Origin of the sequence: Achromobacter sp. NFACC18-2, from assembly GCF_900108985.1 — a bacterium.
Taxonomy (GTDB): domain Bacteria; phylum Pseudomonadota; class Gammaproteobacteria; order Burkholderiales; family Burkholderiaceae_B; genus Achromobacter.
The window spans coordinates 1-53,067 of record NZ_FNYM01000026.1 but is presented as its reverse complement, the minus strand read 5'-3'; the positions used below and the strand labels follow the sequence as shown (position 1 = coordinate 53,067).

64 protein-coding genes, 2 tRNA genes, 1 pseudogene and 1 other annotated feature (1 of these 68 only partly in view) are annotated in these 53,067 nt (G+C 63.1%); of the genes and pseudogenes, 40 read left to right on the top strand and 27 right to left on the bottom strand.

The annotated features are described in order from the left end of the window. From BMW75_RS27940 to BMW75_RS29350, 6 genes are all read left to right on the top strand, one after another. Positions 1 to 129: the final stretch of a helix-turn-helix domain-containing protein gene (locus tag BMW75_RS27940; protein WP_076515234.1), read on the top strand. The gene continues 456 nt to the left of window position 1, outside the view; only the last 129 of its 585 coding nucleotides appear in the window; its start codon lies beyond the left edge, outside the window; it ends in the stop codon at positions 127 to 129. Positions 130 to 199: 70 nt separating this feature from the next. Then, positions 200 to 276, top strand: a tRNA-Arg gene (locus tag BMW75_RS27935). A gap of 170 nt (positions 277 to 446) precedes the next feature. After that, on the top strand, positions 447 to 1,013 hold the full coding sequence (locus BMW75_RS27930; protein ID WP_092582767.1) for a hypothetical protein: 567 nt from the start codon (positions 447 to 449) through the stop codon (positions 1,011 to 1,013). 161 nt (positions 1,014 to 1,174) lie between these two features. After that, positions 1,175 to 1,903: an Abi-alpha family protein gene (locus BMW75_RS27925; protein ID WP_092582766.1), complete on the top strand. Its 729-nt coding sequence runs from the start codon at positions 1,175 to 1,177 to the stop codon at positions 1,901 to 1,903. 214 nt (positions 1,904 to 2,117) lie between these two features. After that, positions 2,118 to 2,912 carry a recombinase family protein gene (locus BMW75_RS27920; RefSeq protein WP_175493294.1) on the top strand — a complete coding sequence of 265 codons (795 nt, stop codon included), beginning with the start codon at positions 2,118 to 2,120 and terminating at the stop codon, positions 2,910 to 2,912. Positions 2,913 to 3,568: 656 nt separating this feature from the next. Then, a complete protein-coding gene (locus BMW75_RS29350) occupies positions 3,569 to 4,231 on the top strand; it encodes a DUF6338 family protein (protein ID WP_139208611.1) in 663 nt (220 codons plus the stop codon). A 93-nt stretch (positions 4,232 to 4,324) separates the two neighbouring features. On the opposite strand, the gene BMW75_RS27915 is transcribed toward BMW75_RS29350, so the two are convergent. Beyond that, positions 4,325 to 4,537: a tyrosine-type recombinase/integrase gene (locus BMW75_RS27915; RefSeq protein ID WP_092582765.1), complete on the bottom strand. Its 213-nt coding sequence runs from the start codon at positions 4,535 to 4,537 to the stop codon at positions 4,325 to 4,327. A gap of 77 nt (positions 4,538 to 4,614) precedes the next feature. Here BMW75_RS27915 and BMW75_RS27910 point away from each other — a divergent pair. Next, positions 4,615 to 5,864: pseudogene (locus BMW75_RS27910) on the top strand (IS3 family transposase). Then, positions 4,908 to 5,024, top strand: a sequence feature (AL1L pseudoknot). Its footprint overlaps the pseudogene before it by 117 nt. Before the next feature lie 30 nt (positions 5,865 to 5,894). Here the strand turns inward: BMW75_RS27910 and BMW75_RS27905 are convergent. Further along, positions 5,895 to 6,089: a transposase gene (locus BMW75_RS27905; protein ID WP_175493293.1), complete on the bottom strand. Its 195-nt coding sequence runs from the start codon at positions 6,087 to 6,089 to the stop codon at positions 5,895 to 5,897. 15 nt (positions 6,090 to 6,104) lie between these two features. On the opposite strand from BMW75_RS27905, the gene BMW75_RS30035 reads away from it, so the two are divergent. Next, positions 6,105 to 6,392 (top strand): glycoside hydrolase family protein, encoded by a 288-nt coding sequence (locus BMW75_RS30035; RefSeq protein WP_371467853.1) that lies wholly within the window; start codon positions 6,105 to 6,107, stop codon positions 6,390 to 6,392. Positions 6,393 to 6,418: 26 nt separating this feature from the next. Here BMW75_RS30035 and BMW75_RS27895 read toward each other — a convergent pair whose 3' ends face one another. Next, complete coding sequence (locus tag BMW75_RS27895; protein ID WP_092582763.1) at positions 6,419 to 6,835, bottom strand: type II toxin-antitoxin system HicB family antitoxin; 417 nt, start codon at positions 6,833 to 6,835, stop codon at positions 6,419 to 6,421. A gap of 68 nt (positions 6,836 to 6,903) precedes the next feature. Then, positions 6,904 to 7,077, bottom strand: a complete 174-nt coding sequence (locus tag BMW75_RS27890) for a type II toxin-antitoxin system HicA family toxin (RefSeq protein ID WP_076515231.1) — start codon at positions 7,075 to 7,077, stop codon at positions 6,904 to 6,906. A gap of 111 nt (positions 7,078 to 7,188) precedes the next feature. On the opposite strand from BMW75_RS27890, the gene BMW75_RS29820 reads away from it, so the two are divergent. After that, a complete protein-coding gene (locus BMW75_RS29820; protein ID WP_092582762.1) occupies positions 7,189 to 7,431 on the top strand; it encodes a hypothetical protein in 243 nt (80 codons plus the stop codon). Positions 7,432 to 7,506: 75 nt separating this feature from the next. Here BMW75_RS29820 and BMW75_RS27880 read toward each other — a convergent pair whose 3' ends face one another. The 5 genes from BMW75_RS27880 to BMW75_RS27860 all read right to left on the bottom strand — a co-directional run bounded on the left by BMW75_RS27880 (position 7,507) and on the right by BMW75_RS27860 (position 13,310). Continuing rightward, complete coding sequence (locus tag BMW75_RS27880) at positions 7,507 to 8,412, bottom strand: LysR family transcriptional regulator (protein WP_092582761.1); 906 nt, start codon at positions 8,410 to 8,412, stop codon at positions 7,507 to 7,509. Positions 8,413 to 8,580: 168 nt separating this feature from the next. Then, a complete protein-coding gene (locus tag BMW75_RS27875) occupies positions 8,581 to 9,546 on the bottom strand; it encodes an XdhC family protein (protein ID WP_092582760.1) in 966 nt (321 codons plus the stop codon). A gap of 65 nt (positions 9,547 to 9,611) precedes the next feature. Further along, positions 9,612 to 11,903, bottom strand: coding sequence for a xanthine dehydrogenase family protein molybdopterin-binding subunit (locus BMW75_RS27870; protein ID WP_092582759.1), 2,292 nt, complete (start codon positions 11,901 to 11,903; stop codon positions 9,612 to 9,614). Continuing rightward, a complete protein-coding gene (locus tag BMW75_RS27865) occupies positions 11,900 to 12,373 on the bottom strand; it encodes a (2Fe-2S)-binding protein (RefSeq protein WP_092582758.1) in 474 nt (157 codons plus the stop codon). Before BMW75_RS27865 ends, BMW75_RS27870 begins: the two co-directional genes overlap by 4 nt. A 220-nt stretch (positions 12,374 to 12,593) precedes the next feature. Continuing rightward, the gene (locus tag BMW75_RS27860; RefSeq protein WP_092582757.1) at positions 12,594 to 13,310 is read right to left on the bottom strand and encodes an IclR family transcriptional regulator; all 717 of its coding nucleotides are present in this window, start codon (positions 13,308 to 13,310) and stop codon (positions 12,594 to 12,596) included. A 100-nt stretch (positions 13,311 to 13,410) separates the two neighbouring features. Here BMW75_RS27860 and BMW75_RS27855 point away from each other — a divergent pair, with 100 nt between their 5' ends. The 6 genes from BMW75_RS27855 to BMW75_RS27830 all read left to right on the top strand — a co-directional run bounded on the left by BMW75_RS27855 (position 13,411) and on the right by BMW75_RS27830 (position 18,445). Next, positions 13,411 to 14,124: a PIG-L deacetylase family protein gene (locus BMW75_RS27855; protein WP_092582756.1), complete on the top strand. Its 714-nt coding sequence runs from the start codon at positions 13,411 to 13,413 to the stop codon at positions 14,122 to 14,124. Positions 14,125 to 14,129: 5 nt separating this feature from the next. After that, positions 14,130 to 14,771 (top strand): RraA family protein, encoded by a 642-nt coding sequence (locus BMW75_RS27850; RefSeq protein WP_092582755.1) that lies wholly within the window; start codon positions 14,130 to 14,132, stop codon positions 14,769 to 14,771. A gap of 29 nt (positions 14,772 to 14,800) precedes the next feature. Beyond that, on the top strand, positions 14,801 to 15,763 hold the full coding sequence (locus tag BMW75_RS27845) for a Bug family tripartite tricarboxylate transporter substrate binding protein (protein ID WP_092582754.1): 963 nt from the start codon (positions 14,801 to 14,803) through the stop codon (positions 15,761 to 15,763). Positions 15,764 to 15,887: 124 nt separating this feature from the next. Continuing rightward, complete coding sequence (locus tag BMW75_RS27840) at positions 15,888 to 16,157, top strand: hypothetical protein (RefSeq protein WP_076515217.1); 270 nt, start codon at positions 15,888 to 15,890, stop codon at positions 16,155 to 16,157. Positions 16,158 to 16,476: 319 nt separating this feature from the next. Further along, positions 16,477 to 17,583, top strand: a complete 1,107-nt coding sequence (locus BMW75_RS27835; protein ID WP_076515215.1) for a porin — start codon at positions 16,477 to 16,479, stop codon at positions 17,581 to 17,583. 286 nt (positions 17,584 to 17,869) lie between these two features. Next, complete coding sequence (locus BMW75_RS27830; protein WP_092582753.1) at positions 17,870 to 18,445, top strand: DcrB/PsbP domain-containing protein; 576 nt, start codon at positions 17,870 to 17,872, stop codon at positions 18,443 to 18,445. 67 nt (positions 18,446 to 18,512) lie between these two features. Here BMW75_RS27830 and BMW75_RS27825 read toward each other — a convergent pair whose 3' ends face one another. From BMW75_RS27825 to BMW75_RS27810, 4 genes are all read right to left on the bottom strand, one after another. Next, the gene (locus tag BMW75_RS27825) at positions 18,513 to 19,061 is read right to left on the bottom strand and encodes a DUF3455 domain-containing protein (RefSeq protein WP_092582752.1); all 549 of its coding nucleotides are present in this window, start codon (positions 19,059 to 19,061) and stop codon (positions 18,513 to 18,515) included. 121 nt (positions 19,062 to 19,182) lie between these two features. Continuing rightward, positions 19,183 to 20,454, bottom strand: coding sequence for a trypsin-like peptidase domain-containing protein (locus BMW75_RS27820; RefSeq protein WP_092582751.1), 1,272 nt, complete (start codon positions 20,452 to 20,454; stop codon positions 19,183 to 19,185). Between the two features lie 276 nt (positions 20,455 to 20,730). Further along, complete coding sequence (ggt, locus tag BMW75_RS27815) at positions 20,731 to 22,326, bottom strand: gamma-glutamyltransferase (protein ID WP_092582750.1); 1,596 nt, start codon at positions 22,324 to 22,326, stop codon at positions 20,731 to 20,733. 23 nt (positions 22,327 to 22,349) lie between these two features. Beyond that, a complete protein-coding gene (locus tag BMW75_RS27810; protein WP_092582749.1) occupies positions 22,350 to 23,324 on the bottom strand; it encodes a Bug family tripartite tricarboxylate transporter substrate binding protein in 975 nt (324 codons plus the stop codon). A 213-nt stretch (positions 23,325 to 23,537) separates the two neighbouring features. Here BMW75_RS27810 and BMW75_RS27805 point away from each other — a divergent pair, with 213 nt between their 5' ends. Next, complete coding sequence (locus tag BMW75_RS27805) at positions 23,538 to 24,194, top strand: GntR family transcriptional regulator (protein ID WP_076515205.1); 657 nt, start codon at positions 23,538 to 23,540, stop codon at positions 24,192 to 24,194. Between the two features lie 247 nt (positions 24,195 to 24,441). Further along, positions 24,442 to 25,713 (top strand): MFS transporter, encoded by a 1,272-nt coding sequence (locus BMW75_RS27800; RefSeq protein ID WP_092582748.1) that lies wholly within the window; start codon positions 24,442 to 24,444, stop codon positions 25,711 to 25,713. A 25-nt stretch (positions 25,714 to 25,738) separates the two neighbouring features. On the opposite strand, the gene BMW75_RS27795 is transcribed toward BMW75_RS27800, so the two are convergent. Next, the gene (locus BMW75_RS27795; RefSeq protein WP_076515202.1) at positions 25,739 to 26,611 is read right to left on the bottom strand and encodes an NAD(P)-dependent oxidoreductase; all 873 of its coding nucleotides are present in this window, start codon (positions 26,609 to 26,611) and stop codon (positions 25,739 to 25,741) included. Positions 26,612 to 26,803: 192 nt separating this feature from the next. Between BMW75_RS27795 and BMW75_RS27790 the strand changes: the two genes are divergently transcribed. Then, positions 26,804 to 27,232 (top strand): PaaI family thioesterase, encoded by a 429-nt coding sequence (locus BMW75_RS27790; protein ID WP_092582747.1) that lies wholly within the window; start codon positions 26,804 to 26,806, stop codon positions 27,230 to 27,232. 53 nt (positions 27,233 to 27,285) lie between these two features. Here the strand turns inward: BMW75_RS27790 and BMW75_RS27785 are convergent, their stop codons facing one another. Further along, a complete protein-coding gene (locus BMW75_RS27785) occupies positions 27,286 to 28,743 on the bottom strand; it encodes a phospholipase D-like domain-containing protein (RefSeq protein ID WP_092582746.1) in 1,458 nt (485 codons plus the stop codon). 237 nt (positions 28,744 to 28,980) lie between these two features. Between BMW75_RS27785 and BMW75_RS27780 the strand changes: the two genes are divergently transcribed. Next, a tRNA-His gene (locus BMW75_RS27780) sits at positions 28,981 to 29,056 on the top strand. 95 nt (positions 29,057 to 29,151) lie between these two features. Here BMW75_RS27780 and BMW75_RS27775 read toward each other — a convergent pair. The 5 genes from BMW75_RS27775 to BMW75_RS27760 all read right to left on the bottom strand — a co-directional run bounded on the left by BMW75_RS27775 (position 29,152) and on the right by BMW75_RS27760 (position 33,236). Next, the gene (locus tag BMW75_RS27775; protein ID WP_139208610.1) at positions 29,152 to 30,042 is read right to left on the bottom strand and encodes a site-specific integrase; all 891 of its coding nucleotides are present in this window, start codon (positions 30,040 to 30,042) and stop codon (positions 29,152 to 29,154) included. A gap of 175 nt (positions 30,043 to 30,217) precedes the next feature. Next, complete coding sequence (locus BMW75_RS27770; protein WP_081259846.1) at positions 30,218 to 30,487, bottom strand: DUF4224 domain-containing protein; 270 nt, start codon at positions 30,485 to 30,487, stop codon at positions 30,218 to 30,220. Positions 30,488 to 30,496: 9 nt separating this feature from the next. Continuing rightward, positions 30,497 to 31,783, bottom strand: coding sequence for a DUF1173 family protein (locus BMW75_RS27765; RefSeq protein ID WP_092582744.1), 1,287 nt, complete (start codon positions 31,781 to 31,783; stop codon positions 30,497 to 30,499). Positions 31,784 to 31,786: 3 nt separating this feature from the next. Beyond that, entirely contained in the window at positions 31,787 to 31,933 is a 147-nt protein-coding gene (locus BMW75_RS29615) for a hypothetical protein (RefSeq protein ID WP_175493292.1), read from the bottom strand. Between the two features lie 904 nt (positions 31,934 to 32,837). Further along, positions 32,838 to 33,236, bottom strand: coding sequence for a hypothetical protein (locus tag BMW75_RS27760; protein ID WP_092582743.1), 399 nt, complete (start codon positions 33,234 to 33,236; stop codon positions 32,838 to 32,840). A 416-nt stretch (positions 33,237 to 33,652) separates the two neighbouring features. On the opposite strand from BMW75_RS27760, the gene BMW75_RS27750 reads away from it, so the two are divergent. From BMW75_RS27750 to BMW75_RS27730, 5 genes are all read left to right on the top strand, one after another. Then, complete coding sequence (locus tag BMW75_RS27750) at positions 33,653 to 34,408, top strand: ParA family protein (protein WP_254792148.1); 756 nt, start codon at positions 33,653 to 33,655, stop codon at positions 34,406 to 34,408. Continuing rightward, complete coding sequence (locus BMW75_RS30030; RefSeq protein WP_092582741.1) at positions 34,405 to 35,631, top strand: DUF7673 family protein; 1,227 nt, start codon at positions 34,405 to 34,407, stop codon at positions 35,629 to 35,631. Before BMW75_RS27750 ends, BMW75_RS30030 begins: the two co-directional genes overlap by 4 nt. A 39-nt stretch (positions 35,632 to 35,670) precedes the next feature. Beyond that, positions 35,671 to 35,898: a hypothetical protein gene (locus BMW75_RS27740; protein WP_092582740.1), complete on the top strand. Its 228-nt coding sequence runs from the start codon at positions 35,671 to 35,673 to the stop codon at positions 35,896 to 35,898. A gap of 85 nt (positions 35,899 to 35,983) precedes the next feature. After that, entirely contained in the window at positions 35,984 to 36,193 is a 210-nt protein-coding gene (locus tag BMW75_RS27735) for an antitoxin VbhA family protein (RefSeq protein WP_092582739.1), read from the top strand. Between the two features lie 73 nt (positions 36,194 to 36,266). Further along, complete coding sequence (locus tag BMW75_RS27730; protein ID WP_254792147.1) at positions 36,267 to 37,145, top strand: Fic/DOC family protein; 879 nt, start codon at positions 36,267 to 36,269, stop codon at positions 37,143 to 37,145. 556 nt (positions 37,146 to 37,701) lie between these two features. Here BMW75_RS27730 and BMW75_RS27725 read toward each other — a convergent pair. The 3 genes from BMW75_RS27725 to BMW75_RS27715 form a co-directional block, all read right to left on the bottom strand. Beyond that, positions 37,702 to 37,899, bottom strand: a complete 198-nt coding sequence (locus tag BMW75_RS27725; protein WP_092582737.1) for a DUF3606 domain-containing protein — start codon at positions 37,897 to 37,899, stop codon at positions 37,702 to 37,704. A gap of 217 nt (positions 37,900 to 38,116) precedes the next feature. Further along, positions 38,117 to 38,371 carry a CrpP-related protein gene (locus BMW75_RS29930; protein ID WP_305781766.1) on the bottom strand — a complete coding sequence of 85 codons (255 nt, stop codon included), beginning with the start codon at positions 38,369 to 38,371 and terminating at the stop codon, positions 38,117 to 38,119. A 91-nt stretch (positions 38,372 to 38,462) separates the two neighbouring features. Next, positions 38,463 to 38,774 carry a hypothetical protein gene (locus BMW75_RS27715; RefSeq protein WP_092582736.1) on the bottom strand — a complete coding sequence of 104 codons (312 nt, stop codon included), beginning with the start codon at positions 38,772 to 38,774 and terminating at the stop codon, positions 38,463 to 38,465. 94 nt (positions 38,775 to 38,868) lie between these two features. On the opposite strand from BMW75_RS27715, the gene BMW75_RS27710 reads away from it, so the two are divergent. Continuing rightward, positions 38,869 to 39,069 carry a hypothetical protein gene (locus BMW75_RS27710; protein WP_092582735.1) on the top strand — a complete coding sequence of 67 codons (201 nt, stop codon included), beginning with the start codon at positions 38,869 to 38,871 and terminating at the stop codon, positions 39,067 to 39,069. Between the two features lie 2 nt (positions 39,070 to 39,071). Here the strand turns inward: BMW75_RS27710 and BMW75_RS27705 are convergent, their stop codons facing one another. Then, positions 39,072 to 39,734: an SOS response-associated peptidase gene (locus tag BMW75_RS27705; protein ID WP_092582734.1), complete on the bottom strand. Its 663-nt coding sequence runs from the start codon at positions 39,732 to 39,734 to the stop codon at positions 39,072 to 39,074. Between the two features lie 255 nt (positions 39,735 to 39,989). On the opposite strand from BMW75_RS27705, the gene BMW75_RS27700 reads away from it, so the two are divergent. The 7 genes from BMW75_RS27700 to BMW75_RS27670 all read left to right on the top strand — a co-directional run bounded on the left by BMW75_RS27700 (position 39,990) and on the right by BMW75_RS27670 (position 44,458). Next, positions 39,990 to 40,517: a JAB domain-containing protein gene (locus BMW75_RS27700; RefSeq protein WP_092582733.1), complete on the top strand. Its 528-nt coding sequence runs from the start codon at positions 39,990 to 39,992 to the stop codon at positions 40,515 to 40,517. A gap of 205 nt (positions 40,518 to 40,722) precedes the next feature. Continuing rightward, the gene (locus BMW75_RS27695; protein ID WP_092582732.1) at positions 40,723 to 41,133 is read left to right on the top strand and encodes an antirestriction protein; all 411 of its coding nucleotides are present in this window, start codon (positions 40,723 to 40,725) and stop codon (positions 41,131 to 41,133) included. A gap of 307 nt (positions 41,134 to 41,440) precedes the next feature. Next, positions 41,441 to 42,340, top strand: a complete 900-nt coding sequence (locus BMW75_RS27690) for an N-6 DNA methylase (RefSeq protein WP_092582731.1) — start codon at positions 41,441 to 41,443, stop codon at positions 42,338 to 42,340. 300 nt (positions 42,341 to 42,640) lie between these two features. Continuing rightward, the gene (locus BMW75_RS27685) at positions 42,641 to 43,288 is read left to right on the top strand and encodes a DNA methyltransferase (RefSeq protein WP_057287135.1); all 648 of its coding nucleotides are present in this window, start codon (positions 42,641 to 42,643) and stop codon (positions 43,286 to 43,288) included. Continuing rightward, positions 43,285 to 43,539: a hypothetical protein gene (locus BMW75_RS27680; protein ID WP_092582730.1), complete on the top strand. Its 255-nt coding sequence runs from the start codon at positions 43,285 to 43,287 to the stop codon at positions 43,537 to 43,539. The genes BMW75_RS27685 and BMW75_RS27680 overlap by 4 nt, the downstream gene beginning before the upstream one ends. 11 nt (positions 43,540 to 43,550) lie before the next feature. Continuing rightward, positions 43,551 to 43,811 carry a DUF6900 domain-containing protein gene (locus BMW75_RS27675; protein ID WP_092582729.1) on the top strand — a complete coding sequence of 87 codons (261 nt, stop codon included), beginning with the start codon at positions 43,551 to 43,553 and terminating at the stop codon, positions 43,809 to 43,811. 326 nt (positions 43,812 to 44,137) lie between these two features. Continuing rightward, positions 44,138 to 44,458: a ClpX C4-type zinc finger protein gene (locus BMW75_RS27670; RefSeq protein WP_092582728.1), complete on the top strand. Its 321-nt coding sequence runs from the start codon at positions 44,138 to 44,140 to the stop codon at positions 44,456 to 44,458. A 584-nt stretch (positions 44,459 to 45,042) separates the two neighbouring features. Here BMW75_RS27670 and BMW75_RS29610 read toward each other — a convergent pair. Next, entirely contained in the window at positions 45,043 to 45,366 is a 324-nt protein-coding gene (locus tag BMW75_RS29610; protein WP_175493291.1) for a hypothetical protein, read from the bottom strand. Between BMW75_RS29610 and BMW75_RS27660 the strand changes: the two genes are divergently transcribed. The 7 genes from BMW75_RS27660 to BMW75_RS27635 all read left to right on the top strand — a co-directional run bounded on the left by BMW75_RS27660 (position 45,365) and on the right by BMW75_RS27635 (position 49,462). After that, positions 45,365 to 45,676, top strand: coding sequence for a hypothetical protein (locus BMW75_RS27660; protein ID WP_092582727.1), 312 nt, complete (start codon positions 45,365 to 45,367; stop codon positions 45,674 to 45,676). The two genes, BMW75_RS29610 and BMW75_RS27660, sit on opposite strands and share 2 nt — an antisense overlap. Before the next feature lie 43 nt (positions 45,677 to 45,719). After that, positions 45,720 to 45,920: a hypothetical protein gene (locus BMW75_RS27655; RefSeq protein ID WP_092582726.1), complete on the top strand. Its 201-nt coding sequence runs from the start codon at positions 45,720 to 45,722 to the stop codon at positions 45,918 to 45,920. Positions 45,921 to 45,969: 49 nt separating this feature from the next. Then, positions 45,970 to 46,374 (top strand): thioredoxin domain-containing protein, encoded by a 405-nt coding sequence (locus BMW75_RS29340; RefSeq protein ID WP_139208609.1) that lies wholly within the window; start codon positions 45,970 to 45,972, stop codon positions 46,372 to 46,374. Positions 46,375 to 46,456: 82 nt separating this feature from the next. Beyond that, a complete protein-coding gene (locus BMW75_RS29605) occupies positions 46,457 to 46,606 on the top strand; it encodes a hypothetical protein (RefSeq protein ID WP_175493290.1) in 150 nt (49 codons plus the stop codon). A gap of 26 nt (positions 46,607 to 46,632) precedes the next feature. Beyond that, a complete protein-coding gene (locus BMW75_RS27645) occupies positions 46,633 to 48,618 on the top strand; it encodes a ParB/RepB/Spo0J family partition protein (protein WP_092582724.1) in 1,986 nt (661 codons plus the stop codon). Positions 48,619 to 48,789: 171 nt separating this feature from the next. Continuing rightward, entirely contained in the window at positions 48,790 to 49,155 is a 366-nt protein-coding gene (locus tag BMW75_RS27640) for a type II toxin-antitoxin system RelE/ParE family toxin (protein ID WP_092582723.1), read from the top strand. After that, positions 49,148 to 49,462 carry an XRE family transcriptional regulator gene (locus BMW75_RS27635; protein ID WP_092582722.1) on the top strand — a complete coding sequence of 105 codons (315 nt, stop codon included), beginning with the start codon at positions 49,148 to 49,150 and terminating at the stop codon, positions 49,460 to 49,462. The genes BMW75_RS27640 and BMW75_RS27635 overlap by 8 nt, the downstream gene beginning before the upstream one ends. A 62-nt stretch (positions 49,463 to 49,524) precedes the next feature. On the opposite strand, the gene BMW75_RS27630 is transcribed toward BMW75_RS27635, so the two are convergent. Together BMW75_RS27630 and BMW75_RS29335 are read right to left on the bottom strand one after the other, a co-directional pair. After that, positions 49,525 to 50,385 carry a DNA adenine methylase gene (locus tag BMW75_RS27630; RefSeq protein WP_092582721.1) on the bottom strand — a complete coding sequence of 287 codons (861 nt, stop codon included), beginning with the start codon at positions 50,383 to 50,385 and terminating at the stop codon, positions 49,525 to 49,527. Between the two features lie 39 nt (positions 50,386 to 50,424). After that, on the bottom strand, positions 50,425 to 51,744 hold the full coding sequence (locus BMW75_RS29335) for a ParB N-terminal domain-containing protein (RefSeq protein ID WP_139208608.1): 1,320 nt from the start codon (positions 51,742 to 51,744) through the stop codon (positions 50,425 to 50,427). Between the two features lie 1,064 nt (positions 51,745 to 52,808). Here BMW75_RS29335 and BMW75_RS27615 point away from each other — a divergent pair. Next, positions 52,809 to 53,067 (top strand): transposase (locus BMW75_RS27615; RefSeq protein WP_139208607.1); only part of this gene is annotated, 259 nt, incomplete at its 3' end.

Below are 53,067 nucleotides of genomic sequence, written 5' to 3'. Positions count from 1 at the left end.
CCCGCCAGGCTGAAGGCCGGGGAGAGCTTCTATATAGATAGCCGCATGGGGCACCGGGTGATCAGCCTGAGCCCGGAAGATGCGATTGTTTTGTGGGTGTCGACGCACACGGACATTGGCGAGGAATAGGGGCAAGCTACTTTCTTCGCAACAAGGTAAAATGCGGCGCCCGGACAGCTTCCGGGCATCACCACACCGCGCGGCAGTAGCTCAGCTGGATAGAGCACGGGCCTTCTAAGCCTGAGGTCGGGGGTTCGAGCCCCTCCTGCCGCGCCAGAAATAATAATTAAATCAATGGGTTGCGAGCTTCTGGGTGCGGGTTCAGAATCCCTGGGTGGTGCAATTATAGGCCGCGCGTGCACCCAAATTGTGCTCGCGGACTCGTCCCCTCTTAGTTCTCACTGAACTATATTCGTCCGCACTATCAGACAAGAATAGAGAGTCGCATGACGTTGGAAGAGTTCGAGAGTGTCGCGAAGATTGCTTCGCCAATCGTGGCTCTGATCCTAGGGCCCATGATCAAGCGTCTGATGACTGCGAAGCCTAAAGTTATTCGTTACGTAGTGCATGTCTCTACCCATAGGCAGCGGCTTGACGACGGGCAACTTGTTCAGCTTCATACCCACGCGGTTATTTACGAGAATGTGGGGCGGTCGGCAGCGCACAACTTGCGCATTTCTCATGGGGTGCTGCCAGTGAACGTGGTGATCTTCCCGCCTGTGCAGTTCAAGCGGGAACCGGCGCAAGATGGGCCGGGCGGTGACATTGCGGTACCTGTGCTGGCACCGAAGGAACGGATAACTATCTCCTACATGTACCCGAGCACGCTCATGGCTGACAGCGTTCATGGGCCAGCCAAGACCGATGAGGCTCTTGTGAAGGACGTGCAGGCCCAACTGATAGCCAAGCCTCCCAAAATTCTATATGCGGTATTAGCAGGACTTTGTCTGTTGGGCGTGTCTGTGCTGGTTTACCTGCTGCTTGTCGCCGCCTACAGGTTTGTAGCTACGTAGAGGCGGGCTGAAATTCGATGCGATTTTCTGCGGGGGTAGCACGTCCCGCGGGCGCCCAAGTTTCCCCCGTAGGGGCAACCCCCGCAGTCTTGTCACACTCGGCCAATTTCGCCCGCCGCAGTGCGCCTACACTTGTGGGCAATCCACGCTAAAGAACTGACATGATTCCGGACAACGAGACCGCACAAGAAGTTGCGAAAGCTACGAAGGCCGTAGCGGATGCCTCCGGCAAGCTTATCGATGCATCGCGGGATGCTGGCGGGTTCATTGCCCGTTTCATCGCTGGCCCATTGGAGCAAGGTGTAGGTATTTTCGAGGACAAGCTGAAGTACATGCGGTGGGACCGGCAGGTGCGCTTGATGAAGAGGGCGCAAGAAGTGATCGCACAATGCGGATTCGGCGATCCGACGCGGCCAGTGCCCATGAAAGTGGCGATTCCGCTTTTCCAAGGGGCATCCCTTGAGGAAGACGACGCGCTACAAGATCGTTGGGTTAACTTGCTTGTGAATGCGGGGTATGCCGAAAGCGGGATGGACGTAAGGCGCGCATACGTGGAGATACTCGGGCAATTGGATGGGCTGGAGGCACAGATTCTGGACAGGATTTATGCACTACCCTTTGACCGAGTACGGCATGAGGGCGTGCTCACGTGTTGGCTGCCGGAACGCGCGGAAGTTGCAACATCGGAGAACAGAAATTCGTCGGAACCTTCGGATAGGGTGTGCGGGGCACTGGCGAATTTACAGCGTTTAGGCTGCGTCTCTTTTGGGCTCACCTGGGGCGGCGGCGAGAACTTCAGAATTGTGAACTCGACGCGCCTAGGCAGGGACTTCGTTGTTGCTTGCCGAAAGCCGTCTAAAGCAGAAGGGCAAACCGCACTATATGTCTAGGTCCGCCTTAGTTGGCTGGTCTGGCGTGCGCGCTTTCTGTACCCGCATGGATACGGCTATCAACGGCCCCACCATCGAGCCTATACAGAAAACCCTAGCGAAACGGGATCGCTCTTTACTGGGGAAATTGTCTGCGGTTCTTGATATACGAAAAACACTTAATTATTGTATAGACGGCCGCTAAGCTTCGCTCATTCCTGATTTGGAGCTGAGCATGAAAGCTAGGCGCGTTGCGATATACGCCCGGGTGTCTACCGACACGCAGACAACGGAGAACCAGCTTGCGGAGCTGCGTGCGGCCGCTGCCCGGCATGGCTGGGACGTGGTGGCCGAGTTCGTAGACGATGCCGTAAGCGGCGCGAAAGGGCGGGACCAACGGCCCCAGTTTGATCAACTCCTCAAGGCGGCGGCGCGTCGCGAGTTCGACGTGGTTGCGGCGTGGTCAGTGGACCGCCTGGGCCGCTCGCTACAGCACCTCGTGGCGTTCCTAGGTGAAATCCAAGCGAAGGGCGTAGACCTGTATTTGCATCAGCAGGGCATCGACACCACAACCCCAGCGGGCAAGGCGCTCTTTCAAATGTATGGCGTGTTCGCGGAGTTCGAGCGCAGCATGATTCAGGAGCGTGTGAAGTCCGGACTGGCGCGCGCAGTGGCACAGGGTAAGCGACTGGGACGGCCCGAGGTTTCGCCGGACGTTGTACAGCAAGTGCGCGAACTTCGCGCCGAGGGTCAGGGAATCCTCAAGATTGCAAAGGCGGTCGGCTGTGGTTTCGGGGCCGGGAGGCGCGGCGGACAAGTCTCGCTCTTAGGAATTGCTTGCGGCTTTTTCGACGCCCAGTTAGTACGCGCCCCTCGCTGCGATTACGTGGCGGGCGGCATGGGAGACAAACCTTGCTGTAACGTCATTCTGCGCTGGCTTCGGCCAGCATCGCGGTGCCACGAAGCAAACGCTTGCCGAGCACTATCCCTCGGCCCGCGTACCAAAGGCACTTTCCAGGCTGTTCTCTAACCGAGAGCGGCGGAAAGTGCCTTTTTTGCGTTTGGCCTCCGCATTCGCTCTTTAACAACTTAGAGGTTGCCGCGGTGTCGTGGGCGGGCGGTAAGCAGTAAACAAACGCGGCGCCTTCTTACCACTGGCGCGCCAAGTCCGGCAGGAATTCGCGCGTCTGCCGTTTTATGGCGTCAAGGGCGACAACTACGAGTCCGCCAGCCTATTAATTCAGTACCCATTGTGGACTACGCCACCTTTCGCGGCGTGCCAACTAAGAGGTTCTATGAACCAGCACCCGCTGGAACTGAACGGGCGGGAACGCCTGTATTTTCGAAGTATCAACCAGCCCGCCAGCACGCGAGCTGCTGCCGCTTATCGCCGGGCCATCATCGCTTGTACCGGCTCCATGCCGAGCTGGTGCCAGTACCGGAAGCCCGGCCCGGAGCCCAAGGGCGCTTGCGTTGCCTGAGGGGCAAGCGCTTGGCATGTTGCGAGTGGCGCAAGTGATCGGAGATGCGTGTGCTTGATTCTGCGGCATTAGACCGGGCTGCCCGTTTGGACTGGGAGCTAGGAAGGCTGCTGCGCGTATGTAATGTCGCCCGTTTTTGGCTAGTCCGCCGGTATGATCGCGGGTATTTAGCTCAATAGAGGGAGGAGGTATGGACGTCTTGAGCATGGACAAGCTATATCTCACGGTGCTGTTCATTGTTCCCGGCTTCATCGGGATGAAGTTCTACAGTATTTTGGTCGCCGGGGATAAATTGGATGCGTCCAAAGCGGTTGTTGATGCAGTGGCATTTAGCTGCCTTAACTACGCTATATTCTCGGGGGCGATCTATTGGGTACAGACTTCCCCCATGAGGCTAGAACGCCCCGTCGCCTACGGATTGTTCTGGTTCGCGGTGCTATTTGCGGGTCCGCTGCTATGCGCTGTTGTACTGGTGCGTCTCCGCCGTTCACGTTGGTTGTCTCGCTGGCTTCCTCATCCAACGGGAAAGGCGTGGGACCATATCTTTGGTACACGTGAATGTTTCTACGTCATAATTACCCTTAAATCCGGGAAGCGGTTTGGCGGGACTTACGGAAGTGAGTCTTTTGCTTCAAGCTACCCGTATGAAGAGCAAATTTACGTCGAAGAAACCTGGGACGTAGATGACGAAGAGGGGTTCGTGCGGAGGCATTTCAACAGTCGGGGAATGCTTGTCGTCGGTGCGAATATTGAATCCATAGAATTTATCGAGCCAAGCAATGAGCCAGAGCGATCAGAAGAAACCGGGTGTGCCGGGATTCGGCCAGGACGGGTATCAACCGCTGGAGAAGGGGTATCAACCGCGTAGCACTCTAGTCGGAAACGGGTACAAGCCTGCGACTAACAAGATGCCGCCGCCCCCGCCACCTCGGCCCAAGCCCTGAAAGTAGTTCCCGGGCAGTTAACCCAACTTATCTACAAGGTGGCGCACGTCCAGGTGCGTGTACCTGTCCAACATGGATAGGGTCTTGTGCCCGGTTATCTTCGCTACTTCAATTACGTTCAGGCCGCGCTCAAACAGGCGGCTTGTTGCTTCGTGTAGACGGTCGTGAAACCTAATGTTCTCCATACCTGCACGCCGCACCGCGCGCGTGAATGCACGGCTTGCTGACATTGGCCGCAACCCAAATACTCGGCCGTCATCCTGCTTGAATCGCCCCGGGTTTCGCGGAGGCTCCTACTCTTGAGAGAATGCGAGCCATGAGCAAAAACAACGCGAACAAGTTTTCCCCTGAAGTGCGCGAGCGCGCGGTGCGCCTGGTACAGGAGTCGCGCAGCGAGTACCCATCCCTGTGGGTGGCAGTCGAGTCCATCGCGCCCAAGATCGGCTGCTCGGCGCAGACGCTGCTGACCTGGGTCAAGCGCCACGAAGTCGACAGCGGACAGCGCGAAGGCGTCACCACCAGCGAGCGAGAACGCATCAAAGAGTTGGAGCGGGAGAACTGAGAGCTGCGCCGCGCCAACGACATCCTGCGCACCGCCAGCGCTTTTTTCGCGCAGGCGGAGCTCGACCGCAAACTGAAGTCGTAAACACCTATATCGACCGGCACCGGGAGGTTTACGGGGTCGAGCCGATCTGCAAGGTGTTGCAGGTTGCCTCGTCGGCCTATCAGCGCCATGCCGCGCGGCTGCGCGATCCGGCGCGGCGCAGCGACCGTGCGCGGCGTGACGAACAGCTCATGCCGCACGTCCAGCGAGTCTGGCAAGAGAACCATCGCGTCTACGGCGCCGACAAGGTCTGGCGGCAGTTGAATCGCGAGGGCGTGATGGTGGCCCGTTGTACGGTCGAACGACTGATGCGCGCTCTGGGCCTGCAAGGCGCGCGGCGCGGCAAGCGGCTGCGAACGACCATCGCTGATGATGCGGCCAGCCGTCCAATGGATCGGGTCAACCGGCAGTTTCGGGCCGAGCGGCCGAACCAGTTGCGGGTCTCGGACTTCACGTACGTCTCGACCTGGCAGGGCTGGCTGTACGTGGCCTTCGTCATCGACGTCTTCACCCGGCGCATTGTCGGCTGGCGCGTGAGCAAATCCATGACGACGGACTTCGTGCTTGATGCGCTGGAGCAGGCCCTATTCGCCCGCCAGCCTGGCAACGATGGTTCTCTGACCCATCACTCCGATAGGGGATCGCAGTACGTCAGCATCCGCTATAGCGAACGCCTGGCCGAAGCGGGCATCGAGCCGTCCGTGGGTAGCCGTGGTGACAGTTACGACAACGCCTTAGCTGAGACCATCAACGGCTTGTACAAGGCTGAACTAATTCACCGCCGCGCACCCTGGAAAACCAGGGAGTCTGTCGAGCTGGCAACGCTGGAATGGGTCGCCTGGTTCAACCATAAGCGCCTGCACTCATCCATCGGCTATATCCCGCCGGCCGAGGCTGAGGCAAACTACTACAACCTACTCGGCACATCCGCCGGTGAGGCTGTTTTACTTTAACCAAACAGCCTCCGCGAAAACCGGGGCGATTCAGGGAGGTACCGCGCCGGGCTGACACTCGGCCTGTCGAATCCATTTGTGCACCAGGTTCGCGTTCACGCCGTGCGACAGAGCAACACCCGCAATCGACGTCCCGGGCTGGCTGCACTCGGCCACAATCTGCGCCTTCAGGTGCTTGGGATAAGACCGGCGCCTATTCGTCAGCGCTAATTCTATCTTCGACATGGTGTCCACCTAAAAGTGGTGGACACTATCGGGGACAACGCAGATGCGGAAGATGGGTTCACCGGGCGCTTACCATCGAGCCGAAGCGGATTCATCCGGACGCTGAGTGCGACGCGAGGCGAGAGGACCGACCTGGCGGAGGCGCACACCGGAGTGCGCCGCTTGATCAACGTGCCGCTGAGAGACCGGCAGTGCGCGGCGTTGATAGATTTCACCTACACCCTCGGGGCCGACAATCTGGCGTCCTCGGACCTGCGGCGAAAGTTCACGCACGCGACTATGTTTGCGGGTGCGTCGAGCTAAACCGCTGGGTCATGGGACGACTCAAGCTACGCGACAGTAAGCTGCAATCGCCGACCAAGCGCATGAAGCGCAAGAGCGAGCGTGTCGATTTTGGTGGAATGATGCAGGTTCACGATGCGAGTGACTTCCTGCTTTGTTGTCCCCATCTTGCGCGCCAGCTCGGTTTGGGTGACGTCCTGAGAAACCATTTCATTTAGCACGAGGATCTTCGCCTCGACGCTGGCCGGCAGGCTGACCAAAACCTCTTCATCTTTCGGTGCGGACGCTTCAGGTACGGCACGGCCGTCTTCAAAATAAAAATCCATGGCCGTTAGAAGCGCGTCGGCAGCCATTTTCTCGGCTTCTTCCCGGGTATCGGCGCCTGTAAGCGCTTCGGGGATGTCTCGGAAGGACACCATAAAGCCATCCCCATCAGCTTCGATCTTTGCGGGGTATTGCAACATAGTGGTAATGCTCCAGTGTCAGTGCGGTGAGTAGTCGGTCTTGTAGAAGCCCCGCGCGGGGCTCCCGGTTACTTCAAACCTAACTGCTTCAATATTGATTGCCTGAGACCTTCACCTAATTCCTTGTTGTGTCTCGGCAGGGTGGATTGCTTGCCATTCATGTACACCTTCGTGTGGCTGGAGCCTTCTTTGAAAACTGCTCCTTGTTCTGCAAGCCACCGTTTGAACTCATTTATTCTCACCGCACCTCCTTTGTTTAGTTGATGACGCAAGAATGGTAAGCAAAAATGCTTACTTCGTCAAGGGTTGACGCGGCTCTAGCCGCTGTCGGTCAGCCAGTGCATCCACCAACCTTGGTAATAGCGGCGCCCGTCGAATTCTCGAAGCCGCAGACCATCATCACCCTGCCGGAGCAGAAGGTCAGCAGCTTCGGCTCGATCAGGCCGGAAATCGGACCTATCCCGTTCACGCCGCGCCTGCCTGTCCGCGTCAGCATGGCCTATCCCGCGCAGACCTCGCCGTCGTTGGTGACGGAGGCGTTCGTGGGCATTCTTGAGCGCGAATTCCAGGCGCTGCCTAGCACCGGCACCGCGTGAGTACCCGCTGTGGCGTCCGGGCTCGCGCATAAGTTCGCTCGCGCGTGCCCTCGCCAGCGCGATTGTGCGCACCCCTCACCCCCGCGCCGGCTTGCTCACCCGCAACGCGCTCACCACCAGCGAAAACGCCGGCGACGGCTGCCTGCGGCTGGGGTAGTAGAGGTGATAGCCCTCGAAACTGGGACACCAATCCTCCAGCACCCGAACCAGCCGGCCATCGGCCATGTAAGGCATCAATTCATCGTCCGGCAGCAGCGCCAGCCCCAACCCGGCCAGCGCCGCGTCGATCTGTGGCTGGGTCGTATTGAAGATCAACGGTCCGTCCACGCGGACGTTGACCTGTTTGCCGCGGCGTTCAAAGTCCCAGACGTACAGCCCGCCCGAACTTTGCATCCGCTGGTTGATGCAGGCGTGTTGCATGAGGTCCTGCGGCACCTTCGGAATGGGCCGCGACGTGAAATAGTCCGGCGACCCGACCACCGCCAGGCGCATGGGCGGCCCGATGGGGACGGCGATCATGTCCTTGTCGATGGTCTTGCCCATGCGCACGCCCGCGTCGAAGCGGTCCGCGACGATGTCCCGGAATCCGTAGTTCACGTCGAATTCGAGCTTGATGTCCGGGTACTCGCGCATCAGCGGCGTCAGTTTGGGCAGCAGGATGCTGTGCAGGGCGTAGTCGCCGCAGGTGATGCGCACGGTGCCCGCTGGCTTGTCGCGCAGTTCGGTCAGCTCATCCAGTTCCGCCTCGATTTCATCGAAGCGGTTGCCGATGGCATTGAGCAGCCGCTCGCCCGCGGCGGTGGGCGATACGCTGCGCGTGGTGCGGGTGAGCAGCCGGATGCGCAGTCGCGCTTCGAGGCCGCTGACGGACTGGCTCAGCGCCGATTGGGTGACGCCCAGCAGGGACGCGGCACGGGTGAAGCTGCCTTCGCGCGCCACCGTGACGAAGTAGAGGAGGTCGTTGAGGTTGCGTCGGGCCATGGGCGGGGGCGGGGAATTGATTAGGCAATCTTATAGAGGTTTTAAGCATTGATCAGCTAGTCGGCGTCCAGGCGATTTGCCACGATAGCCGGCATGACTACCCCGATTTCCGGACCTGATCGCATGCGCGTATCGAAGCCCTCCGGTACTGATCCGCCCCGTCTGCCGCTACCCGGTATTCACCCCGTTCTTCACGGCCAGCAGTTGCGCCATCACGCTGACGGCGATCTCGCCGGGCGTCTTGCTGCCGATGTACAGGCCGACCGGCGAATGCAGGCGCGACAGGGATTCTTCCGTTTCGTCGAAGTGTTCGATGAAGCGCTGCCGCCGGCTGGCGGCGTTGCGGCGTGAGCCGATGGCGCCGACGTAGAAGGCGGGGCTGTGCAGCGCTTCCAGCAGCGCCATGTCGTCGAGCTTGGGGTCGTGGCTGAGCGCCACGATGCAGGTCCGCGAGTCGGGCCGCAGGGCGCGTACCGCGTCGTCGGGCATCTCGGTGGTGAAGGCCACGCCGTCCACGGACCAGGCGCCCCGGTGTTCGATGCGGGGGTCGCATACCGTCACGGCAAAATCGTTGAATAGCGCCATCGTGGCGACATATTCGGCCAGCGATCCGGCGCCGATCAGCAGCAGCCGGTACTGCGGGCCCAGCGTGCTGGAGAGGGTGGCGCCGTCGAAATGCAGGCTTTCAGGCGCCGACGCCGCGCTCAGGGTCACGGCGCCGGTGGCGCAGTCGACCGTGCGCTGCACGAGCTGGCCGGATTCCAGCCGGTGGACCAGCGCATCGAGCGCCTCGAGTTCAGGGGCGAATTCCAGCAGCAGTTCCAGCGTTCCGCCGCAAGGCAGCCCGAATCGGTGCGCCTCATCGGCCGTCACGCCGTAGCGGACCAGTTCGGGCGCCGATTCCGGAATGGCGCCGTCGCCGTAGGCGCGCGTGTAGCGGTGGACCAGGTCGTCTTCGATGCAGCCGCCCGACACGGAGCCGACGCAGCGGCCGTCCTCGCGCAGCGCCATCATGGAGCCAAGGGGGCGGGGCGACGAGCCCCAGGTCTTGACCACAGTGGCCAGCATCAGGCGATGCCCGGCAACCAGCCAGTCTCGCGCGGCGCGCAGCACGCGCACGTCAACGCTTTCCATGGGCGTGCTCCTGGCGGGGGCGGCTGGGGGGCGGTTCACGATGAGGCATACGCACGGGCTCCGGGCTAGGCGACCTTGCGCACCGGCAGGCTGCGGATGCGCTTGCCCGTGGCGGCGAAGATGGCGTTGCACAGCGCGGGCGCGACGGGCGGGACTGGCGGCTCGCCGACGCCGCCCGGCGGCAGCGCGTGGTCGTCGTTGACCAGGTGCGTGCGGATCACGCGCGGCGAGGCGTTGTGGCGCAGGACTTCGTAGTCGTGGAAGTTGCTCTGCGTCACGCGGCCTTTTTCGAAGGTGATTTCGCTGGTCAGCGCCAGGCTCAGACCCATGATGGCGCCGCCTTCCATCTGCGCGCGGATGCGCTCCGGGTTGATCTGCGGACCGCAATCCATGGCCATGTCGACGGCCAAGACGCGCACCTCGCCCTTGTCGTCGACCGCCACTTCGACGACGGTGGCCGTGTAGCTCATGAAGCTGTAGCAGAAGGCCAGCCCCAGTCCGTGTCCCTTGGGCAGCGTGCGGCCCCATCCGGCGCCTTTGCACGCGGCTTCGATCACGCCGCGCAGGCGGCCGGTGTCGTAGGGGTAGCGTTCGGGCGATTCGGTGTAGTTCCAGGTGTCGGCCAGGGCGCCCGGATCGATCTGGCGGGCCGGGCCGATGAGATCGAGCGCGAACGCCTGGGGATCCTTGCTCGCGCGGTGCGCCAGTTCGTCAATGAAGCACTGGGCCGCGAAGGCGTGCGGGATATTGGCGACCGACCGGAACCAGCCGATGCGGGCATGGGCCTCGACTTCGGCGGTTTCCACGCGCACGTTCGGGATGCGGTAGGGCATGTTGATCGCCGACATGGCGGATTCGAACATCTGCTGGCCCTTGGCGCCTTCGGCGAAGAGCGAGGCAATGGTGGGCGCGGCGCTGCGATGCAGCCAGGACTGCACCTGCCCCTGCGGGTCGATGACCGCTTCCAGGCGTTCGACCGACACGGTGTGCAGGTAGTCGTGACGGATGTCGTCCTCGCGCGTCCAGACCAGCTTGACCGGCGTGCCTTCGGGCATGGCGCGGGCGATGATGGCGGCTTCGTCCACGAAGTCGGGCTTGGACTTGCGGCCAAAGCCGCCTCCCAGCAGCAGCACGTTGACCTTGACGTTGGCGGGCTCGAGCTTGAGTCGGGCCGCCACGGCGTCGCGGGCCGCAATCGGGTTCTGGATGGACGTCCAGACCTCCGCGCCATTGCCCTTGATCTGCACGGTGGCGACCGGGGGCTCCATCGAGGCGTGGGCCAGGTGCGGCACGTAGTATTCGGCGGCCAGGCGCTGGGCGTCGGGCGCCTTGGCCCAGGCCTGCGCGGCGTCCCCCTGGTTGCGCATTGTCTTGCCCGGCGCGCGCGCCGCCGCCTGCAGCGTCTGGCGGTAGGCGGCCGAGTCGTAGGCGGCGTTCGGGCCGTCGTCCCAGTCGATCTGCAGCGCATCGCGGCCCTGGCGGGCGGCCCAGGTATTGCGCGCGACGACGGCCACGCCGCCCAGCGGCTGGAAGGCCGGCGCGCCTTGCATGGCGGGGATCTCCACGACCTTCAGCACGCCGGGCACGGCGAGCGCCTTGGCGCTGTTCACGCGGCGCACCCGTCCGCCCACCACGGGCGGACGCGCGACCACGGCATACACCATGCCGGGCAGCCGCATGTCCATGCCGTAGGTGGCCTGGCCTTTGCCGATGGCTTCCAGGTCGACGAGGCGGACCTGTTCCTTGCCGATGTACCGGAACTCGGACCGGGCCTTCAGCTTGAGGGCGTCGCCGGTCGGCACGGGCTGTTTGGCGGCGTCGACGGCCAGGTCGCCATACGACAGGCGGCGCCCCGTGGGCAGGTGTACCACCTCATGCTGCTCGGCCTTGACCTCGCCGACGGGCACGGACCAGCGCGCGGCTGCGGCCGCTTCCAGCATCTGCCGGGCCGCCGCGCCCACGCGCCGCATCGGCATCAGGAAGTGGCGCACGCTGCGCGAGCCGTCCACGTTCTGGTTGCCGTAGCGCGCCTCGTCGGCGGGCGCCTGGATGACCTGCACGCGCTCCCAGCGCGCCTCCATTTCGTCGGCCACCACCATGGGCAGGCTGGTGCGCACGCCCGTGCCCATCTCGGCGCGGTGCGCCACGATGGTGACGGCGCCATCGGCGGCGATGCTGACGAAGACGAGCGGATCGTCCACGGTGCCGCCGGGCATGCTGTCGGCGCCGTACTTGCGGGCCTCGGCCTGCGCGGCCGCGGCTGTCGTGATCCACCCCTTTGCCGTTACGGCCAGGGTGAGGGCGCCCAGGCTGCCCTGCAGAAAGGCGCGGCGCGAAAAGTGAGCGGCGGCGGTCATTGCTTGGCTCCCTGGGCGAGTTGGCGGGCGGCCTGCTGGATGGCGGCGAGGATGCGCGGATACGTACCGCAGCGGCAGATATTGCCGCTCATGGCGTCCGCGATCTCCTGCTCAGTCGGCTGCGGCGTGGCCTTCAAGAGACTAACCGCCGTCATGATCTGCCCCGCCTGGCAGTAGCCGCATTGCGCGACATTCTGGGTGATCCAGGCTTGCTGCACGGCCCGGCCGACCGGGTCCGCCTCCATGCCCTCGATGGTCGAGATCTGGCGGCCCGTGGCGACCGACACGGGCGTCAGGCAGGACCGCACCGGCGCGCCGTCCATGTGCACCGTACAGGCGCCGCACATCGCCATCCCGCAGCCGAACTTGGTGCCGGTCATGCCGAGCTCGTCGCGCAGCACCCACAGGAGCGGCATCCCGTCTGGGACGTTGACGTCCTGGGTCGAGCCATTGATTTGCAATTGCGTCATGGAGGAGTCCTGGGGAGGGCATGACAGGCGCTGCCTTGCCTCGGGTGGTGGGATCGAAACGTCTTGAGTCCGGAATTTTGCCCAAAAAATCCCGAATGGATTAATTAGCCGAGCTTATAAGCCCATTAAGGGGCGGTTATCCCGGGTGCAAGCGGCCCGGCATGATCGCGCCGGCCGGGCGTGCGCACAACGCCCGATGCCTTGCCGCCCCGCGCCCGCGCTACGCCGCGTCCGGACGGTACAGCACGGTCCGCATCTCGGCCGAGGCGCCCAGCCGCTGGGACAGTTCATCGGCGCGTTCGAGAATCATCGCCTCGAATGTCGGCGCATCCACCGTCTTCAGCCGCGCCGATGGCCCGGCTATCGTCAGTGCGCCGACGAAGCGGTCTTCCTGGCCGATGACCGGCACCGACCACGACGAGGTGTAGGGGTCGCGCGCGCCGCAGGAAAAGATCGGCAGGCGCGTCTGGTCGCGCCGGGCGCCTTGCGCCCAGATCGCGAAGACCTGGCCGGTCGAGGACTTGTCCGGCGGCATCACGCTGCCGGCGATGACCTGGCTGTGCAGTCCTTCGTGCGGTTGATGGCGAAAGAGGCACAGCCGCTGCCCCGGTTCCCCGCCTTCCACGTAGTAGGCCGCGCTTTCGCCGGTATCGGCCGACAGGCGTTCGAGCACGGGCATGACGACCGCCTCCAGGTCGAAGCCGCGTTCGTAGACGCGCGCCAGGAACAGCACCCGCGGCCCCAGGCCGTAGCGTCCGTCGGGTTCGCGCACGACGTAGCCGCAGCGCGCCAGCGAATTGAGCAAGCGAAAGATGGTCGTCTTGTGCAAGGGCAGGCGCGTCGCGAAATCCGCCAGCGACAGATGTTCGGCGCCGGGCCGAAAACAATCCAGCACGCTTAGCGCCCGTTCGACCGCCACGACACCGTCATTGCTCATGAATGCTCCAAAAGTATTGAATTTATTGGGCAATTGTACGTAATACAACGCCGTTTCAGAAATCTACAATACCGGAAATCTGTTGATTCGGGAGTCCGAGATGTCGAGTTCGATGCTGGTGGTGACCGCCCATGTGGGCGACTTTGTCTGGCGCTGCGGCGGTGCGATGGCCCTGCACGCGCAGCGCGGCGTGGAGGTGCACCTGGTCTGCCTGAGCTATGGCGAGAACGGGGAATCCAACGCCGCCTGGAAGGGCGATACGCAGCGCGATGCCGTCAAGGCCCAGCGCCACGCCGAAGCCCAGGCCGCCGCGGCGATCCTCGGCGTGAGCTCGCTGGACTTCCACGATCTGGGCGATTACCCGCTGCCCGATTCGCCGGATTCCGTGCGCCGCATCTCGGAAACGATGCGCCGCACCAAGCCGTCGGTGGTGCTGACGCACCCCGAGCACGACCCGTCCAATCTGGATCATTGCCGCACGTTCGAAATGGCGCTGCGCGCCCGCATGCAGGCGATGGCGCCCGGCCATGGCGCCGACTTCGTGGTGCCGCCGCAGGTGCTGTGCTTCGAGCCGCACCAGACCGAACTGTGCGGCTTCAAACCCAACGTCCTGCTGGACATCACCGACGTCTGGGAGCGTAAGTGGCAGGCCATGCAGGCCATGCCGACTCAAAGCAATCTGTGGTCGTACTACGAACGCGTGGCGCTGCAGCGCGGCGCGCAGGCCGGCCGCCGCGGCAAGACGGCAGGCACGCGCTATGGCGAGGCCTTTCAAAGCATTTTTCCGGCCGTCGTCTCGGCCCTGATGGAGTGATTCCGATGAAAGACATGCAGGAAGCCGCCCTGACCAGCACATTGCTGGCCGACGCCGGCGCCCGTCACCTACGCGCGGCGATCAAACCCTTGCGTGCGGGCTGGTCGGTGCGCGGCCGCGCGCTGACGGTCTCGGTGCCCGCCGGCGACAACCTGGCGATCCACGCCGCGCTGGCCATCGCGCAGCCCGGCGACGTGCTGGTCGTAGACGCCCAGGGCTACGCCGAGCGCGCGGTGATGGGCGGCATCATGTGCGCGCAGGCCGCGGCCTGCGGCATCGCCGGCGTGGTGATCGACGGCGCGATGCGAGACGCCGCGGAATTGCGCCAGGGCGCGATGCCCGTGTTCGCCGCAGCGGTGTCGCCGGCCGGCCCTTTCAAGGCCGGGGGCGGCAGCGTGAACCGGCCGATCCAGTGCGGCGGCGTGCGCGTCGAACCGGGCGACTGGATCCTGGGCGATGACGACGGGCTGGTCGTGGTCGCGCCGCAGGAACTCGAATCCATGGTCACGGCCGCGCTGGCCAAGGCGCAGGCCGAAGCCCGCCGCATGGCCGCCATTGCGCGCGGCGAACTGCGGCCGGCCTGGCTCGACGACGCACTGGCCCAGGCCACGATCGACATCGGCCCGGCCCGGCCGGCGTCGGCATAACAGCTATCCAATACAACAGGAGGAAGACAATGAACTTCAAGCACACCCTGGGCGCGATCGCCCTCATGGCGGGCCTCGCGCCCCTGGCCGCCGCGCACGCGGATTATCCGGACAGGCCGATACGCATGATCGTGCCGTTCGCGGCGGGCGGTCCGGCCGACATGGTCGGTCGCGAATTCGCCAAGCTGTTCGGCGAAAAGCTCGGCCAGCCGGTCGTGGTGGTGAATGCGGGCGGCGGCCACGGCGTGCCCGCCCTCAATCAGGTGCTGGGCGCCGAGGCTGACGGCTACACGCTGCTCATGCCGGCCTCGGGCAACATGACGGTGCCGTCCAAGGCCATGCAGGGCAAGCAGGTGCTGGAAATCCTGGCGCCCATCAGCCAGTTGACCGAAAGCCCGCACGTGCTGGTGGTGAACGCGCGGATGCCGGTGGACTCGGTGCAGGGACTGGTCGATTACGCCCGCGCCCACCCGGGCAAGGTCAACTTCGGATCGGCGGGCGTGGGCGGCGTGGCGCATCTGGGCATGGAGCTCTTCAAGAGCAAGGCCCAGGTCGACGTGGTGCACGTGCCTTATCGCGGCACGTCGCAGGTGCTGACCGACCTGGCGTCGGGCCAGGTGCAGGCGCTCTTTAGCAGCATGCCGTCGCTCAAGCCCATGATCGACAAGGGGGCGGTGAAAGCGCTGGCCATGAGCGCGCCGAGCAAGGGCGCGGACACGGCCAAGCTGCCGCTCATTTCGCAGACGCTGCCGGGCGTCTCCTACACCACGTGGTACGCACTGTTCGCGAAGGCGGGAACGCCGCCCGAGGTGCTGGCCAAGCTGAATGCGGCGGTCATCGACACGCTGAAGAATCCCGAGCTGAACCAGAAGTTCGAGTCGCAGGGCGTGGAGTTCGTCTCCAGCACGCCGCAGCAGCTTGCCGACACGGTACGGCGCGACACGGCGCAGTGGTCGGCGCTGATTGAGGCGGCCGGCATCCAGATCGAGTAGGCCGCGCAAGGCGGCGGCCCGGAAAAGGGGGCCGCCTGCCCGGCGTTCTGCTACGACTTAACACGTCTTGCCCGGCCCGGCTTTGCTATAAGAATGGCTATAGCTTTTCGGAGGGGCCGGGTAAATGTCGATTCTCACCATCAGCCGCTGCGGCGCGGCGTTGTTCTTCGTTGCATTGGCGGCAGGCTGCTCGTCCAGCAAACCGCCGGCGGCGGACAAGGCCAGCATGTCGGAGGCCACGCCCGCCCGGGCCAGCAACGAATGCAAGGCCAACCGCCGCAAATGCCTGCACGAGGGCTCCTACGACGTGGGAGAACGCGATTACGCGGAAGACGAGGCCAAGCGCCTGAACCTGGCCGAAGCGCAGCGCCTGCGGCGGTTGTTCGGCAATTGATCACAACGCACTGAGCAAGCGCCCGGCCGCCTGGCCGCGCATCGCCTTGGCGCGACGCGCTCGCTTGAGCCGCGCCCATCCTTCTTAGCACACGCGCGTTACGCCCTTTCCGGCGCTGCGCATCGACGCGCGGATGTCGGGCGTGCGCGACAAAAATCCCCTTATTGACGGTTCCCGGCGCGAAGTCGCTTGCGTCCCCAGAACTGACATATTGCGTCCCTAGAATTCGTTCCTGCCATGCGCCGTGTGCATCACTGTGCCGCCCGCGCTGCGGGCCAGGCCACCTGCGCATGTCTGTTCAAACCAATGGGAATCAGTAATGAAAAAGACTTTGTTCGTCACCGCACTCTTCGCCGCGCTGTCCGGCGTGGCGCAGGCGGAAACTTCGGTGACGCTGTACGGCCTGATCGATACGGGCGTTGGCTACCAACGCATCAAGGGCGACAACGACCACGAGTCGAAGTTCGGCATGACCAACGGCGTGTCCAGCGGCTCGCGTTGGGGCCTGCGCGGCGCCGAAGACCTGGGCGACGGCCTGAGCGCCGTGTTCACGCTTGAAAGCGGTTTCAACTCGGGCAACGGCCAGTCGGGCCAGAGCAGCCGCCTGTTCGGCCGCCAGGCCACCGTCGGCCTGAAGAGCGCGTCGTGGGGCCTGCTGGAGTTCGGCCGTCAGACGAACATCGCCTCCAAGTACCTGGGCTCGATCGATCCGTTCGGCGGCAGCTACGGCCAGGCCAACATCGGCGTGGCGTTCAGCGCCGCGAACACCGTCCGCTACGACAACATGGTCCAGTACTCGACCCCGTCGTTCGGCGGCTTCCAGGCTGGCATCGGCTACTCGTTCAACGTCGCCGACACGACCTCGGCCCAGACCGGCTTCGCCACCGCCGACAACACCCGCGGCATCACCGCCGGTGTGCGTTACGTAAACGGTCCGCTGAACGTCGCCCTGACGTACGATCAGCTCAACCCGGCCAACCAGCTGCGCAACGACGCCACGCCCAAGTCGTGGAGCATCGGCGGCTCGTATGACTTTGAAGTCCTGAAGCTGGCGATGGCCTATGGCCAGACCCGCGAAGGCTGGTTCGCCGGCCAGGGCATCAACGCCTTCGGCAGCGGCAGCCCCACCGCCAAGGGCTTCGGCACGAACGTCGCCGTGGACGATTTCAAGGCCAACTCGTACATGGTCGGCCTGACCGTGCCGCTGGGCGCCAGCAGCATCATGGCCTCGTGGCAGCGCGCCGATCCGGACAGCGATGTGCTGACCGGTGGCGATTCCGCCATGAACGTGTACAGCCTGGGCTACACGTACAACCTGTCCAAGCGCACGAACCTGTACGCGCTGGCGTCCTACGCCACCGACTACGCGTTCATCGACGGCGTGAAGAGCACCGTGGGTCTGGTTGGTATCCGTCATCGCTTCTAAGCGGCAGACGTGATGGGCGGCGCGCGCCAGGCGCGCGCCGCTTGCGCCCTGCACCGCGGTTGCACTGAGCGGATTGGGCGTCTTACCCGGCCACAGACGCGAAAAAAGCGGCCACCTCCCTAGCTCCACTCTCAGTCCGCTCACCCGAACTCCGATCATGGCAAGCAAAAGGCCCGCGCAGCGATGCGCGGGCCTTGCCATTTTCCGGCCCGGCGCCGTTGTAGTATTGGAAGCTCTGCCCAATCAACGGATAGCTATGCACACGCACCACGCACGGCTCGCGCAAATGACACTGGCCCTGGCGCTTGCCATGGGCGCGCCCGCGCTGGCCCAGGATGCCCCAGCGGCGGCGCAGGATCCCAACGGCGCGCCGGTGGACGCCGCGCCTCAGCCGCCGCAGACGCTGCAGGTGCTGGACGGCAAGCTCAAGGTCGTCATTCCCGCGGGCTTCACCGAGACCGAATTTCCGTCCGACCCGGCCACGCCCGAGGTCGCAGGCAAGATCTATCTGAACCGCGCCACCATGCAGGCCATCATCGTGATCGATGTGCCGGTCGACCTGGCGGTGGGCGACGACGACGCCTTCACGCTGGGCGCCATGGCCGCGGGCTTCCAGGCGCAGCAGCAGGAAGCGGTGCCCTCGTTCAAGAAGACGGGCGATGGCGCCTTCAAGGTCGGCGGCATCGGCGTGTTCCAGCTGGACGCGAGCAGCAGGCTGTCCGGCCGTCCGGCCGAACTGACGGCGCTGTTCGCCGCGTCGGGCAAGAAGGTCGTGACGTTTTCCGCCTATACCCTCGCGCAGGAAAAGGCCCGGCATCCCGAGCTGATCGAAGCGCTGAAGCGGGGCATGTCGGCGGGGTAGTGATGCCTTGCGCGCCGGCCTGCGTTGCGCGCGCGGCTGGGCCGAGCCCTGCCGCGGGACAGCCGGGTCAGTTGGGTTTCCAGAACACGTAGTCGGCCTGGTAGCTGATCTGCTCACGCTGGCCTTTATTGGTCGCCGAGCAAGGCGCGGACGGCGCGCCGCCACCCGAGCGGACGAGCCGCTGGATGTACGTGACGCCAGTCAAAAGCCCCACGCCTGCCGACGGATTGGCCAGCACGAGCTGGTCGTACAGGCGATCGGGCCCGGCAGAAGCGCGCACGGTTTCCATCCCCGTCAACGCCGATCCATCGGATGCCCGCCAGGTCTCGGGCGGACTCTGGTACGTGCCGGTCTGGCCGGACTGGCCCGCGCCCAGCGTGGCGGCCGCGCTGGCGATCACCCAGGCGTAACGTCCGCCGTCCGTGGGCATCATCCGGCATTCATACGTGACCGCGCCTTGCGCCGGGGCCTGCCAGACGATGCGGTTGTCGGCCGGCACCTGCATGATCTGCGGCACGTTGTCCTGCGTGGCCGCGCTGGCCGAGGCGGTCGCGAGGCTTGCCGCGAGCAGCAGGGCGGACAATGCCGGACGCTTGTGAGTCGGAATGCGGTTCATCCGTGCTCCTTCTGGCGGGCCGGGGGCGCCCGCGGTGGCAGTGGCGTGTTGCGCGTGCCCGTGGTCCGGCGCTGGGTCCGGGATCGGGCCATTCTGCCATGAATCCCCCGCGCCGCCTGCCTCAATTCACCACTAGCGTGTAGGTCGCGCGGCCGCGCAGCAGGGTCAGCACCAGCGGCTGCGAGCCGGCCCCGGCCAGCAGGTCGCGCAGGTCGGCCAGCTTGCTGACCGGGCGCTGGTTCACGCCGATGACGATGTCGCCGCGCTGCAGGCGCGCGGCCACCGGTCCGCGTTCGGGAAAGGTGGCGCTGACGGCGACGCCGTCGTTTCCCTGCAGGCGCTGCGCGCGTCCGACCTCGGACAGCTCCACGCCTGTCAGGCGCGCATCCAGCGCACCCGCATGCAGGCGTTCGCTCTGTTCCGGTTCGATGCGCAGCAGCACTTCCGTCTTCGCGCCGGCGCGCGACAGCCCCAGGCGAACCTGGCGGCCGACGGGCAGCAGGCCCTCGGCGTTGCGCAGTTGGGCGCTGGAGCCGATGGCCTTGCCATCGATCGACAGGATCTGGTCCCTGGCCTGGATGCCGGCCTTCTGCGCTGGCGAGCCGTCGGCCACGCGCGCCACGACGACGCCGGTCGATCCGGGCGCCAGGCCAAGCTGGCGTGCGTTGCGCGGCGTGATGTCCAGCGTGTCCAGCCCCAGTCCGCCCCGCTGCACCTGGCCGTGCTGCAGCAATTGCCGCATGACCTCGCCCGCCAGGTTGGACGGAATGGCAAAGCCGATGCCCACGTTGCCGCCGGACGGCGTGTAGATCATGGTGTTGATGCCGACCAGGTCGCCGTTCAGATTGACCAGCGCGCCGCCGGAATTGCCGGGATTGATGGACGCGTCGGTCTGGATGAAGTTCTGGTAGCCCGCGGCGCGCAGGCTGGAGCGGTCCAGCGCGGAGACGATGCCGGACGACGCAGACTGTCCCAAGCCGTAGGGGTCGCCGATCGCGACCACGAAATCGCCCACGCGCAGGTCGCTGGAGTCGGACAGGGTCAGCGCCTGCAGATTCTGCGCGGGGATGCGCAGCACCGCCAGGTCCGTATCCGGATCGCTGCCCACGACCGTCGCGTTGAAGCTGCGTCCGTCCTGCAGGGACACGCGGATCGACGCGGCCCCGCGCACCACGTGATGGTTGGTCAGGATATTGCCCTGGGCCGCATCGACGATGACACCCGAGCCCACGTTCTGTCGCATGCTGCCGGGCGTACGCGCAGCGCCCGCGGCTTGCGTGGCGGCCGACGCCGAGATGTTGACGACGGCGGGCGTCACGCGTTCGAGCATGGGCGCCAGCGAAGGCAGGGGCTGGCCGTCAACCGCCAGCGGCAGGGCGGCGCGGACGGCCATGGGACTGCAAGCCAGCAGGACGAGGCACGCGGCGGCGAGGGTGGCGCGCAGGCGGTGCGGGAGCCGGGGCCGCGGGGCGGGGCGGCGATTGACGCGGGGCGGTGAAGCCGGGTGGGGCATTTCGGTCCTTCTTGCAGCGAGGCGGCAGTATCGGCCGGCGCTGCTGCAGGGATGTGACGGCGCGCGAGGCGGTTGGCGTGCGGCGCGGGCGCGCGCCGGACGGTCACGGATTGTCGCCGAACTTTCGCGGGAAAGTCCGGCTTGCCCCGCAATGCCTCAGAAGCCGACTGCCTGGCCGTCGCGGCGCGAGTCGGAGGCGGCCACGTAGCCGCCTTGCGGCAGGCGGCAGATGAGCTGGGCCGAGCCGAACTCCAGGCTGTCCGACGGCGCCACCGCGACGTTGTGGCCGCGCGCGCGCAGCGTGTCGACCACGTCGGCCGGCAGGTGCGATTCCACGTTCACGACCGGACCGTTTTCCACGCGGAAGCGCGGCGCGTCGCTCATGGCCTGCGGGTTCTGGCCGAAGGCCGCCAGGCGCGTGACCATCTGCAGATGGCCCTGCGCCTGCATCGAGCCGCCCATCACGCCGAACGACATGACGGGCTGGCCGCCGCGTGTGACGAACGCCGGAATGATGGTGTGCATGGGCTTCTTGCGCGGCGCGACCTGGTTCGCGTGACCGGGCTTGAGCACGAAGTTCAATCCGCGGTTGTGCAGGCTGATGCCGGTGCCGGGCACGACCACGCCCGAACCGAAGCCGTGATAGTTGGACTGGATGAACGACACCATCGTGCCGCCGGCGTCGGCCGCGGTCAGGTAGACCGTGCCGCCTGTGGCGGGCGTGCCGGCGGCCGGCACGCTGGCGCGGTCCATGGAAATCAGGCGCGCGCGGTCGGCCAGGTAGGCACGGTCGAGCAGGGCGCGCGCGTCGGTGCGCATGTGGCGCGGGTCGGCGACGTGATGGTGCAGGTCAGCGAACGCCAGCTTCATGGCTTCGATGCTGACGTGGTAGTAGTCGGCGCTGTCGCGGCCCATGCCTTCCAGGTCGAATTGTTCAAGCATGCCCAGCGCCATCAGCGCCGAGATGCCCTGGCCGTTGGGCGGAATCTCGTGCAGTTCGTAGTCGCGGAACGACTGGGAAATGGGCTTGACCCACTCGGCCTGGTGTTCGGCCAGGTCCACGGCGGTCAGCGCGCCGCCCGTCTGGCGGGCAAAGTCGGCAATCTTGCGGGCCAGTTCGCCGCGGTAGAAGCTTTCGCCGCCGGTTTCGGCGATCTCGCGCAGGGTCTTGGCCTGCTCGGGAAAGCGCCACCATTCGCCGGCCTGCGGCGCGCGGCCCTGCGGCAGGAACGCGTCGGCAAAGCCGGGCTCGGCCGCGAGCTTGGGCGCCTGGTTGGCCCATTGGCGCGCGATGGTGGGCGACACGGCGAAGCCGTCTTCGGCGTAGGCAATGGCGGGCTCGAACAGCTTGGCGAAGGGCAGCTTGCCGAAGCGGTCGGACAGGGCCTTCCAGCCCGCCACCTGCCCCGGCACCGTGACCGTTCCCCAGCCGGTGCCCGGCATGGCGTCGCGGCCCTTGAAGTACTCGGGCGTCCAGGCGGCCGGCGCGCAGCCGCTGGAGTTCAGGCCGTACAACTGGCCCTCGTGCCAGATCAGGGCGAACATGTCGCCGCCGATCCCGTTCATGACGGGCTCGACGACGGTCAGGGCGATCGCGGTGGCAATGGCGCTGTCAACGGCATTGCCACCGGCCAGCAGCATGCGTAGTCCCGCCTGCGCAGCCAGCGGCTGGCTGGTCGCGACCGCGTTGGCGGCCAGGACCGGCATTTTTCGGGAAGCGTACGGAAAAGACCAATCGAAGGGGGAGGACATGGATGCTGGAACTCGTAAGGGGATTACTGCGGGGTGATGCCGGCCTGGTCGATCAACTGCTTGGTGCGCGGAATCTCGGCCTTGATGAAGGCGGCGAATTCCTCGCGGCTGCCGCCACGCGGCTCGGCGCCGGCTTCGGCGAGCTTACCGCGCAACGCGGGGTCGGCGAGCACTTTGTTGACGGCGCGGTTGAGCTTGTCCAGGATCGGCGCGGGCGTGCCTTGCGGGGCGACCAGGCCGTACCACGGCGCGATGTCGTAGCCCGAGAAGCCCTGTTCGGCGATGGTGGGAATCTCGGGGGCCAGCGCCGACCGCTTCGAGTTGGACATGCCCAACGCCAGCAGCGCGCCGCTCTTGGCCTGGGGCAGGCCGGTCATGATCGTGTCGAAATACATCGACACCTGGCCGCTCAGGAGGGCGGGGATGGCTTCGCCGGCGCCCTTGTAGGGCACGTGCAGGATGTCGATGCCGGCGACGGACTTGAGCATTTCACCCGCCATGTGCGAGGTCGTGCCCGTGCCGAACGAGGCGTAGGTCAGCTTGCCGGGGTTGGCGCGCGCGTAGGCCACCATCTCGGGCAGGGTCTTGAAGGGCTGCGACGGATTGGCCAGCAGGATGTTGGGCGTGTAGGCGACCATCGACACCAGTTCAAAGGCGTCCGGATCGTAGGCCAGGCGCTTTTGCAGGAAGCGGTTGGTGACCACGGCGGCCGGGCCGCCCATCAGCAGCGTGTAGCCGTCCGGCGCCGAGCGCGCGACCGAGGCGCTGCCGATGGCCGCTGCGGCGCCGGGGCGGGCTTCGATGACGAAGGGCTGGCCCAGTTCGGCCGACAGCGCCGCGCCGAGCTGGCGCGAGATCAGGTCCGTGGCCGAGCCGGCCTGGAACGGCACGACGATGCGCACGGGATGCTGCGGCCAGTCCGTGGCCTGGGCCCCGGCCTGAGCCGCAAAGGCCATCACGGCGGCGCCTGCCAGCGCCCGGATGAGACGAAATTTCATGGGTTCCCCTTGATCGCGTATTGGAAAGCGTATAAGCCGGGCGGGTCTCTTGCCCCTTCCGGCCGGTCGGGCGCGGCGGGCCGCGTCCTGGCTGGATTAGACGCAAGCCGCGTCCACCCGGCCATTAGTGTTTGCATCCATGGATCATTGGATCCAGTTTGTGTTATTTTCGCCCTTATCTATCATGGCGGCTTTCCAAGCCCGGGGACGTAAGTGCTGCAATTCCAGAAGACAGCCATCAGCGCCGAAGACGAGGCGTACCTGCACCTGCAGCGCGAAATCCGGCTGGGACGCTACGCGCCCGGCCAGCGCCTGGTGCCCGACGTCGTCGCCGCGGAAATCGGCACCAGCCGCATGCCGGTGCGTGGCGCGCTGCGCCGCCTGGCCTCGGAGGGTCTGGTCGAAATCCGCGCCAACCGCGGCGCCGTGGTGCGCGGCCTGAACCAGCAGGAAATGCTCGAGGTCTTCGAGATGCGTTCCGTGCTGGAAGGGCTGGCCGTGCGCAACGCGGTCTCCAACATGGGCGCCGAGCCCTTGCGCCGGCTGACCAACATGCTCGAGCAGCTGGACCAGGGCGCCGGCGAAGACCTGGACTGGACCACCGCCCACCGCGAGTTCCACGAATACCTGTGCAGCTTCTGCAAGCAGCCGCGCCTGTTGAACCAGATATCCGAACTGCATTCCGTGGTCGAGCCCTACATGCGCCTGTGGGCCGCCCAACCTGGCCGCGTGCTGCGCGTGCGCGAGTCGCACCAGGAGCTGATCGACGCGCTGCAGACCCGCGACGCGGCGCGCTGCGAGGCCGCGATGCGCCAACACGTGCTCAACACCGTGCCGGCCTTGCAGGCGTTCCTGGCGCAGGCGGGCTGACCCGGCCGCGCGGCGCGGGCCATCTGGCCGCTCACCGGACAGGATTTTCACGCCGCGGCCGCATTCGCATATAGCCGGGAGTAATATGTGTCGCGTCCGCCGACGCGATTGCGCCGGCACGAGCACGCCGATCCACGCCTGGCCCTTCCCACCCCTGTCGACAGCGGAGCGTCGCTCCGTGCCTCCCCCGCGGTGTCTGCAAGTCCCGGCGCGCAAGCGGCCAAAAAAAGACACGGAGGAGAAGAGATTGGATAAGCAAGCATCGGGCGGCTGGTATTTCGGCTGGAACATCGTGGGCGCCGCCACGGTGCTCACCCTGTTGACGGTCGGCCTGCGGATGGGGATCGGACCGTTCTTCCTGCCCATGGCCGACGGGTTGGGATTTTCGCGCAGCGTGCTGTCGAGCATCGTGGCCATCGGGATGCTGTGCTACGGGCTGGGCATGCCGCTGGCGGGCTATCTGGTCAGCATCCGCGGCACGCGCTTCGTGCTCCTCACCGGCACCGCCATCGTCGTGGCGTCGTCCATCTGGACCGTCTACGCGCGCGGCCCTCTCGAATTCCTGCTGTCCTTCGGCGTCGCGCTGTCCATCGGCCTGGCCTTCACCAGCCCGGTCGCGCTGACGCCCGTGATCAGCCGCTGGTTCACGCGCCAGCGCGGCATGGCGCTCTTCTTCCTGTCCACCGGCTCGATGGCCGGCATTGCGCTGATGACGCCCACGCTGACGTTTGCCATCGCGGCGGCGGGCTGGCAGGCGACCCTGCTGGGCTTTGCCGCGCTGTTCGCGCTGCTGACCGTGCCGGTGGCGCTCTTCGTGATGCGCGACGAGGCGCCCGAGCACACCGACCTGCTCCCCCACCAGATCGTTGAAAAATCCGCCGCAGCCAAGCCGGCCGCCAAGGCGCCAGCGCCGGGGCTGGGCGAAGCCCTGCGCAGCGTGCCCTTCTGGCAGGTCGCGCTGGGTTTGTTCGCCTGTGGCTTCAGCATGAACCTGCTAGGCACGCACGGCATGCCCATGCTGATGGACCACGGCTTTGACGCCACCACCAGCTCGCTGGGCATCGGTCTCATCGGCCTGGTCGCCATCTTCAGCACGCTGGTGCTGGGTCGCATGTCCGATCAGGTCGAACGCCGCAACATTCTTGCCGCCATCTACCTGGTGCGGGGACTGGGCTTTTTCGCGCTCGTCATGGTGGGCGCGCATTGGGAACTGTATCTGGCCGCCACCATCGGCGGCATCGTCTGGGCGGGCAGCATCGCCTTGTCGTCGGCCATCCTGGCCGACGTGTACGGCATCCGGCTGGTCGGCGTGCTGTATGGGCTGACCTATCTGGGCCACCAGGTGGGCGGCATGATCAGCTCGTGGCTCGGGGGTTGGGCCTTTGAAACCTTCGGCACGCACTGGGTGGCGTTCGGCTCGGCGGGCGCGCTGCTGTTGCTGGCCGCGGCGATATCCATGCGGCTGCCGCCCCGGGGAATCGTACGGCCGCCGCGCGTGGTGCCTGCCGGCGGGCGCTGAACCGCCGCCCGCCGCCCGGCCGGACCTATCGGTCTTTCAGCAACGACACCAGTTCCGGCACGTAGCGGTCGCCGCCGCCTTGCGTGACGGCCTGGTCGAACGTGTGCTGCACGGCCGCGCCGATCTCGCGCACGGCCCCGGCTTCCGCGGCCATGGTGTTGTAGTAGGACAGGTCCTTCTGCGCGTTCGACATAAAAAAGCGCAGCGACGACGGATCCTGTTCAAGCAGATAAGGCTTGATGCGTTCAAGCGCCACGCCGCCGCCGCCGCCCTTGGACAGCACCTCGGCGAACACCGCGGGGTCGATGTCCGAGCGCAGCGCGCAGGCCGCGGCCTCGGACAGCAGCGCCACCACGCCCAGCGACACATAGTTGTGCAGCAGCTTCATGCGATGGCCCGCGCCGACGGGGCCGGCATGCGTGATGTTCTCCGCAAAGCACGCCAGGATCGGCTTGCATTCCTCGAACAGCGCCGCGTCGCCGCCCACCAAGAGGTTCAGCCGGCCTTCGGCGGCTTCCTTCGGCGTACGCGTCATGGGCGCGTCCAGGAAGCGCCCGCCGCGCTCGGTGACGGCCTGCGCGACCTTCACGGTCGACGACGGGATCGCGGTCGAGCAGTCGATGATGACGGTGCCGGGACGCAGCCCTTCCAGCACGCCGCCCGGCGACAGCAGCACGGCTTCGACCTGCGGGCTGCCCGTGACGCACAGGATGATCACGTCCGACTGCGCGGCCAGCTCGGCGCCAGTGGCCACGCTGACCGCGCCGGCGGCCTTGAGCGCGTCCAGGGGCTGGTTGCCCGGGTGTTCCAACACGGTCAGCGCGTGACCATGCTTTACCAGGTTGCTTGCAATGCCGTGGCCCATGAGGCCGATACCAACCATGCCGACTTTCGCCATCTTCTACTGCTCCTGCCATGTGGGGTGATTGTTGTGGCGTAAATCTTACCCTCAGAACCCGCGGGCCGGGCCGGCACCGACGCGGCAACGCCCGGCAGGCGTCCGCGCGCCGACCACCGCGCTATGCCGGCGCCGGCGTGTCTGGAATACTTCCGGGAATCGTCCCACCTGGGGACTCTTGCAGCGGCAGCCATGACAGACTCCATTCCCGACGGTTTTTCGCCCTGGTATCCCAGCAGCCAATTCATGCGCCATCTGAACGAGCTCGGCGCGTTCTATCGGCGCAAGGCCGACAACGTGCTGGCGCTGCGCGTCAATGCGGCCCACGGCAACATGCACGGCATGGCGCATGGCGGATTCCTGGCCACCTTCGCCGACAGCGCGCTGGGTCTGGTCATTTCGGAAGAGGCCCACGTCTCCGTCGTCACGGCACAGATGTCCGTCGAATTCCTCAACGCGGTCAATCCCGGCGACTGGCTCGAGGCGCACGTGCATATCGACAAGCAGGGCAAGCGGCTCATCTACGCGACCTGCCTCTTGCAGGTGGACGGTCGCCCCATGCTCAAGGCCAGCGCCGTGTTCGCGGTGCGCCACGCCGCCGTGCCCGCCTCGGACGGCTAGGTGTGCGCGGCGCCGCCCCGGCCGTCGGCGTGGGGCGGGGCGCGCGCGGCAGGCTACAGATACGGCGTCGCCAGCCAGATCACCTTGTTGCGCAGGCGCTTCGCAAATGGCGCACTCAGCAGGTCTTCCAGCGCCACGCGCTGCGCATTGGCGACCAGCGCATCGAAGCGCGCGCCGATCCAGCGCGCAACCGCGGGATCGTAGATCTCGGTGTCCAACTCGAAATTCAACCGCAGGCTGCGCGGGTCCAGGTTCGACGAGCCGGCGTAGGTCCAGGCATCGTCCACCGTCATCAGCTTGGAATGGTCGAACGCGCCTTGCGACCGCCAGACGCGGCAGCCGGTGCGCACTACCTGGTCAAGCTGCGCCGTCATCGCGTAGTCCACCAGCCGCAGGTTGTTCTTGCCCGGGATTACGATGTCCACCTGGATCCCGCGCCGCGCCGCCGTGGCCAGCGCGCCGATCAGCGTCTGGTCGGGCAGGAAATAGGGCGACTGGATCCGGACGTGATGCCGCGCCACCGCCAGCGCGCCCAGCAGCATGTTGTGCGTGCTGCCCAGCGCGCGGTCGGGCCCCGACGGCACGCAGCGGATCGGCACCCGGCCCGAAGGCGGCAGGGCGTCGGGATCGAACCACAACGCGGCGGGCAGCGACTCGTGCGTGGTGAAGTTCCAGTCGTGCGCAAACACCGACATGAGCTGCGTCACGATGGGCCCTTCCAGGCGGAAATGCGTATCGTGGTTGGTGGCCTCGCCCGCCAGCGCGGTGACGAACGCCGCGCGCACGTTCATCCCTCCCGTGAACCCCACACGCCCGTCCACCACCAGCACCTTGCGGTGGCTGCGCAGATTGGCATAGGGCATGCGCAGCACGCCCAGCGGATTCGTCATGAACCGCGCCACCGGCACGCCGGCGCGCGCCAGCATGCGCACGATGGGCGGACGCGAATACTTGGAACCGACCGCGTCGATCAGCACCCGCACCTGCACGCCGCGCGCCTGCGCTTCGATCAGCGCCTCGGCCATCTCGCGGCCGATCGGATCGTTGTCGAAGATATAGCTCTGCATCGCCACCGTGCGGCGCGCCGCGCGGATGGCCTGCAGCATCGCCGGATACGTCTCGTCGCCGCCAGCCAGCGGCCGCACCTCGTTGCCGCCCAGAAGCTGAAAGCGGCTGACCCGGTCGCCCAGCACTTTCAGCGAGGCAAACTGCTCGCCCGAAATCGGCACCACGTCCACCGCCGCCGTCGCCACCTGTTCCGCATCCTCCAGCATGGCGTCGTCCCGCTGCTGCGACACCCGCGTCTTGCGAATGCGGTTGATCCCGGCCACGAAATAGAAGAGCGCCCCAAGGATCGGCGAGAACATCGCCACCCCCACCCATCCGATGGCCGCCCGCACATCCTGCTTGGTCATCGCGGCATGCACCGCCGCGCCTGTGCCCGCCACGATGCTGATGGCAAAGGCAATATGGGGCCAATATTCAGTCAAAAATGCGTGTATGCGATCCATGGCGATGGCTTGAGACGCGGCCTCCGGAGATTAACCATGCGCAAGAATAGCAAGGCTGCTGCGACTGGCAACACGTCCTTCGCAGCAGGATTTCACACCTTCCAAAAAAACGTGCTAGAATTCGGCCTCTTCGTTGTTGAGCGTTCTTCGAAACAGGTTTTGAAGACAGCGCGGCAAGCGAAAACACCGCAAGGGTATTGGGTAACACCGACGCAATACCCCAAGCAGTACCCAGTGGTGGCTGTAGCTCAGTTGGTAGAGTCCCGGATTGTGATTCCGGTTGTCGTGGGTTCGAGTCCCATCAGCCACCCCAAAGAATTCTCGTGAAATCAGGCACTTACGCGAAAGCGAAGTGCCTTTTTTCTTTTCACAATGCGAATTTTTAAACGGAAATTGCCGTTTTTAAATTTACTCGGTGGCTGTGGCGCTTTTTACGCGCCGTCGATCGTAGTGCTTATGTGTGGTCGACGGGTTTGCGTGGCCTGCAAAGTCATAGGCGTCATGTGCTTGTTGCTCCAGCTTTCTCGTCACTGCAGTCGGTCGAATATCCTGGAGTGAGAAGTACAGTTCGTGTTCCGTGACCAGGTCGAACTCCTTTACGCTCGGGTCAACGGTCCTGATCCAGGCGTTCATCGCATCCTGCCAAGACGATCCCCACCCAGAGCGGGAATAGCACGCCCCGCGACGGGTTGCGGCGAACAAATACTTGCTCGGAATTTTGTCTTCGCGCTGCAGAGCGCGCTGAACTACGCAATGCAAGCGCTGAGACCAGTACCGACGTTTGAGTGTCGCCGTTTCTCCTTTTTTGCGCTTGGCCGAAATCACGATCACCCCGTCGCGCTGCAATCCCTCCTTCAAAAAAGGACGGACTTCAGCGGCTCGAAAGCCTGTGAGATAGGTAAACATCGCTGCGCACCCAAGAGTGCGGAAATTCTGGCGTTGTTTGAGTGACCACAGATAGAAGCGCAGCACCTGGCGGCGTGTGACGACCCTCACCAATGTGTCGGTCTTATTCAGCATCATCCCAGTAAACGGGTTTTCGTCCATCAAATCCCACCGGACGCCGAAATGGCAGATGGTCGCCATTTGAGAGATCTCTTTGTTCGCACGGGCTGGCGCGCCGGCCTCGGCGCGCGCTTGCAGAAACTGATAGCCATGCTGTTTGCGCAGCATTCTGGGGGCCATACGTCCGAAGAAGGCGATAAGGTTCTCATACGCGGCGCGTCTCGATGCCCTGCCGTGCGGTGTCTGATCGGCATAGTGCGTCGGATCGATTTCATCGCTGAACTTCTCGATCATTTCCGCTACCGAGCCGGCCACTACGGCTCCGTCTCTAATCTCCAAAGCGCGGCGCATTGCGGTGCGCTTTGCCTGTTCAATTGCGGCTCTGTCGCCGAGGGGCGCCTTGGCTAACGTTTCACCGCGTCCATCGGGGTAGATGTAGTAGAAGGAGACTATACCGACGCCGACCCTTTTATAGAGACGCGGAACGCCCGCGGACTCGAGGCGGCTGTTTGAACGCGTGGATGTCCGGCCCGCTTTCGAGGCCGGCCTTGGGCTTTTGGTCATTGGTCAAACCTAATTTCTTGTTGCGGTACTCACGAAGAACCCGCGGCAGGCCATTGCTGGCGAGCACGTAACTCCATCGGTTGTCGTCAAGCCAATTTGCCATGGCGGCGCGTTGATTGGCTTTGCACCCTACGAGATCAGCCAGTTCGAGGGCGCTCAGATAGTCGCTTGCCATAGGCTCCTCCTAAGTTGAATGTCGGAATTCGGGTTGAGGCAAGTCGGGCACTGGATCGCCAATGGCCGCATTCCACGACCACCAGATTCCAGTGCCGTATGCTTCGTCATAGTGGGCAGCCTTCTCGCGCTTGCGTGCCTGGTATTCGGTGCTGTTCATACCCCACACCTCAAGAGGGATCGGGATAGGCACGTCTCGCAGCCAGAAATCAGGGAACACTGCGTCCTCCCCCGCATCGAAGCGCAGCGGCTTCTCGAAGCGGCGCTTTTCGGCGACCAGCTTCTCGGCGATGAGCGCTTCAAATCCGGAATCGACGGGGATCCAGTCCCGTGTGATCTGCATCAGCGAGATGTCCACGACTCGTGCACGTACGTTGCCCGCGGAAGACTTAGGCGGATCAGTTTGCGCGACCGCGATGATCGGATTCCCCGCTCGCCAGGCGTCGAGTTCGCGAACGAAGCGGCGCTCGATCGACGCCCAGATGCCATCATCCAAACCTAGATGCGGTATGCCGTGAAAGCCAGCGATGGGAAGTACGCTGCTGCCGTCCATCCCTTCTTGGTGCTGGGCGAGGGGTGCAATAACGACGAGCCGCCTGCGCTGGGTAATGGCATCCAGGCTCTTTGCCTTGTTCTGGCCAGCCTGTTGCCCGGAACCCGACGGGGTGGCAACAACCAGGTTTTGCGATAAGCGAACGCGGCCTGCATATGTCGCCATCGCAACGCGCATGAGATGGTGATGCACGACTCCCAAGTTGCGCTTGCCTTCCATGCCCGGAGCCCACGCATTTATTCCGGCCTGTGTCCAGAGAAAATGCAGGAGCCCGAGCAACGTCATGCTTGCCTGGCCGGAGCGAGGCCGAGGTGTGGCCACCTTCGCCTCAGCCGCTCCGCTGTTGTCGGTGTCCTCGGGGGCTACGGCCGCGCGCTGCTGCAGCCCAACTTTTAGCTTGATCTTTACTGCGCCATCATCAAGCTCCTGCACCACGCCACGGCGGTAGGAGCCGAGGCCAGACATGCTGGGGTCGACCCCGTAGTAAACGCAGTCTTCGCTGTGCTCGGCGCCAGTTTCAGGAAACCGGGCAAGGTGGAATCTGTCGGAGTTCGCGCGGCTGTGGATTGACAATCGCTTCTCGCCATCGCCAGGGCAGGTGCATCGCACATACGCCTTTCCGTGAGCCATCAGCAGTACTCGCTTCCATCCATCCTTGTACTCCTCCTGCGTTTGGAACTCAGGCGAGTAGGGGCGTGTATTCGGGCCGAGACTTATTTCTACCGGGTACAGCTTGCGTTCCATGGCTTAACTCCCGACGGCGTCGCAGAACGATTTGCTCACGACTTGCTGCTTTGCACAGTCGGCTTTCGCATCGGAGTAGACGAGGTAGCCCGCATAGACCGCCACGAATATCAAGGCGGCAAGCGTCCAGACGATAAATTGCTTCATCATGAAATTCCATGTGCGGGATGGCGGGTACGACGGGGATCGGGGGACGCCATGGCGTCGCCAAGCGCGGTACGGGGATGGCCGACGGAAGTGTCGGTTCGTGCGCGCTTCTGGGTCTGAACGGAAAGTGTTTAGCGGCTAAACAGATTGAGCCAGGCTCGCCTCAACTTTTGGTGTGGTCCCATCCGGATCGGAGCGCTCGGCCAGATAGTGTTTAGCTGCTAAACACGACTTGGAATGCTGAACGCCGATTCGGATGCCGCCAGCGAGATACCACGACGCTGGCGGATTCCTGCCGACTTTCACGGCGCTGGCCAGTTGGTCTCCCGGCCAAGTGTTCTCCCCGCCGTTACTCGCCACGGGGGGCACGCAAATACTGCTTAGGCGCTCGCGGACTACCCGTCTCAGGTTGTGTCAGGGATGGGCTTTCACCCCGTTCCTAGGTCGATGCGAGATCTAAAGGGGTCATTCAAGCTCTGCGCCTGAACAGATTTTTTCAACCAAATGCGTTCTGCACTTGGCCGGGCTTCACGGGCCTCAACCCGACCCCCTAGACTTTTGCCGCTTGTTTTCGTCCCTGGGGCCTTCGAATGATCGCGGCTGGCTCCCCTTCGTGCGCCGACGTCAAAGGTGGCGCGGGACGGTACTTCTGTTGCGTATTGTTAAAGAGCGTATGGATTTAACTGTACTCTTTAGTACATACACGGTCAATACCTTTTAGTACATATGCGGTTTGTGCCGAAACTGCGACATTACGCAATGCAAGATACAATAGGTCACACAAATCTAGGCGTTGAGCGGAGTTTGCTCTTTGCTGTCCTTGACGGACCAGACCAGTCGTAAATTAGCGCGGGTGGTGGCTCCACTCGTCCGAGCGGCATCGCACGAATCGACTCGCGGTTGCGATTTAGGCAGTTCTTTTTTTCTGAATCGCGCCCGCGATGAACTCGGATACGCGGATATCCAGCTCTGCCCGCTTCTCGGGGCTCAGAAGTAGGTAGTCATCGTACTTCGAGTGGCGAAAAGGCCACTGCGGCGAGGCTACCTTCACGGGAGTAGAGGGGCCGGTAGGGCTCAGTTCAGCCGTCAGGTCAACGCCTTCCAGATATCGCAGCGGCATGCCCGCCTGAGCCTCTAGGTTCCTCGCTCTACGAGAACCGAAACTCTTCGTGCGCAGGAGTTGGGAAATCTCACTCTCGTTGAGCCCATGTTCCAGACAGAACGCGCGCGTGTTCGGGTAGTGCGCGGAAATCCACGCACGTAAGCGGTCTCTGCGGACCTGCATTTCCTGCGCAGCGGCGTCCATGGCGCGGATTCTGCATTAGCAAGGCTCGCTTTACCAAAAAGTACAACACGGCTGTACCGTTTGAATGTACTATTTAGTACATATGAGCGCCTCCAAACATTACCCCCGCATCGAGCCCTTGATCGATTGGCTCCGAAAAACTCCGCTGGACGAAGCCCGGGCGAGATGCACAGCCCACCGCACGAGCTGGGAATACCTCCGACAGATTGCCTACGGTTACAAGCTGGTAGGCCCTCGGAAGGGGGTCGCGATCGAGCGGATAACGGGAGTATCGCGACAGATGCTCCGTCCGCACGATTACTGGCTCGCTTGGCCAGACTTGCCCGAGCCATCGCAGCCTCAATCCAAAACGTCACAGTGATTCGCAGCGTTTCGCCGCTGATCAACACCCGTATCTTTTCTACGAGGGAACATTCATGAGTATGAAAACTGCCGTGGTCGCTCAGAATAAGGGTGGCGTAGGCAAGACGGCTGACGCCGTCCACATTGCATTTCACGCCGCCGAACAGGGGCTTAAGACGCTCGTGGTGGATTTGGATACCGGGAATCTCTCCAAGACCATGCGCCAACACCGCCTGGAGGTACCGGCGAGCGCGCTGTTTCTCGACGAGGTGCCGGTCATACCTGAGGCTACTGGCCCGATCTCCCTACTGCACGCGGATCGTCTTTTGGCCAACGTCATCTACATACCACTCGAACGTGCGCTTCGACATTTCCCGGTAAATCTGCGCGAGTTTGAAAAGCGAGGCTTCGATCTCTGCGTGATCGACACCCCCGCCAGCATCGGCATCGCCACCATTACTGCGCTTCGCACCGCGGATGCCGTCATCAGTCCGGTCGAGATGGAGGACTACAGCATCGAGGGCATCAAGGACATGATGCGCGTGATAGTCGGCGCCAAGCAGCACAACCCCAAGCTGCATTTCCTTGGCATCGTGCCGAACCGAGTTGACCGCCGTAATCCGCGCCAGGTCAAACATCTCGCCGAGGTGCAAGCCGCACACGGCAAGCTTCTGGCCCCCGTTGTCGTGGGCCTGCGCACTAGCGTTGCAGAGGCTCTGGCGGCGGGTGAACCCGTTTGGAAGAGCAAAAAGACGACTGCGCGAGCCGCGGGCGCGGAGATGCGCGCGCTCGGCAATCACGTTCTTCAAACGATGGGAGTTGCGAAATGAGTTTAGCTGCTAAACAAGGCGATGCCGGCGGCCTGGACCTGGCCGGCTTGGGCGACCTGGCGGCAATGCTGGACGGGCCGGAAGGCAGCGCAGGCGAACCCAAGCTGTACGACGTGGAAATCATCCATGAAGACAAAGCCAATCGCCGCTGGGAAGACAACCCCGGATTTAGCACGGAGAGTATCGAAGAGCTTGCCGCGTCCTACGCCAGGCGGGAGGCTCAGGGCAAGCGAGGGATGAAGTCACCGATCTCGCTGCGTCCGCACCCGACGATTCAGGGCCACTTCATTATCAACCATGGTCACCGGCGCTTTCGGGCGGCCAAGGTGTTCGGCATGCGGCAGGTTCCGGCATTCGAGGACCCCGATTTCGATGATATTGACCAAGTCGTTGAGAACGTCCAGCGCGAGAACCATACGGCACGCGAGATTGCTGACTTCATCGCCCACAAGGTTGCGCTAGGCATGAGCCAGGCAGAACTGGCGCGCGCTCTCGGTAAATCGAAGGCGTGGGTTAGCCAACACGCGGCGATGCACTCGTTGCCCGAGCCGGTCGCCGAAGCTGTTGCGGCGGGGAAGGTCACTGATGTGACGCTCGCCAACGAACTGGCCGTGGCTCATCGAGAAGATCCGCAGGCCGTGGCAGATCTGTTGCGCACGCCCGAAGCGAAGCCGACGCGGTCTGCGGTGAAGGCGATTCGCAAAGCAGGAGAAGCCAAGCGCGCTTCGCCAGCCGCATCCCCGCAAGCGCCCGCGGACGATGATTCAACTGCCAATGCTGTCCTTGCACCTGACCCCGTGACTGCGCCTGGGCCGGCCAACCCGACCTCCGCATCGGTCGTCCGCGAGATTCCTGCAGAAGGGAAGGTGGAGTTCCAGCAGCGTCGGGATCGACTCGAGCAGGATCAAAAGGACGCCGCGAACCCCATGCTGCGAAGAAAGGGGACTGATGCCCTGGCTCGCCTCATCAAAGCCGCGGTGCGCGACACCGGGCAAAGCCGTCGAGTCGCGAGCTTCTTGCTCGCTTGGTGGAACGCGACGAGCTGTGGCGGTTTCGACCTGGCAGACTTCTGGAGCGTTGACGCCGAGATTGCCGACGACATGCTGCTGGTGATCGGTCTGATACGACAAACGCGCGCCTATCCCGACACCTTGGGGACCGAGATTCATGTTCAGTTCAAGGCGCTGGTTAGCCTTTGGCGTCCGGAGCTGAGTGACGCCTAATCCAGTGTTTAGCCGCTAAACCCCAAGAGGAGAATCTGAATGAAACCTACGCCGACTCGAAAGGGTTCGTGGAGATGCCTGGCAGCAGTATGCGTCCTATATCTGGTACTCGCGCTGATCATTGTTGGCGTGGTGGTGCTCCGGCACGTCGTCCCGGACTGGAGCGGATGGAAGTCGATTGACGGAGCCGTCGCGGTCTTCTTTATGTTCGTGTTCGTCGCCGGTTTGTACGCCAGTATCTTGGGAGTATGGAAAGAGAAGGAATGAATACTTCGAGCAGCGCAAAACCTGGCACACGCAGCCCTGCTGGAAGAGGGCATACGGTAAAATTAAGCGTCTTGGAGATTCGCCGATGCCTACTTCTTTCGAGCTAAAAGAACGCCACCGCGCCGTGGATAACGCGGTTGCAACCCAGCGTCTCGAGGGGCTGGAGCCCGACCCGAAGACTATCGCGGAGTTGCATCGCGTCGCTGACGGCACCTTGAGCATTTCGGATCTGCTCAATACGCTCCGTTCCCGCATCTCCGCGGGGGACTTTCGCTCTCCCGCGATCGACCAATAGCAATGGCTGCCCTGTAGGCGGTCATTTCGCTACCCCCATGGCCAAATACCCTAGCGACGCGAAGGATCCATACGTGGATCCTGCTACCGGCGTGCTTCGCAACCGGTTTGGCATCACCGACGCGGCCGAACTGGACAGGGTGGAGGCGACCTTCGCAGCGGTGCGTGCCTATGAGCTCGCCGTTGCTCCCGTTGACGGCCAATTTGACTTGGCGCACCTTCAGCAAATCCACAAGCGGCTCTTTGGCGATGTCTACGACTGGGCGGGGAGTCTACGGGCGGTGGACATTTCGAAGGGCACTACGCGCTTCGCTAGCCACGAGCAAATCGCGAACTATGCACCTCAGATCACCCGTCCGCTGGCGCGTGATCAGCGCCTGCAGGGGCTTTCACTCGATGCCTTCAGCGACCGGGCGGGGCATTACCTGGGTGAGCTCAATGTCCTGCATCCTTTTAGAGAGGGGAACGGTAGGACTATTCGGGAATTCATTGGCCAGCTCGCGCGGGATGCGGGTTATGGCATCGACTGGCAGGGCATCCGGCGCGAAGATATGACACGCGCCTCGATCGAAGCATATAAGGGCGATTCAACTCTCATGGCTTCGTTGATCCGCGCTGGCCTGCGCGATCTTGACCGCGAGTACGCGCAGGATTTGGCCAGAGCCATTGCTGGGGACAAAGTGCAGATCCACGTGGCCGTCCCTGGCCAAGCATACGAGGGTACAGTCATCGGATCGACGGAGCGGTACATCGTGCAGGAGCAAAGGGATCGTGCCGGAGAGATGGTCCTTCACAGCCGCCGGGCTCTGGTTAACTCGCAGCATGCGGTACCAGGTCAGTCGGTGGAAATCCGATATCCCCATGGCGGTGTCGGCCTGGTCGAAAAGTCGTCCGAAGGGCCCAAATTCGAGAACTTGCTGCAGCGCGAGAACACTCGTGAGATCGACCGGTAACGTCCAGCGTTTAGCGGCTAAACCCCAAAAGTCAAAAGACGTTCATCTGAACCCGTGGATATGTGGATGATCGCTTCGCGACCACTCGGCTCGCTGCGCTCGGCCCATGGACAACCGCTGATGGACAAACGGTGGACAGGCTCCGCCTGCCCACGCGCTTGACCACAGGGTGTGCCCACAGGCTTCCCGAGTTTCACCCACATACCCACCGGCTCCCACTTACCAGTCATGAGACACAGAAGGTCAAAACACTAGCTCGAATGACCCAGTAAGCGTGATAGAGCCGCATAAACCGAATACCCCACGCCTGCTTCCCACGGGTATTCGGGCTCCGCTTTGGGTGAGAGGGATTGCGCCTCTGAAGGAAGGTGCTTCGGGTTGCTCGACAGGAATGCGTCGAGCCTGCGTATCGAATGCAAGCCCGTTGACCACGAGCCAGCGCTTCATGAAGCCATTGATCGCAAGCTGGAAATCGAACGGTCCTGGATGCGCGATGGAGCGAGAGATGATGAATTTTCGACCGCTATTCTCCACCGCCTCACCCCTTCGGCCCAGCTCAGGTGCGGCTGCCCCGATGCTGGGCGATGAGATGTTCACGGACGGCGCTCGCCGAAACGCCAACCGCCTTCACCGCCGCGCGAAGCTGCTCTTCTGTCGCGCCCAGCTCCTTTGTCCAATATCGCAACTCGTGCGACTCATTCACGTTGATACGGGAACGGTCTTGCGGGCCTCGCTGATTCAAGTCATCTGACATTTAGGTCTCCTTCAGTCGAACGTGAGTTTGCAATGCCAGCAAGTTGCGTGCCCCGGTGGGGAAGCACTCTGTTCAGCAGCTAAGCAAAAAACGAACGCCTCCCGGTAACGTCGGCATCCAATTTCGCACACGGTGGTTTAGCCGCTAAACACTCCTGCCCGGTCAGGGGTGCCATTGAAAAGCGCCCCATGCGGGGCGCTGATTGTTGGCGTAACCGTTAAACGACAGGAAGCCTGCGGTCCGGGGGCCTCTTTGGGTCGGAGACTGTAAATGGACTGGCAGATCGTGGCGCCCCACGCTGCGCCAACTCGTTCTTCCAGCCTTCTTCCCACGCGGCCATTCGCCGGATCCAGTCGCCGGGAGATTCCCCCGTATGGGCTGGCATCGCGGCCGCCTTCAGGTATGGGCAATCCAACAGGCTAAGTCCGTTACGGGCTGCCTCTTCGCCCATCTTCTGGACGTCGTCGAACATGACATACCCTCCAAAAGTTGCGAGTGCCTAGTATGCCAATGAAACGTCATTCGATTCAATGGTGCGCCAGTACTGGGCGCGAGGTGCGCCTTTACCGCGGAGCCATTCCCTTCCGGAGCTTTCCCGGGGCTTCCAATAACTCCCGGACCATCCGCTCTTGCTCGGCGACGCATGGCTCGGCGGCCAGGATCTCCAACCACTCGTCGTACACGGGCGCCAGCACACCGGACGGCCGCTTGAAGCAATCCGACAGTTGCTTGGTGCGCAGGATGAACGAGCGGTAGCGCTTGACCTCCTGCAGGAGCGCTAGCACGTCGACATCACTGATCTTGCCGTCCGGGCCGCGATGGCGGTCCTGGATGGCGCGCAACTGTTCCACGCGGAGCGGGGGATTGAAAGGCATGATGCAAACAATACTGTATGGACATACAGTATAAACAAGCCTAGAATCTGCGCCATACCGCCCCAATTTCCGTGGGCAGCGTGGGACTGTAGCCATGATCAATCCAGAAGATTGGCGCCGTATGGACGACTACTACTGGGCGGGGCCTCCCGGCTGGACCATCTGCCGCGTTTGGGTGGATGGGCGTTACCAGCACGAGCTGTGGCACAGCAGGGGAGAGACGCCGCGACTGATTGGCATGCGCGCGTCCTTCGAAGGCGCGCTTGCATTGTTCGATCACCAGCCTCGCTCCTGACGTCAGATTGGATCGATGGCGTCTGGCAGCTGGTACTTCGAATTGCCCACTTCCTGCCGGACCGGATGCCACGTGAAAGCGTCCTCGGGCACGTCGTCGTGCAGCAGATCCCGCGCATCTGCGGCCGAGAGTGCCGGGTCGATCCAGCGTTGCGCGATCTCCGCAGGCAGGGCGACTGGACGTCTGGCATGGATATCCACCATTCCGCCCTTCGTGTCGTTGGTCACGATAGCAAAGCCGTGAGCGGCATCCAGCGGCGCGTCCGGCGACCAGGCCGTCAATGCGGCAAAGTAGAGCGGGCCAGCACCGTGGATGTAGTGGGGCTGCTTGGTGCCGTCCGCCAGCACGGGCCATTCGTACCAACCGTCTGCCGGCACAAGGATGCGCCCAGATCCGATGAGAAAGCGCCAGGGCCATCCGTTCTTCAGAATGGTCTCCAGCTTGGCATTGCTCATGAAGTGTTTGGAATCGGTGCGCTTGTAACCCCACGGCAGTCTGGCCATGGCCTCGGTGCCTTCAGCCAGGCGATGCAAAGTGAGCGGGCGCGTGCCCGGGGGTATGTTGAATCGCGGCCCCGCTGGGTCCGCGAAGATCTTGCCTTGGTTGGTAAAGATCCGCTCAACGTAGTCCAGCGGACCCGATTTCTGAACGATTCGACCGCACATCGATCACCTCTGTAAATGCAGATGTCCGGCCAGTATAGGCGCGTGCGTGCCGTTTTGCGGGTGGCCACCACGAGGGGGAGAGAGGGCAGTCTTGCGTCTTTGGCGAGTGTGACACGCTGTTCTCGCCGTCAAGTGCTGCGCGTCGCCGGCGCCACCGGCACCGCTTGCGGCCAGGGCCGGCAGGCCACTTGACCGCTCCGCTGCAGCGTATCCCAGGATCGCCGGGCAATCCCGCCCGGCACTGGAGATCCAGCAATGCAGTATTCCATCGCGTTCAACACCATCGATCACGCCGCGGGCGCTCTCTTCGTGCAGGATTCCGCTGGCGCGGTGCGCCCGGCCGCGCCCAAAGAGATTCTCGCCGCGGCACGCGAGATTGTCCTGCGGGAGATCCAGCGCGGCCAGCACATGGATTCGCCAAAGCTCGCGCGCGAGTTCCTGCAGCTGCGGTTGAACCCCAGTCTTGAGCACGAAGTGTTCGGCATCCTGTACCTGAACCCGCGCGCCGAATTGATCGCATATGAAGAACCGTTCCGAGGGACGTTGAGCAGCGCTCCTGTATATCCGCGCGAGATCGTCAAAGCTGCGCTGGCGCACATCGCGGCGAGCGTGATCTTGGCGCACAACCATCCGAGCGGTCATGCCGAACCGAGCGCGGCCGACATCAGCATGACGCGCCAGCTCAAGGATGCGCTCGCATTGGTCGGCACCACCGTACTCGATCACTTGATCGTGGCCGGCAACAGGATCGTCTCGTTCGCAGAGAAGGGCATCATGCCCTGACCTGCAGCGCCGGGCCTGGCGCTGGTGTCAGGCCTTGGGCGCATCTTTGCCCTGCGCGCACCAGGCGCAAGGGGCTTTCGCGGCATATAGCCGCTCGCTGCGCTCGCTTTATATTCCACGTCCCCTTGCCCCCGGCGCTTGTTCCGCAGGGCGCCAGTGCTCCCGTCCCGCCACCCGGCCGGGCCCTACTTCTGAGGAGCACGATATGACCCAAGCCACTCTTTCTGTCGCACACCTGGTTCCCGATGGCGATCGCATGGACTTCCTGCCCAAGGCGTTCGGGCACCGCCTGATGTTGCGTGGCGAAATCAGTGTCTACAACTGGCTCGACCGTCTTTCGAAGGAGTACGCGGGCGGCTACTGGCACTACTACGAAATCCCCAACGGCTTCTACATGGCACCGGCTGACTACGAGAAGCTTCACCTCGCTTGGCCGATGAACTACTTCGAACGCAGCATGTCGGCGGACGCCGCCGGCATCGTGGCCACGCTGTTCGCCCTCTGCGAACTGTGCGGGCATTTCCCCAGCGACGACCTGATCGACAAGTACCACGCCCTGCGCGACTTCGCCGGCGAGCACGCAGAGGCGCGTGCGATCTTCGCAGCCATCGATTGACGGTCCAAGGCCCGCTTCGGCGGGCCATTTTCTTCTGCGGCGCCGGCTGAGCAATGGCCCGCTGCCCCTGCTAAGAGGCGCTGCAGGGCAACGTTTGCGCTTCGAACGAAGACCGTTGAAGGCGGGACGGGGTGGCGGGTCTGCTTTCCCGGTCAGGTTGCCACGTCGTTCTCGCGTTCAAGTGCGGCGCGCTACCGGCTTTGCCGGCACCGCTGGCGGCCGCCGGCCGTCTTCGACACTTGAGCGCTGCGCTGCGCCGTGCCTCTCAAGTTCCGGGCATTCCCGCCCTGGCAACCGGAGAGACCACATGGCCAAAACCTCAAATGCACAACAGCGTCGCTTTCTGAACAACGCCGACGCTCATCAGAAGGAGATTGTCAGCCTGCTGCGCCAGGTGGCGTACACGCGAGGTATTGATCGCGTGTGGAGCGATTGGGTAGAGATCTGCGCGATCGCGTTGGCTCGTGCGGACCTCGCGCAGCGCGAGGTGCGCGAACAGCGCTACCTGCAGGTGATCGCACAGTACGAACGCGCGGAGCTCGACCAGCTGGTGCAGGCCTTCGCGCACTTGGTGATGTCCTACGAGCTGCGCGTTGAGGTGGCAGACTTTGGCGATGTCCTCGGAAGCACCTTCATGATGCTGGACATGGGCAACGCCGGCGCTGGTCAATTCTTCACGCCCTACGAGGTTTCGCGCCTGATGGGGAACATGATGATGGGCGATGGCCAGGCGCTGGTCGCCAAGACAGATGCGCACGGATTCATCCGTGTCTTGGAGCCAGCCTGCGGCGCCGGTGGCATGTTGATCGCCGCCGCACACGCGATGCACGACGCTGGCCTGAATTACCAGCAGTGCATGCACGCGACTGCGATCGACATCGATGAGCGCTGCGTGCATATGACGTTCATCCAACTCGCGTTGCTGCACGTGCCGGCGGTGGTCATTCACGGCAACGGCCTGACAGGCGAATGCCGCGGGCAGTGGTTCACGCCTGCTCATATTCTGGGCGGCTGGGGCGCGCGCCTTCGCCGTCGCGAAGCGGAAGAGGGGGGGCGAGCACTCCTGCAGGCGCCGGCGGCTTTGGACGAGATCCACGTCGACCAGGTGGCGGTCGACAGTCAATCGGCCGAGAGCGGTGCGCCGCTGCAGGCCATCCCAAAAACCATCCGTCAAGCTGCTGCAGCTGGCCAGATGTCGCTCTTCTAGCGAGACTCCAAGTGGCCCCGCTCGGGGCCAGGCGCGCCGGCGACGCGCCATCTTCTTCCCATGCGGACCATCAAGCACTGCACGGAGCACACAGTCGCATCCCCCTCCCGCACGGACGACCGGGCCGCGGCGCGCGGCTTTGTAGCCGCGGCCCATCTTCAAGGGCTTTCGCGGCATAAACCGTTCGCTGCGCTCACTATTTATTCCACGTCCCTTGACCGCGCTCTCATGGGCTGCGCCCGCATGCCCCGTGCAGTGCAATGCAGATCGGCTGACATTGCTGCACGCAAGGAGCCAACCATGAGCCGTGTTGTCCTGGGCGATTGCCTGTCCGTTCTTCCCACCTTGCCGGATCGCTGCGTCGACCTGGTGCTGACCGATCCGCCGTACCTCGTCAACTACGTGGACCGCTCCGGCCGGAGCATTGCGAACGATCGAACCGACGAATGGCTGGCGCCGGCGTTCGCGCAGATGTTCCGCGTGCTTCGCGATGACGCCTTCTGCATTTCGTTTTATGGGTGGAACCGTGTCGATCGGTTTTTTGCCGCCTGGCGTGCCGCCGGCTTTCGCGTCGTCGGCCACCTCGTTTTCGCAAAGCAGTACCAGTCCAAGGCGCGTTTCCTGGCTTACCAGCATGAGTCTGCCTACCTGCTGGCCAAGGGCCAGCCAGCGCTGCCGGCCGAGCCCCTGCCGGACGTCATGCCCTGGAAGTACAGCGGCAACCGCCATCATCCGACGCAAAAGCCCGTCGAATGCCTGGCGCCGCTGATTGAGTCATTCAGCCGCCCGCGGGACATTGTGCTTGACCCGTTCGCGGGCTCCGGTTCCACGTGCGTGGCCGCCCGCCAGGTCGGCCGGCGCTTCTACGGGATCGAAATGGATCCGAAGTATCACGCCGCAGCGACGCAACGCCTTCAACTTGCCCGTCAAGAAAGGATCGCAGCATGAGCCGGAACGACAACGCAACAACGCAGGGCCTGACCGCTTTCCTTCGGGGCTACGGGAAACACAATCGTGATGGCCTGTCGGCCATCGCGAAGTACGGTGCTTGGCCGGTGCTGGCCGCCCGCGAAAGCGAGCGGCGCATGGCGGCGATTATCGAATCGCTGCCGCTCGATGAGGTGGTGGCCATTGCCCAGTCGGAAATCGACCTCAACGCACTCGCCCGCCAGGTGCTGGGCGAGTTAGACACGGATTGAGCCCCCTGGCCATGGCAGAACTTTCCATGGCGGCTCGCGCCGCCATTGCCGACATTGCCAGCCGCATTCTGAATCTAGAGTCGTTGGATTGCCCCGACAGCGAGCCGCTGGAATTTCACGAGCTGTCCGTCTGCCAGATGCGCGCGGAGTTGGAGGCCGCGCACTTGGCCGGCATGGCGATCGCCGGGCGTAGGAAAAACGGCGCCGGCCTACCGGCCGGCGCTGCATTTCATACGATCCCGAGCACCCGCGTCATGTTGGCGGATATCTGACTCCGAATCGCTTCGCGCGCCGCCGCCGCGTTTGGGTACACCGTGCCAGGCGGACCCACCGGTTCCCATGGTCCCGTTTGCTGGTACTGGATCTGCGCCAAAATTCCACTTCCGTCGCTCGAATGCGTCATCGTGTACGCGGCCCTGAGCCCGTTCACGATCATGGTTCCACCCATAGTCACACCCAGTCTCCCATTCGATCGCCAAATTAATTCCGAGTTGAGCTTGCCACTCTGATGGTGCAGCGGTACTAGGAAAAACACGCATCCGGTTGGCATCAGCTTGTGCTAGATTGCGGGCCTCACGATCCTGGGCACCGCGCCGAAATGGATGAGCCAAAGAAAAAGCGCAGGGCTAAGAAACAGCCAGAGCTGCATTGCTCGTTTTGCGATAAGTCCCAGTACGAGGTGCGAAAGCTCGTTGCCCGAGGTGACAACGATCAGGTCACGATCTGCGACGAGTGCATTGAAATGTGTGTTGGGATCGTCAACGATCAGTCGTTGATAGAGGCCGAACAACGCCCAAAGGCGTTGTTTGACTACATCGTCCGGCAGCATGAAATCATCGGCCAGGCGCGGGATCGGGCGAACCGGGCCATGGGCCTGCTGAACATCTCGATGCCGCCTTCGACGGATTCTCAGCACTAAGTCGATTGACTTCAGCTTGGCCTGAACGCCGCCGCGGGCCGTTTTCAGATTCAGAATTCACACCTGGGCGTGCCCCTACGCCTGCGGCTCCGGGTCGGGCTCTCGCGCTGCGCGTTGAGCCTGGCTAACCCCGCCAGTCTCACCCCCTGCGGGGCTTCCATCCGTCCCTCCCTTCGGTCGGCTCACGCCTTCGCGCCTGCCGGCGCTGCGCGCTGCCGCTTGCGGGCGGCCTTCGGCCGAATTTGAGCCCTACGGGCTTGGGGCGCTCGCCGCGCGGCCGGCTCGGAATCGCTATCGAGCAGGCGCAATGCCTGTCCTGGCAGTCCGGCGCCCTAAACCGCCGACTGTATCACTGCGCTCCTCGTTCCAAGGGTTCGCTTCGCCGGGTGCTCTCCCGTTCGGTGCTCAGCCTTCGGCCTGCGCTCCGCGTGCGGCATCCGCGCCCGCCCTTTCCAGTCGTCTCTCCGTAATCCAGCACGGCAAGGGCGACGAACTACCAGGACGGGCGGCATACAACGCGCAGCCGCCGAACTGCGAAACCCGATCCGAAAACCTACCAGGGGGCTCGGAATCTTCAGTCCAGGTCAGCACAAAAATCTGAGGCAGAGGGAATGGTGAGTAAACAGCCTAAACATCTTTCGAAGGACAAGATGACCATGCATATCAAGTACGTCACGGATCGACTCGCGGGCGAGCCAGACATTCTGACGCCGATCCGGCACCTGCCGCTCAATATTCGGACGCTTGACGGGGACACCGTGGTCATACAGCAAGCGCCCCAAAAGGGATGGACTCACGAAGCGCTTTGCGCCTTTCAACCCGTAGCAGCCGCCGATGGTTGCGAGGCGTTCTTGGGAACGTCCTGGGTCGGATCGACAGAAGTTTAACCAGTAGAAGGAGGTTTTCATGGCACACACCGTACAGAACACGCCGGACTCCAAGCCGGCTCCCGTTTTCCTTCGTGGCCTGAGCGCCCGCTTGTTGTATGCAAAGGCAGGTCCTGAGGGCGACGTGAACCCGGCCTACGCCGCAGCGGTGGACGCCGGCGTTGACGATTTCCAAGCCGGACGCGCTTTTGATGACATCCCTCCGCTTCTCGCAGATATCCGGGAACTGGCGATTTTCTGGGACCAGGGTTGGGAGCAGGCGAGGCACGCCCATTTTTTGCGCGAAGAGGCAACTCAATCCGAAAACCTGCGTAGGGGCTCGGAATATTAAGTCCAAGTCAGGACTTCAAACCAGCTTGAAAGCAGAGGAAAAGATGAGCCAACAGATTTACGCCAAGCTAAAGAAGAGCAGCAAGTACTACGGTCAGACGGAACCGGGGGAACGCTTTGCAGTCCACATCGCGCACCAAGGCGAATGGGAATACGTGGTGCAGGGTAACAACAACAACTACCGTCTCGCAGATGTGAATCTCTTCGTGATGAACGACGAAGGAGTCGAACTGCGAATCGCTTAACGGCAGGCCCCCTCGACACGAACTACTCTGAACTCCCAGACAACCCGACATGCTCATTAGTCTCTACACACAGCCCAATTGCGCGGCATCCAATCTGACGCGGGAAGCATTTCAGCGCGCCGTATTTCCCTTCACCGAGCGCAGCGCCATGGATTACGCGCCTGCGCTGGCACGGAAAGGCTTCGACTCTGCGCCTGTTGTGACTGTCGCGGTTGAAAACGAATTGGTCGCTTGGGAAGGCCATCGCCCGGACCTGATCGAACTGCTGACCGACTTGATGGACACCGGCCCGGTCGCTGCGGACGGCCTGCGCGAAAGGGAGGCGGCGGATGAAGCTGTGTTGACGCGACTTCAAGTGATGCAGGAAATCCGCGACCATCAACTGAGCGCCGAAGACTTTTTCGCTGAGCACGGAAACCACCCGCTGTATCGCGGGCGCGACCTGCTGAACTAGCTCGGCTACTAACGAAAAGCCCCTACTCGGCGGCAACCGATAGGGGCTTGCACCTCGACCCACCCTTGCAAGGAGAACCGTGATGAACCACGACTTTATCAGATTGGCGCATGACATGCGCCGCGCCCACCGGCTGGGCCTGAGCTTTCGCATCCCCGCGATGACGATGCGCCAGCTTACCGCGCTCATCGCCGCGCTCGACGCGCCGGAAATCCCTGCCCAACTGCACTGATCTCGATATCGACCTGGAGCATTTTGATGAAACTCGATTCCACCGAACTCGCCGCCGTCCACGCCGCAGCAACGCGCGCGGAAATGCCGTACTCGCAACTGCGCCTGAGCGAAACGTACCAAGCTCGGGGCGCGCAGGACCGCAAGCAGGACGCGGAAATTCTGGAACTGAAATCCACCATCCAGGCGATGGGCGGATTGCTGCAAAACCTCGTTGTGGTCGCAGCGCCGGACGGTTCCTATGAGGTGTGCGCGGGAGGACGGCGCTGGACGGCCCTTGGCTTGCTGGTCGAGGACGGCGTTTTCGCCGCCGATTACCCGGTTCCTTGCCTTGTGATCCCGGCCGCTCATGCGCACCACGCCAGCCTCATCGAGAACATCGGACGCAAGGCGATGCACCCGGCCGACGTGTACACGGCATATGCGCGCTTGCGCGACGAGAACTGGACGGTCGCAGCCATCGCTGCCGCGCACGGCGCATCGGAATCGGCCGTCAAGAAGCTGCTGGCGCTCGGGAGCGTGTCGCCCACGCTCATGCAACTGTTCCGCGACGGGAAAATCAAGATGGACGAAATGCAGGCGCTTGCCTCGGTTTCGGACCACGCCCGCCAGGAGGCGGCATGGAAGGCTTCGGCGAGCCAATCCTGGAACCGGGACTACTACATCCGCCAGTTGCTGGCCGAATCCGAAATGCGCGGCGATTCGCCCGTGGCGCGGTACGTGACCGTGGCCGCCTACGAGAAGGCGGGCGGGGAAGTCCGCCGTGACCTCTTCGAGAACGAGGCCTATCTGGCCGACCCCGAGAAGGTGCGCGCCATGGCCGTGGCCAAGATGCAGCGGTCCAAGCTCTTCAAGGCGATACAGGCCGAAGGCTGGCTGTGGGTGGAATGCCGCGTGTCTTTCGACTACGCCGACAAGAAGGCCTTTGGCGAGATTCAGCGCGCCCATCAAGAGCCGAGCAAGGCCCAGGCCAAGCAGATCGATGGACTGCAAAAGAAGATCGAAGCTGCGCGGTCAAAGCTTACCGAACTGCAAGAGGCCGAAGACCAGGACGCGGCCGACCTGGACAAGGTTCGCGGCTTGATTCGAGGCTACGAAGGGCAAATCCGGGAAATCCGGGCCGAGCTTTTCGACTACGCGGCCGACTTGAAAGCCCTGTGCGGCGCGATTGTGCATCTGGACTATCAAGGCGACTTGACCGTCACCCGTGGCCTGATCCGCCAGGAGGAACGCGATGCCGTGGCGCAGGCCATGCGCAGCAACGACGGAGACGGCCAGACCACGGCGGGCGTGGACCTGCCCCCCGTCATGACGCGGCCGGTGCATTCTGAGGCGCTGACTAACCGGCTCCAGGCACAGCGCGTCATCGCACTCCAGGCCGAAGTCATGGCCCGCCCGACGCTCGCACTCTGCCTGCTTCTTGAGCAGATGCTGAGTGACTTTGATTGGGAGCGGCGCGGCAGCGCCGGAGACTCGTTCGATTTCTCATTGCGGCCCGCGCTTCACGAGCTGTCGAACACGGACGCCGACATCAAGGAAAGTGCGGCCTGGACAGCGGTGCACGCGCAGATTGAGGCCGTCACCAAGCATGTGCCGTCGGACGATGCGGCGGTGCTGCCCTGGCTGCTTGAGCAACCGCACGCCGACCTCATCGATTTGCTCGCCGTGCTCACCAGCGTATCGATCTATCGCCGCCAAAGCCATTCCCATGGGGCTGAACCTCGGCACCTGGACCGTCTGGCGGGCATCATCGGCCTGGACATGAGCAGGTGGTGGAAGCCGACCGCGCAGTCTTATCTTACCCACGTCTCCAAGGACCGCATCGCGGCGGTGGTCACGGAAGCCCTGGACGCGGAGCAGGCAAAGCCGCTGCTTGCCATGAAGAAGGCCCAGGCCGCCGCCGCAGCCGAACAGTTGCTGGAAGGTAGGGGCTGGGTGCCCGAACTCATGCGGACCGAGCCTTCTCGGATTCCGATGGCGGTGGAGCATCCTATGGGAGAAATGGAGCCATAAGTACCGCATCCCCCCGGGGCACCCCGGGCGGACGGCGAACTTAGAAGCGAGCGCGGATGGGCGGGCATTGCCCGCCCGTCGGCCGTACGACCAACAATTTTCTCCTAGAAATTCCCTTGATGGAATATTCCCTCTAGGTTATAATCGATCAAACAACCGAGGCAGGGACTGATGGTTTGGGAAGTTGAGTTCACGGACGAGTTCGAAGACTGGTGGAACACCTTGTCGGCCAGCGAACAGGAATCGGTGGCCGCTACGGTCGGCCTTCTGGAGGAAAGAGGCACGTCGCTTGGGTTTCCTCATTCGAGTGGGATAAACGGCTCGAAACACGAACACATGCGCGAGCTTCGGACACAGGCGGGCGGCCATCCGCTGCGCACGCTCTACGCGTTTGATCCCAGGAGAACTGCCATTTTGCTCATAGGCGGTGACAAAATGGGGAAGGACCGCTGGTATGAAGAATTCGTGCCGCGAGCAGACAAGCTATACGACGATCATTTGGAACAATTGCGAAAGGAAGGGCAGATCAATGGCTAAGAAATTCTCAACGCTCCGATCGGCCATGTCGCCGGAATCTCAGGCTCGCGCCCAGGCCGCCACGGCCGAAATGCTCCGAGACATGCCGCTCCAGGAATTGCGCCAAGCTCGGGGTCTGTCGCAGAAGGTCCTGGCCGAGATATTGCACGTACAGCAACCGTCCATCGCCAAGATGGAGAAGCGAACGGACATGTACATTTCGACGCTGCGCAGCCACATCGAGGCGATGGGTGGTCAGCTTGATGTGGTCGCCCGCTTCCCGGATGGATCGGTGCGGATCAGCAACTTTTCCGACCTTTCCGCCTGATTCGGAGAGGTTGATCTGGACGCAAGGCAGCCTCTTAGGACGATGCGGAAACTCGGCGAAAATTACGCCGCTGCTGCGACACTGCCCACGAGGGATGCTGGCGCGACGAGCTTAGGGGAGAGCACGAGAAGTTCATTGGCCTGCCTTTTCACCTGCGCGAAGTAGTTCAGACCCTTCTTGTATAAAGGCAGTCCCCTGTACAACGCCTTCACCTCCGCAGCGTCATCATAGGTGAGCATCCAAGGGCATTTCAGTTTGCGGATTGCCTGAGCAAGCTGCTTATGGTCCTCAGGCTTATAGAAGTTTGTGTAAAGGTCCTTCCCTTGGACGTAATAGGGGGGGTCGATGTTCATCAGGGCGCGTTTTGGAAGCGTCTTTTCCCATAGCGGAATACACGTCTCCGCGTCTAGTTGGGTGAGTTTGATCACCTCTTTGTGAGATGCTATCCGTCGAATCTTGCTCAACAAACCTTCCTTGTTGAAACGGCAGTCAATCTTATAGTCTCCTGCCTGCTTCTTGCCGCCGATCACGCCGCCGGTAATGATCCCGGAACGATTCGTTCGATTTAGAAAGAAGGCTGCATAGCCCAAGTCAAGAGATGTTCCCTCCTTTGCAAAAAGTCGCTCATGCTGGCGGTGCCATTCTTCGATGGTTACCGGCGTCTTCTGGATACGATCACATAGGGCCTCAGTGTCATGTAAGACTGAATGCCAGAAGCCGTAGATCGCGGGATCTATGTCGTTAAGCCAAATTTCGGACACGTGTCCGGCGAAGAGCAGCCGGAAAGCGAGCCCCGCTCCCCCAGCAAACGGCTCCGCGTAAACGCCCGTTAAGAGGCCATTTGCCCGAAGGAGGTCGGTGACGAACGGGGCCAGTTGCGATTTGCCGCCGGGATATCTCAGGGGTGTTTCGGTTGTAGACATTGCGCGAGCATATCCAAATTTCAGGCCGGTGGCCAGCCGTTAAAGAAGTCGAATCAACATTGCTTCAAGGGCGCTTTGCCAGTTGTCCCAGACGCCAATCAAGCTCCGTCGGCTCGGCATGTGGCCTGCATGCACCGCCGCGCCCAGGGTATGAAGACTAAAGGACGAGTCGGCGTTACTGGCTGCCAGACGAAGGTTCTTCATCAGCGGGTCCGTTCGAGCAACCCCGCTGCGTTCAAGCGCGTCGTGGCACGCCTGCGTGAGCTTGTGATCGTCCATTTTGGCGAAAAACACGCCTTCCTTTTTGGCATAGAGAACCATGACTCGTTCCAGGAACGCGCGGAGTAGGTAGTTTGCGGAAAAGTAAAAGTCGTCCGGAGCTACTCGGCGAAGCTCCCACAACAGTCGTTGGAGCGCACGGTCCCCTTTGTAGGTGACTACGAAGTCACTCGGAACGACATAGGGACGGTCATCGGGATGCCGAGGATTGCGCTGCTTCTTGGTGGTTTTTTTTGGCGCGGGAGGAATTACCGGGCTGGGAAGGGCCGTCTTCGGAGAGACTCCCCTATCGTGCAACGACGTACCATAGGCTTTCCAGTCCTTCGCCTTCGTGCGGGAATTCACTGGGGGGGGAGTCCCGTCTTCCCGCGGAATTGCGTCAGAAATAAATTGCCTTAGCGCTACGTCGACTTCAGAGGGATCGTGGGTGAAAGTTAGGCTGCCTCTATCTCCCAGACCGAGGGCCGCCCGGACGACGGGGTTGCCGAGATAGCGAGTCAAGGTTGTGATCCCGATACTATTCCGCGTGTCTTCGTCTATCCATCCTGCAGCCGTCGCGCGGTCGAGAATCTCCAGGGCCATTGTGTCCGGAGAGTTGCCTTTCGCATATCGCGCCTTTTGATCGGTGTCCCAGGATCTGATCCCCGCGCCATCTTGGGCACCAAGATGGCGGAGTTCCATCCACGGACGGGCTGCATCGCGATTGGTGAAGACGACTAGCGAAAATTTGGCGGGTACTTGAACCTGCTTTTTGAGTTCGCTAAGTACGTTTCGCGTGGCGGCGGACGGTGCCTTGCGCGGGTCGTGAAGCACTTTCAACGCGCATGTTCTCCGATTGCCCTCCGCGACAATGTAATGGCCTGGATTGTCGTCCATCTCGACCACGCCTATTGTTTCGAGGGGATTGATACCGCCGTTCTTAGCGATGTTCTTGGCGAGGTTCAGTACCTTTTCCGCCCGGAACAGCTCCTCAATAATTTTGTCCTCATCCTGAATGGGGTCGTGACGAGGATTCTCGGGGTCCAGATGCAGCCTCGTAAGAGGAATGTTGTCAACTCGCTTGTATGACGTCGAGGCCATGGTTTCGCTAGTTCCTTTCCGTGCATCGGCCAGTGGTGCGGTCGGCGTTAGATACCTCTCGCCGCAAATGCGTCTCTACATTGAGAGCGCCCCCTTGCACCTGAGCCGTGTTAGATGGATCAGTGGATTGCAATTATCCGCTGATAGTAACAAATAGAAATTATGAGCGCGTTTGACTTCCAGTTTGTACTTGCATGTCGATGATGAGGTCGGTTCAATTTCGGGGCGGCGCTTTCCCACCGGCTGCGCCGGCGGGGCCGTCCTTCGAACTTCGTGAGCGTCCCCCGGACGCTCACAGGTGCCCTTAAAGTACCCGGCGCCATGGCGGCGCCGGGCCCCTTAAGGCCACCACACAGGACGCACCCTCCGGGTGCGGTCATCTCTTTGATTTTTTTTGGGTTTTCCTTGCGGCGGGCTGTTTTCTTTTGTCTGACAACGAAAAAGGCCACAAAACATATGCCCGCGCAAACGCAGGCTTACACGGCCATCGTCACTGTATACAAACGTCTGATTTTGCGGACTCTCGCCCTGCAACTGCCCCGCTTGTGACGCCTTGTCCACACGTTGTGACGCCTTGTCTACACGCTGTGATTCCTTGTCTACACGTTGTGACTCCACGTCTACACTTTGTCTACGCAACGTGACAGCTTGTCGACAAGAATATGGGCGGCGCTCGCTTTCGGGTCCTGGTCACCGGACACGTGACATTTCGGGCAGCCGTCCGGTCGAGCCAGATGTGTCGCCGCGACTATTAACCCGCGGTGGTAGCGGCGCACCATCCCGAGTGAGAAGTCTCTCCGGCCGGCCACGCCCCGAGCTCAACCCTAAAAGGCGAGGCCCATATGTTGCGGTCAGAAGTCGGCGAATTAGTCGGCGCTCCAACCAAACGTCAGCAGGCAGGCATTGACGCGGCGCCTTGGCGTCGCATCTCGTGAAAAACGAGTGTCTTATCCTGGCCGAACCGCCATTGCGGGCGGCAGCTTTCGACCGAGGCTGTGTGAAAACTCTTTGACGCCGCTACGGTGATCTAGATAGAGTTTGGTATCTCGATCCCGGGAGTCGACATGCCCCGATTCATCGAAGGTCAGGACCGGCAGCAGGTAGCGTTGATCCCGGAATGCCTGGATGACTTCATCGCCGACGACAACCCGGTGCGCATAATCGACGCATTCGTCGACGAGCTCAACCTGGCATTGCTCGGATTTGAGAAGGCGGCGCCAGCAGCTACCGGCCGCCCGTCGTATCACCCGGCTGTGCTGCTGAAGATCTACATCTACGGCTACTTAAATCGGGTCCAGTCCAGTCGTCGACTCGAGCGAGAGT

Coding starts and splice junctions, on each gene's coding strand:
- BMW75_RS27930 (WP_092582767.1), top strand. CDS start 447: ATGACGTTGGAAGAGTTCGAGAGTGTCGCGAAGATTGCTTCGCCAATC.
- BMW75_RS27925 (WP_092582766.1), top strand. CDS start 1,175: ATGATTCCGGACAACGAGACCGCACAAGAAGTTGCGAAAGCTACGAAG.
- BMW75_RS27920 (WP_175493294.1), top strand. CDS start 2,118: ATGAAAGCTAGGCGCGTTGCGATATACGCCCGGGTGTCTACCGACACG.
- BMW75_RS29350 (WP_139208611.1), top strand. CDS start 3,569: ATGGACAAGCTATATCTCACGGTGCTGTTCATTGTTCCCGGCTTCATC.
- BMW75_RS27915 (WP_092582765.1), bottom strand. CDS start 4,537: ATGTCAGCAAGCCGTGCATTCACGCGCGCGGTGCGGCGTGCAGGTATG.
- BMW75_RS27905 (WP_175493293.1), bottom strand. CDS start 6,089: ATGTCGAAGATAGAATTAGCGCTGACGAATAGGCGCCGGTCTTATCCC.
- BMW75_RS27895 (WP_092582763.1), bottom strand. CDS start 6,835: ATGTTGCAATACCCCGCAAAGATCGAAGCTGATGGGGATGGCTTTATG.
- BMW75_RS27880 (WP_092582761.1), bottom strand. CDS start 8,412: ATGGCCCGACGCAACCTCAACGACCTCCTCTACTTCGTCACGGTGGCG.
- BMW75_RS27875 (WP_092582760.1), bottom strand. CDS start 9,546: ATGGAAAGCGTTGACGTGCGCGTGCTGCGCGCCGCGCGAGACTGGCTG.
- BMW75_RS27870 (WP_092582759.1), bottom strand. CDS start 11,903: ATGACCGCCGCCGCTCACTTTTCGCGCCGCGCCTTTCTGCAGGGCAGC.
- BMW75_RS27865 (WP_092582758.1), bottom strand. CDS start 12,373: ATGACGCAATTGCAAATCAATGGCTCGACCCAGGACGTCAACGTCCCA.
- BMW75_RS27860 (WP_092582757.1), bottom strand. CDS start 13,310: ATGAGCAATGACGGTGTCGTGGCGGTCGAACGGGCGCTAAGCGTGCTG.
- BMW75_RS27855 (WP_092582756.1), top strand. CDS start 13,411: ATGTCGAGTTCGATGCTGGTGGTGACCGCCCATGTGGGCGACTTTGTC.
- BMW75_RS27850 (WP_092582755.1), top strand. CDS start 14,130: ATGAAAGACATGCAGGAAGCCGCCCTGACCAGCACATTGCTGGCCGAC.
- BMW75_RS27845 (WP_092582754.1), top strand. CDS start 14,801: ATGAACTTCAAGCACACCCTGGGCGCGATCGCCCTCATGGCGGGCCTC.
- BMW75_RS27840 (WP_076515217.1), top strand. CDS start 15,888: ATGTCGATTCTCACCATCAGCCGCTGCGGCGCGGCGTTGTTCTTCGTT.
- BMW75_RS27835 (WP_076515215.1), top strand. CDS start 16,477: ATGAAAAAGACTTTGTTCGTCACCGCACTCTTCGCCGCGCTGTCCGGC.
- BMW75_RS27830 (WP_092582753.1), top strand. CDS start 17,870: ATGACACTGGCCCTGGCGCTTGCCATGGGCGCGCCCGCGCTGGCCCAG.
- BMW75_RS27825 (WP_092582752.1), bottom strand. CDS start 19,061: ATGAACCGCATTCCGACTCACAAGCGTCCGGCATTGTCCGCCCTGCTG.
- BMW75_RS27820 (WP_092582751.1), bottom strand. CDS start 20,454: ATGGCCGTCCGCGCCGCCCTGCCGCTGGCGGTTGACGGCCAGCCCCTG.
- ggt (WP_092582750.1), bottom strand. CDS start 22,326: ATGTCCTCCCCCTTCGATTGGTCTTTTCCGTACGCTTCCCGAAAAATG.
- BMW75_RS27810 (WP_092582749.1), bottom strand. CDS start 23,324: ATGAAATTTCGTCTCATCCGGGCGCTGGCAGGCGCCGCCGTGATGGCC.
- BMW75_RS27795 (WP_076515202.1), bottom strand. CDS start 26,611: ATGGCGAAAGTCGGCATGGTTGGTATCGGCCTCATGGGCCACGGCATT.
- BMW75_RS27790 (WP_092582747.1), top strand. CDS start 26,804: ATGACAGACTCCATTCCCGACGGTTTTTCGCCCTGGTATCCCAGCAGC.
- BMW75_RS27785 (WP_092582746.1), bottom strand. CDS start 28,743: ATGGATCGCATACACGCATTTTTGACTGAATATTGGCCCCATATTGCC.
- BMW75_RS27775 (WP_139208610.1), bottom strand. CDS start 30,042: ATGATCGAGAAGTTCAGCGATGAAATCGATCCGACGCACTATGCCGAT.
- BMW75_RS27770 (WP_081259846.1), bottom strand. CDS start 30,487: ATGGCAAGCGACTATCTGAGCGCCCTCGAACTGGCTGATCTCGTAGGG.
- BMW75_RS27765 (WP_092582744.1), bottom strand. CDS start 31,783: ATGGAACGCAAGCTGTACCCGGTAGAAATAAGTCTCGGCCCGAATACA.
- BMW75_RS29615 (WP_175493292.1), bottom strand. CDS start 31,933: ATGATGAAGCAATTTATCGTCTGGACGCTTGCCGCCTTGATATTCGTG.
- BMW75_RS27760 (WP_092582743.1), bottom strand. CDS start 33,236: ATGGACGCCGCTGCGCAGGAAATGCAGGTCCGCAGAGACCGCTTACGT.
- BMW75_RS27750 (WP_254792148.1), top strand. CDS start 33,653: ATGAGTATGAAAACTGCCGTGGTCGCTCAGAATAAGGGTGGCGTAGGC.
- BMW75_RS30030 (WP_092582741.1), top strand. CDS start 34,405: ATGAGTTTAGCTGCTAAACAAGGCGATGCCGGCGGCCTGGACCTGGCC.
- BMW75_RS27740 (WP_092582740.1), top strand. CDS start 35,671: ATGAAACCTACGCCGACTCGAAAGGGTTCGTGGAGATGCCTGGCAGCA.
- BMW75_RS27735 (WP_092582739.1), top strand. CDS start 35,984: ATGCCTACTTCTTTCGAGCTAAAAGAACGCCACCGCGCCGTGGATAAC.
- BMW75_RS27725 (WP_092582737.1), bottom strand. CDS start 37,899: ATGTCAGATGACTTGAATCAGCGAGGCCCGCAAGACCGTTCCCGTATC.
- BMW75_RS29930 (WP_305781766.1), bottom strand. CDS start 38,371: ATGTTCGACGACGTCCAGAAGATGGGCGAAGAGGCAGCCCGTAACGGA.
- BMW75_RS27715 (WP_092582736.1), bottom strand. CDS start 38,774: ATGCCTTTCAATCCCCCGCTCCGCGTGGAACAGTTGCGCGCCATCCAG.
- BMW75_RS27710 (WP_092582735.1), top strand. CDS start 38,869: ATGATCAATCCAGAAGATTGGCGCCGTATGGACGACTACTACTGGGCG.
- BMW75_RS27705 (WP_092582734.1), bottom strand. CDS start 39,734: ATGTGCGGTCGAATCGTTCAGAAATCGGGTCCGCTGGACTACGTTGAG.
- BMW75_RS27700 (WP_092582733.1), top strand. CDS start 39,990: ATGCAGTATTCCATCGCGTTCAACACCATCGATCACGCCGCGGGCGCT.
- BMW75_RS27695 (WP_092582732.1), top strand. CDS start 40,723: ATGACCCAAGCCACTCTTTCTGTCGCACACCTGGTTCCCGATGGCGAT.
- BMW75_RS27690 (WP_092582731.1), top strand. CDS start 41,441: ATGGCCAAAACCTCAAATGCACAACAGCGTCGCTTTCTGAACAACGCC.
- BMW75_RS27685 (WP_057287135.1), top strand. CDS start 42,641: ATGAGCCGTGTTGTCCTGGGCGATTGCCTGTCCGTTCTTCCCACCTTG.
- BMW75_RS27680 (WP_092582730.1), top strand. CDS start 43,285: ATGAGCCGGAACGACAACGCAACAACGCAGGGCCTGACCGCTTTCCTT.
- BMW75_RS27675 (WP_092582729.1), top strand. CDS start 43,551: ATGGCAGAACTTTCCATGGCGGCTCGCGCCGCCATTGCCGACATTGCC.
- BMW75_RS27670 (WP_092582728.1), top strand. CDS start 44,138: ATGGATGAGCCAAAGAAAAAGCGCAGGGCTAAGAAACAGCCAGAGCTG.
- BMW75_RS27660 (WP_092582727.1), top strand. CDS start 45,365: ATGGCACACACCGTACAGAACACGCCGGACTCCAAGCCGGCTCCCGTT.
- BMW75_RS29610 (WP_175493291.1), bottom strand. CDS start 45,366: ATGAAAACCTCCTTCTACTGGTTAAACTTCTGTCGATCCGACCCAGGA.
- BMW75_RS27655 (WP_092582726.1), top strand. CDS start 45,720: ATGAGCCAACAGATTTACGCCAAGCTAAAGAAGAGCAGCAAGTACTAC.
- BMW75_RS29340 (WP_139208609.1), top strand. CDS start 45,970: ATGCTCATTAGTCTCTACACACAGCCCAATTGCGCGGCATCCAATCTG.
- BMW75_RS29605 (WP_175493290.1), top strand. CDS start 46,457: ATGAACCACGACTTTATCAGATTGGCGCATGACATGCGCCGCGCCCAC.
- BMW75_RS27645 (WP_092582724.1), top strand. CDS start 46,633: ATGAAACTCGATTCCACCGAACTCGCCGCCGTCCACGCCGCAGCAACG.
- BMW75_RS27640 (WP_092582723.1), top strand. CDS start 48,790: ATGGTTTGGGAAGTTGAGTTCACGGACGAGTTCGAAGACTGGTGGAAC.
- BMW75_RS27635 (WP_092582722.1), top strand. CDS start 49,148: ATGGCTAAGAAATTCTCAACGCTCCGATCGGCCATGTCGCCGGAATCT.
- BMW75_RS27630 (WP_092582721.1), bottom strand. CDS start 50,385: ATGTCTACAACCGAAACACCCCTGAGATATCCCGGCGGCAAATCGCAA.
- BMW75_RS29335 (WP_139208608.1), bottom strand. CDS start 51,744: ATGGCCTCGACGTCATACAAGCGAGTTGACAACATTCCTCTTACGAGG.